Origin of the sequence: Mameliella sp. CS4 (assembly GCF_019392335.1) — a bacterium.
Lineage (GTDB): Bacteria > Pseudomonadota > Alphaproteobacteria > Rhodobacterales > Rhodobacteraceae > Antarctobacter.
In genome coordinates, this window is record NZ_JAHXRQ010000020.1 from 1 (window position 1) to 55314 (window position 55314).

At 65.6% G+C, this 55314-nt stretch carries 60 protein-coding genes (1 of these 60 only partly in view); 21 read left to right on the forward strand and 39 right to left on the reverse strand.

Annotated features, from left to right (window positions below):
- Nucleotides 1–37 precede the first annotated feature (37 nt).
- Nucleotides 38–355, forward strand: a complete 318-nt coding sequence (locus tag KZZ07_RS20005) for a TraR/DksA C4-type zinc finger protein (RefSeq protein ID WP_219516800.1) — start codon at nt 38–40, stop codon at nt 353–355.
- Here the strand turns inward: KZZ07_RS20005 and KZZ07_RS28280 are convergent.
- From KZZ07_RS28280 to KZZ07_RS20090, 18 genes are all read right to left on the reverse strand, one after another.
- Nucleotides 265–630: a DUF7742 family protein gene (locus KZZ07_RS28280; protein WP_484158087.1), complete on the reverse strand. Its 366-nt coding sequence runs from the start codon at nt 628–630 to the stop codon at nt 265–267. The genes KZZ07_RS20005 and KZZ07_RS28280 overlap by 91 nt on opposite strands.
- Nucleotides 627–4562 (reverse strand): baseplate multidomain protein megatron, encoded by a 3936-nt coding sequence (locus tag KZZ07_RS20010; protein ID WP_219516689.1) that lies wholly within the window; start codon nt 4560–4562, stop codon nt 627–629. The genes KZZ07_RS28280 and KZZ07_RS20010 overlap by 4 nt, the downstream gene beginning before the upstream one ends.
- Nucleotides 4562–4996 carry an NlpC/P60 family protein gene (locus KZZ07_RS20015; protein WP_219516690.1) on the reverse strand — a complete coding sequence of 145 codons (435 nt, stop codon included), beginning with the start codon at nt 4994–4996 and terminating at the stop codon, nt 4562–4564. Before KZZ07_RS20015 ends, KZZ07_RS20010 begins: the two co-directional genes overlap by 1 nt.
- Entirely contained in the window at nt 4993–5877 is an 885-nt protein-coding gene (locus tag KZZ07_RS20020) for a phage/gene transfer agent baseplate hub protein (RefSeq protein WP_219516691.1), read from the reverse strand. Before KZZ07_RS20020 ends, KZZ07_RS20015 begins: the two co-directional genes overlap by 4 nt.
- Nucleotides 5877–6509: a DUF2460 domain-containing protein gene (locus tag KZZ07_RS20025; RefSeq protein ID WP_219516692.1), complete on the reverse strand. Its 633-nt coding sequence runs from the start codon at nt 6507–6509 to the stop codon at nt 5877–5879. The genes KZZ07_RS20020 and KZZ07_RS20025 overlap by 1 nt, the downstream gene beginning before the upstream one ends.
- A gap of 10 nt (nt 6510–6519) precedes the next feature.
- Complete coding sequence (locus KZZ07_RS20030) at nt 6520–7170, reverse strand: RcGTA-type gene transfer agent tail tape measure protein (protein WP_219516696.1); 651 nt, start codon at nt 7168–7170, stop codon at nt 6520–6522.
- Entirely contained in the window at nt 7167–7367 is a 201-nt protein-coding gene (locus KZZ07_RS20035) for a rcc01693 family protein (protein WP_219516697.1), read from the reverse strand. Before KZZ07_RS20035 ends, KZZ07_RS20030 begins: the two co-directional genes overlap by 4 nt.
- Nucleotides 7354–7686, reverse strand: a complete 333-nt coding sequence (locus KZZ07_RS20040) for a gene transfer agent family protein (RefSeq protein ID WP_219516698.1) — start codon at nt 7684–7686, stop codon at nt 7354–7356. The genes KZZ07_RS20035 and KZZ07_RS20040 overlap by 14 nt, the downstream gene beginning before the upstream one ends.
- Nucleotides 7687–7689: 3 nt before the next feature.
- Entirely contained in the window at nt 7690–8097 is a 408-nt protein-coding gene (locus KZZ07_RS20045) for a phage major tail protein, TP901-1 family (RefSeq protein WP_088668704.1), read from the reverse strand.
- 47 nt (nt 8098–8144) lie between these two features.
- On the reverse strand, nt 8145–8561 hold the full coding sequence (locus KZZ07_RS20050; RefSeq protein WP_219516700.1) for a DUF3168 domain-containing protein: 417 nt from the start codon (nt 8559–8561) through the stop codon (nt 8145–8147).
- Nucleotides 8558–8893 carry a head-tail adaptor protein gene (locus KZZ07_RS20055; RefSeq protein ID WP_219516701.1) on the reverse strand — a complete coding sequence of 112 codons (336 nt, stop codon included), beginning with the start codon at nt 8891–8893 and terminating at the stop codon, nt 8558–8560. Before KZZ07_RS20055 ends, KZZ07_RS20050 begins: the two co-directional genes overlap by 4 nt.
- Nucleotides 8890–9483, reverse strand: a complete 594-nt coding sequence (locus tag KZZ07_RS20060; RefSeq protein ID WP_219516705.1) for a head-tail connector protein — start codon at nt 9481–9483, stop codon at nt 8890–8892. The genes KZZ07_RS20055 and KZZ07_RS20060 overlap by 4 nt, the downstream gene beginning before the upstream one ends.
- Before the next feature lie 156 nt (nt 9484–9639).
- Nucleotides 9640–10821 (reverse strand): phage major capsid protein, encoded by a 1182-nt coding sequence (locus tag KZZ07_RS20065; protein ID WP_219516706.1) that lies wholly within the window; start codon nt 10819–10821, stop codon nt 9640–9642.
- A gap of 27 nt (nt 10822–10848) precedes the next feature.
- Nucleotides 10849–11388, reverse strand: coding sequence for an HK97 family phage prohead protease (locus KZZ07_RS20070; RefSeq protein ID WP_219516707.1), 540 nt, complete (start codon nt 11386–11388; stop codon nt 10849–10851).
- A 33-nt stretch (nt 11389–11421) separates the two neighbouring features.
- Nucleotides 11422–11649, reverse strand: coding sequence for a GTA head formation protein, RCAP_rcc01685 family (locus KZZ07_RS20075; protein ID WP_082024671.1), 228 nt, complete (start codon nt 11647–11649; stop codon nt 11422–11424).
- Complete coding sequence (locus tag KZZ07_RS20080) at nt 11642–12841, reverse strand: phage portal protein (RefSeq protein ID WP_219516708.1); 1200 nt, start codon at nt 12839–12841, stop codon at nt 11642–11644. The genes KZZ07_RS20075 and KZZ07_RS20080 overlap by 8 nt, the downstream gene beginning before the upstream one ends.
- 356 nt (nt 12842–13197) lie before the next feature.
- A complete protein-coding gene (locus tag KZZ07_RS20085; RefSeq protein ID WP_255564481.1) occupies nt 13198–14457 on the reverse strand; it encodes a DNA-packaging protein in 1260 nt (419 codons plus the stop codon).
- 19 nt (nt 14458–14476) lie between these two features.
- A complete protein-coding gene (locus KZZ07_RS20090) occupies nt 14477–14851 on the reverse strand; it encodes a hypothetical protein (protein WP_219516710.1) in 375 nt (124 codons plus the stop codon).
- Between the two features lie 265 nt (nt 14852–15116).
- Between KZZ07_RS20090 and KZZ07_RS20095 the strand changes: the two genes are divergently transcribed.
- From KZZ07_RS20095 to KZZ07_RS20105, 3 genes are read left to right on the forward strand one after another with little or no spacing between them, the layout of a single operon-like run.
- The gene (locus KZZ07_RS20095; RefSeq protein ID WP_219516711.1) at nt 15117–16307 is read left to right on the forward strand and encodes a pyridoxal phosphate-dependent aminotransferase; all 1191 of its coding nucleotides are present in this window, start codon (nt 15117–15119) and stop codon (nt 16305–16307) included.
- On the forward strand, nt 16300–17100 hold the full coding sequence (locus KZZ07_RS20100) for an isocitrate lyase/PEP mutase family protein (protein ID WP_219516713.1): 801 nt from the start codon (nt 16300–16302) through the stop codon (nt 17098–17100). The genes KZZ07_RS20095 and KZZ07_RS20100 overlap by 8 nt, the downstream gene beginning before the upstream one ends.
- The gene (locus KZZ07_RS20105; RefSeq protein ID WP_219516714.1) at nt 17097–17429 is read left to right on the forward strand and encodes a TfoX/Sxy family protein; all 333 of its coding nucleotides are present in this window, start codon (nt 17097–17099) and stop codon (nt 17427–17429) included. Before KZZ07_RS20100 ends, KZZ07_RS20105 begins: the two co-directional genes overlap by 4 nt.
- A 12-nt stretch (nt 17430–17441) precedes the next feature.
- On the opposite strand, the gene KZZ07_RS20110 is transcribed toward KZZ07_RS20105, so the two are convergent.
- Entirely contained in the window at nt 17442–18029 is a 588-nt protein-coding gene (locus KZZ07_RS20110) for a hypothetical protein (protein WP_219516715.1), read from the reverse strand.
- Nucleotides 18030–18151: 122 nt separating this feature from the next.
- Nucleotides 18152–18574, reverse strand: coding sequence for a nucleoside-diphosphate kinase (ndk, locus tag KZZ07_RS20115; RefSeq protein ID WP_043143476.1), 423 nt, complete (start codon nt 18572–18574; stop codon nt 18152–18154).
- Between the two features lie 182 nt (nt 18575–18756).
- Between ndk and KZZ07_RS20120 the strand changes: the two genes are divergently transcribed.
- Both KZZ07_RS20120 and KZZ07_RS20125 read left to right on the forward strand, forming a co-directional pair.
- Nucleotides 18757–20610 carry an ABC-F family ATP-binding cassette domain-containing protein gene (locus KZZ07_RS20120; protein ID WP_219516716.1) on the forward strand — a complete coding sequence of 618 codons (1854 nt, stop codon included), beginning with the start codon at nt 18757–18759 and terminating at the stop codon, nt 20608–20610.
- Between the two features lie 33 nt (nt 20611–20643).
- The gene (locus tag KZZ07_RS20125) at nt 20644–21567 is read left to right on the forward strand and encodes an HNH endonuclease (RefSeq protein WP_219516717.1); all 924 of its coding nucleotides are present in this window, start codon (nt 20644–20646) and stop codon (nt 21565–21567) included.
- A gap of 6 nt (nt 21568–21573) precedes the next feature.
- On the opposite strand, the gene KZZ07_RS20130 is transcribed toward KZZ07_RS20125, so the two are convergent.
- Nucleotides 21574–23151, reverse strand: a complete 1578-nt coding sequence (locus KZZ07_RS20130) for an oleate hydratase (RefSeq protein ID WP_219516718.1) — start codon at nt 23149–23151, stop codon at nt 21574–21576.
- A gap of 114 nt (nt 23152–23265) precedes the next feature.
- On the opposite strand from KZZ07_RS20130, the gene KZZ07_RS20135 reads away from it, so the two are divergent.
- Nucleotides 23266–23886, forward strand: coding sequence for a MarC family protein (locus KZZ07_RS20135; protein ID WP_219516719.1), 621 nt, complete (start codon nt 23266–23268; stop codon nt 23884–23886).
- A 59-nt stretch (nt 23887–23945) separates the two neighbouring features.
- On the forward strand, nt 23946–24527 hold the full coding sequence (locus KZZ07_RS20140) for a TIGR02281 family clan AA aspartic protease (protein WP_219516720.1): 582 nt from the start codon (nt 23946–23948) through the stop codon (nt 24525–24527).
- 6 nt (nt 24528–24533) lie between these two features.
- On the opposite strand, the gene KZZ07_RS20145 is transcribed toward KZZ07_RS20140, so the two are convergent.
- Nucleotides 24534–24992 carry a DNA polymerase III subunit chi gene (locus tag KZZ07_RS20145; protein WP_219516721.1) on the reverse strand — a complete coding sequence of 153 codons (459 nt, stop codon included), beginning with the start codon at nt 24990–24992 and terminating at the stop codon, nt 24534–24536.
- Nucleotides 24993–25121: 129 nt separating this feature from the next.
- Nucleotides 25122–26585 carry a leucyl aminopeptidase gene (locus tag KZZ07_RS20150; RefSeq protein ID WP_219516724.1) on the reverse strand — a complete coding sequence of 488 codons (1464 nt, stop codon included), beginning with the start codon at nt 26583–26585 and terminating at the stop codon, nt 25122–25124.
- Between the two features lie 135 nt (nt 26586–26720).
- Here KZZ07_RS20150 and lptF point away from each other — a divergent pair, with 135 nt between their 5' ends.
- The 6 genes from lptF (at nt 26721) to rsmA (ending at nt 34187) form a co-directional block, all read left to right on the forward strand.
- Nucleotides 26721–27857, forward strand: coding sequence for an LPS export ABC transporter permease LptF (gene lptF, locus KZZ07_RS20155; protein ID WP_219516726.1), 1137 nt, complete (start codon nt 26721–26723; stop codon nt 27855–27857).
- Nucleotides 27854–28948 carry an LPS export ABC transporter permease LptG gene (gene lptG / locus KZZ07_RS20160; protein ID WP_219516727.1) on the forward strand — a complete coding sequence of 365 codons (1095 nt, stop codon included), beginning with the start codon at nt 27854–27856 and terminating at the stop codon, nt 28946–28948. Before lptF ends, lptG begins: the two co-directional genes overlap by 4 nt.
- Complete coding sequence (locus KZZ07_RS20165; protein ID WP_219516729.1) at nt 28945–31116, forward strand: LPS-assembly protein LptD; 2172 nt, start codon at nt 28945–28947, stop codon at nt 31114–31116. Before lptG ends, KZZ07_RS20165 begins: the two co-directional genes overlap by 4 nt.
- Nucleotides 31104–32327, forward strand: a complete 1224-nt coding sequence (locus KZZ07_RS20170) for a peptidylprolyl isomerase (RefSeq protein WP_219516730.1) — start codon at nt 31104–31106, stop codon at nt 32325–32327. Before KZZ07_RS20165 ends, KZZ07_RS20170 begins: the two co-directional genes overlap by 13 nt.
- Nucleotides 32324–33280 (forward strand): 4-hydroxythreonine-4-phosphate dehydrogenase PdxA, encoded by a 957-nt coding sequence (pdxA, locus tag KZZ07_RS20175; protein WP_219516731.1) that lies wholly within the window; start codon nt 32324–32326, stop codon nt 33278–33280. The genes KZZ07_RS20170 and pdxA overlap by 4 nt, the downstream gene beginning before the upstream one ends.
- Nucleotides 33281–33344: 64 nt before the next feature.
- On the forward strand, nt 33345–34187 hold the full coding sequence (gene rsmA / locus KZZ07_RS20180) for a 16S rRNA (adenine(1518)-N(6)/adenine(1519)-N(6))-dimethyltransferase RsmA (protein WP_219516732.1): 843 nt from the start codon (nt 33345–33347) through the stop codon (nt 34185–34187).
- A gap of 17 nt (nt 34188–34204) precedes the next feature.
- Here rsmA and KZZ07_RS20185 read toward each other — a convergent pair whose 3' ends face one another.
- The 7 genes from KZZ07_RS20185 to KZZ07_RS20215 all read right to left on the reverse strand — a co-directional run bounded on the left by KZZ07_RS20185 (nt 34205) and on the right by KZZ07_RS20215 (nt 41498).
- Entirely contained in the window at nt 34205–34984 is a 780-nt protein-coding gene (locus KZZ07_RS20185; RefSeq protein ID WP_219516733.1) for a DUF4167 domain-containing protein, read from the reverse strand.
- Nucleotides 34985–35196: 212 nt separating this feature from the next.
- Nucleotides 35197–36087 (reverse strand): peptide chain release factor N(5)-glutamine methyltransferase, encoded by an 891-nt coding sequence (gene prmC / locus KZZ07_RS20190; protein ID WP_219516734.1) that lies wholly within the window; start codon nt 36085–36087, stop codon nt 35197–35199.
- The gene (prfA, locus tag KZZ07_RS20195; protein WP_219516735.1) at nt 36050–37099 is read right to left on the reverse strand and encodes a peptide chain release factor 1; all 1050 of its coding nucleotides are present in this window, start codon (nt 37097–37099) and stop codon (nt 36050–36052) included. The genes prmC and prfA overlap by 38 nt, the downstream gene beginning before the upstream one ends.
- A 350-nt stretch (nt 37100–37449) precedes the next feature.
- On the reverse strand, nt 37450–37848 hold the full coding sequence (locus KZZ07_RS20200) for a DUF1499 domain-containing protein (RefSeq protein WP_219516737.1): 399 nt from the start codon (nt 37846–37848) through the stop codon (nt 37450–37452).
- 93 nt (nt 37849–37941) lie between these two features.
- On the reverse strand, nt 37942–38907 hold the full coding sequence (gene speB, locus KZZ07_RS20205; protein ID WP_219516738.1) for an agmatinase: 966 nt from the start codon (nt 38905–38907) through the stop codon (nt 37942–37944).
- Nucleotides 38908–39010: 103 nt separating this feature from the next.
- Nucleotides 39011–40174, reverse strand: a complete 1164-nt coding sequence (locus KZZ07_RS20210) for a M20 aminoacylase family protein (protein WP_219516740.1) — start codon at nt 40172–40174, stop codon at nt 39011–39013.
- A gap of 166 nt (nt 40175–40340) precedes the next feature.
- Nucleotides 40341–41498, reverse strand: coding sequence for a M20 aminoacylase family protein (locus KZZ07_RS20215; protein ID WP_219516741.1), 1158 nt, complete (start codon nt 41496–41498; stop codon nt 40341–40343).
- A gap of 174 nt (nt 41499–41672) precedes the next feature.
- Between KZZ07_RS20215 and KZZ07_RS20220 the strand changes: the two genes are divergently transcribed.
- Nucleotides 41673–42266 carry a DUF6854 domain-containing protein gene (locus KZZ07_RS20220; RefSeq protein ID WP_219516742.1) on the forward strand — a complete coding sequence of 198 codons (594 nt, stop codon included), beginning with the start codon at nt 41673–41675 and terminating at the stop codon, nt 42264–42266.
- Nucleotides 42267–42360: 94 nt separating this feature from the next.
- Entirely contained in the window at nt 42361–43173 is an 813-nt protein-coding gene (gene mazG, locus KZZ07_RS20225; protein ID WP_219516743.1) for a nucleoside triphosphate pyrophosphohydrolase, read from the forward strand.
- Between the two features lie 3 nt (nt 43174–43176).
- On the opposite strand, the gene KZZ07_RS20230 is transcribed toward mazG, so the two are convergent.
- From KZZ07_RS20230 to KZZ07_RS20250, 5 genes are all read right to left on the reverse strand, one after another.
- Nucleotides 43177–44085: an AEC family transporter gene (locus KZZ07_RS20230; protein ID WP_219516744.1), complete on the reverse strand. Its 909-nt coding sequence runs from the start codon at nt 44083–44085 to the stop codon at nt 43177–43179.
- Nucleotides 44086–44205: 120 nt separating this feature from the next.
- Nucleotides 44206–44439: an acyl carrier protein gene (locus KZZ07_RS20235; protein WP_043143437.1), complete on the reverse strand. Its 234-nt coding sequence runs from the start codon at nt 44437–44439 to the stop codon at nt 44206–44208.
- Nucleotides 44440–44655: 216 nt separating this feature from the next.
- Nucleotides 44656–45393, reverse strand: coding sequence for a 3-oxoacyl-[acyl-carrier-protein] reductase (fabG, locus tag KZZ07_RS20240; RefSeq protein WP_219516745.1), 738 nt, complete (start codon nt 45391–45393; stop codon nt 44656–44658).
- 36 nt (nt 45394–45429) lie between these two features.
- Nucleotides 45430–46371, reverse strand: a complete 942-nt coding sequence (fabD, locus tag KZZ07_RS20245; RefSeq protein WP_219516746.1) for an ACP S-malonyltransferase — start codon at nt 46369–46371, stop codon at nt 45430–45432.
- 94 nt (nt 46372–46465) lie between these two features.
- The gene (locus KZZ07_RS20250) at nt 46466–46708 is read right to left on the reverse strand and encodes a hypothetical protein (RefSeq protein ID WP_219516747.1); all 243 of its coding nucleotides are present in this window, start codon (nt 46706–46708) and stop codon (nt 46466–46468) included.
- 232 nt (nt 46709–46940) lie between these two features.
- On the opposite strand from KZZ07_RS20250, the gene rpsF reads away from it, so the two are divergent.
- The 5 genes from rpsF to KZZ07_RS20275 all read left to right on the forward strand — a co-directional run bounded on the left by rpsF (nt 46941) and on the right by KZZ07_RS20275 (nt 51834).
- Entirely contained in the window at nt 46941–47303 is a 363-nt protein-coding gene (gene rpsF, locus KZZ07_RS20255) for a 30S ribosomal protein S6 (RefSeq protein ID WP_219516748.1), read from the forward strand.
- A gap of 22 nt (nt 47304–47325) precedes the next feature.
- The gene (rpsR, locus tag KZZ07_RS20260) at nt 47326–47553 is read left to right on the forward strand and encodes a 30S ribosomal protein S18 (protein WP_058310770.1); all 228 of its coding nucleotides are present in this window, start codon (nt 47326–47328) and stop codon (nt 47551–47553) included.
- A gap of 12 nt (nt 47554–47565) precedes the next feature.
- Entirely contained in the window at nt 47566–48189 is a 624-nt protein-coding gene (gene rplI / locus KZZ07_RS20265) for a 50S ribosomal protein L9 (protein ID WP_219516750.1), read from the forward strand.
- Between the two features lie 214 nt (nt 48190–48403).
- Entirely contained in the window at nt 48404–50284 is a 1881-nt protein-coding gene (locus tag KZZ07_RS20270; protein ID WP_219516751.1) for a PhoX family protein, read from the forward strand.
- A 128-nt stretch (nt 50285–50412) separates the two neighbouring features.
- Nucleotides 50413–51834, forward strand: coding sequence for a homospermidine synthase (locus KZZ07_RS20275; RefSeq protein WP_219516752.1), 1422 nt, complete (start codon nt 50413–50415; stop codon nt 51832–51834).
- A gap of 55 nt (nt 51835–51889) precedes the next feature.
- On the opposite strand, the gene map is transcribed toward KZZ07_RS20275, so the two are convergent.
- From map to KZZ07_RS20295, 4 genes are all read right to left on the reverse strand, one after another.
- The gene (gene map, locus KZZ07_RS20280) at nt 51890–52612 is read right to left on the reverse strand and encodes a type I methionyl aminopeptidase (RefSeq protein ID WP_219516753.1); all 723 of its coding nucleotides are present in this window, start codon (nt 52610–52612) and stop codon (nt 51890–51892) included.
- 155 nt (nt 52613–52767) lie between these two features.
- Nucleotides 52768–54093, reverse strand: coding sequence for a trigger factor (gene tig / locus KZZ07_RS20285; RefSeq protein ID WP_219516754.1), 1326 nt, complete (start codon nt 54091–54093; stop codon nt 52768–52770).
- Nucleotides 54094–54193: 100 nt separating this feature from the next.
- The gene (locus KZZ07_RS20290; protein ID WP_219516755.1) at nt 54194–54919 is read right to left on the reverse strand and encodes a sulfotransferase-like domain-containing protein; all 726 of its coding nucleotides are present in this window, start codon (nt 54917–54919) and stop codon (nt 54194–54196) included.
- Between the two features lie 78 nt (nt 54920–54997).
- Nucleotides 54998–55314: the 3' end of an ATP-binding protein gene (locus KZZ07_RS20295; RefSeq protein WP_255564483.1), read on the reverse strand. It continues 2182 nt past the right edge of the window; the window shows 317 of its 2499 coding nt (coding positions 2183–2499); the start codon falls outside the window, past its right edge; it ends in the stop codon at nt 54998–55000.

A 55314-nucleotide genomic window follows, 5' to 3' on the forward strand; every position in this document is an offset into this window, starting at 1 on the left:
CCTTGCAGTCGTTGACAACTGCACTTTGGCACATTCGATGCCGGTGGAGCAGGAGCCACCCACCTCATCCGCTCTGGACGAAGAGGACGCCCTTGGCCGCGATGGGCAATCGACTGTGGAACTGGACCAACAGGCCGTGGGTCGCCTGTCACGGCAGGACGCGCTGTTGAACCAGTCGATGGCCAAGGCAACGCAGGCACGCCGCGACGCCCAGCGCCGCGCATTGAACGCGGCACTGGCACGCATCGAAGACGGAGACTTTGGCTACTGCGGCGATTGCGGCGAAGAGATCGCCGTCAAACGCCTGGAACTGGATCCAACCGCGAGACGCTGTATTTCCTGTGCCTCGGGCTGATGGAAGGCACGCAAGGCTTCGAGCATCTTCACCTGGCAGTCCAGAAATTCGGGATCTTCGAAACAGGTCTCTCGCCCCATTTCGTGCCCATGTGCCGCGCCCAGAAGCGTCCCGTTGCCCCAGCACCTGTGCGCCTGTCCGGTCCGTCGGCAATGCAGGTCCGCGGCACAAGCTTCGTCGATCAGCCGGCGGGCCAAGCCTGAACGCGCCTCGGGCGGCAGGGGCAACAAGGCCCGTGCCGCCGCAGTCACATCCCCGGGAAGAACCGGTTTCACACCGTCACCTCCAGTTCGGAAAAGGGGCCCGCGCCATAGCGTTCCGAGACCTGGGCCACGCGGAGCGTGATGCTGCCGCTTGCGCCGTCCCCAGCGATTTCCGCCTCATCATAGGTCCATGACGGGCTGTGTACGGTCACGTCGCGAACAACTGTCTCCCCCCGGCGCACCTGCACCTGGTAGGCTTCGCTGTCCTCGCCCAAGGGCACCTCTGCGCGGTCCCAGCCATCGCCGTCGATCCGGGTGCGCCGGACCCACTCGATGGACAAGTCACCGTTTGCCTGTTCCGCTTTCAGATGCACAGGTCTGTACGGCCGAAGGCCATTCCCCTCGAAGACATGCACCCGATGTTCATAGGACGCGTGGTCATAGGCCTGACTGGCCGGTCCGATCCGATAATGCCGCTCCAGCCCCCTGTGAAGGGATTTGAGCGCGACTTGTGAGGGCGTACCGTCAAGCAGAACAACCCAGGAGCCTGCGGGCCAGGAGGATGGCATCAAAGCATCGCTCCCCAACTGTCCGCGCAGCCGGTGTGAAAGGCGCCAGCGCCCGTCAGAGATCAGCTCGGCATCCCGGAACTGGAACAGCTCCCAGTTTCCCGGCGTGCCATCGCCAATGGCCATCAGGTTGCCTCCCCCAAGAAGGGCCGCATCGCTGACCGATTGCAGGCTTCCACTGGCCAACCGCACCTCAAGCGGCGCACCGCTGTCGATCACCCCGGACCTTGCCGCGGGAAGGTCGGTCTCGGTCAGCCCGACAACAGACCGGGCCGCCACGACGCCGTTCAACGAATAATCCGAATCCTGCGCGGCCTCATAGACGGCCACGGTCCCCGGCCAGGGCGTCGCGCTCAAGGCAAGGTGCGGCGCGTGTGGCACCTCGTCCCCGCTGATCAGCGGCAGGTCCAGAAACACCGGTGTCACCGGCACAGAAGGAGTGAACGGCCTTACCTGCGCCGTCTCCTCTGCCATCTCCGAAGGCAGGAACACCTCCGGCTCAATCCGGACCGCATCGACGATCTGATGTTCCATGATCTCGACCTTGTCGATCCGCGCAAGGTTTGGCCCACTCTCCGAAGGCAATCGAACAATGTCGCCCGCGCCCAGCGCAAGCTGCGACGGCGGCAAGGCAAAGCGCAGGGTATCCCGGGCGATGCGGGCCTCCGCCAGCCAGCGCTCCGCCGTCTGCCGCCCCTCGCTGCGCGTCAGGGCCAGAGGCATGTCGGCTTCCGAAACCGCATGCGTGGCCTCATCCGGCAGCACGGCTTCTTCCGCAGCTATCTGATGATCCGCATCTGCCAGGACGAACTGCACGCGCACACGCCCTGCCATCTCGGCCTCGCCGGCGCGCGTTTCCACCAAGTCTCCCTCGATTTCGTCGCTTACGGCCAAGACCTCTCGCGGAATATCGACCGGCCCCAGCCCCCGGCGCATCCGAAAGACAAGCGTCCCGTCCCGTTCAATGGCGTCGAAACCATGCGCCAACATCAGTGGCTGCAAGGCCCGTCTGGCATCACTGACATGGGACACCACGTAGCCGCGCACCACCCCGTGCAAGTCCCTCGTATCAACATCAGTCAGACCCACCCGGGCACAAATTTCGCGCACGACGGAGGCAAGGCTGCGAACGGACAGTCGCCCGTTCAGCCAGTGGCCACGCCGATAGTTCGGACCGTCCGTCCAAAGCTCCTCATCCGCCGGAAACCAGGGATAGGGGCGTGCATCCCAAGCCCAGAGAAAGCAGCGCTCAGTGTCCAACATCTGCCCGCCATAGACCGACGAAACAGGGTTGTTCCCGGCATCGCTCCAATAGCCCAGTTGGGCCTTCAGGTATTGCTGCTGGATCGCCTCATCCCGCAAACCGTTGGAGTAATGCGGCAGGTTCGACTCCGATGATTTCGGATCGAGGAAGGTGTTGGGCTGGTTCGTCCCCTTGTCGACGGCCGCACACCCCAACTCCGTGAACCAGATCGGTTTGGATTCCGGCTGCCAGCCGGTCGCCTGGGGCTGCCTGACGCCAGCGATGCGCTCATGATGTGCATTGCTCCACCAGTTGCGAATGTCCTTGTAGCGCCAGACCCAGGGCTCACCATGCGCGCCGTCGCTGATCGGTGTGCGCACTTGTGCGTCCCGGTCGGACTGGGACGCATAGTACCAGTCGTACCCCTCACCACCTTCGATATTGGAGCGCAGGTAGTCAGGGGCGTAGATGCTCCCCCAATCCGCATCCGCGTGTTCCTCTCCATCCCGCCAGTCGGACAGCGGCATGTAGTTATCGATCCCGATGAAATCGATCTCGGAGTCTGACCAAAGCGGATCGAGATGAAAGTAGAGGTCGCCCGATCCATCCTGCGGATGATACCCGAAATACTCGGTCCAATCCGCCGCGTAGCCGATCATGACCGAGGATCCCAGCAAGGCCCGGCATTCGGCAGCAAGCTCTTTCAGCGCGGCCACCGCAGCAAAACCTGCAGCGCCCCGAATCTGGGTAAGCCCCCGCATCTCAGAGCCGATGCAGAAGGCTTCGACCCCTCCTGCCGCCGCACAAAGCGCCGCCTGATGCAAGATGAAACGCCGGTAGCCCCACTCCTGCGGCCCCGAGTATCCAACCACGCCGCCACTCACCGAAAAGTCGCTGGCCGAAGCCGTGCCAAAAAAGGCGGCGATCTCCGCATCGGCCGTTTCCGTCCCATCCGGAGACCCCGGTTGCCCAGGCGCGGTGCTCAGAGTGATCCGTCCACGCCAGGGCAAAGCCGGCTGTTCCGCCATCCCCGTCCAGGGGTCGGGCAATCCATTGCCGGGCATCTGATCCATCAAGATGAAGGGATAGTACATCACCGCCAGACCCTCGGCCTGCATCTTTTGGATTGCCTGGATTACGGAGGCATCGGTTGGCGTACCTCCGTAAACCGGACGCCCATCGCTTTGGGGAACGATCTCCGCCGAACTCCGGGCAATCCCCGTGACCGACCAGGGCATGGACTTTGCCTCATACTCCGCCTGCTCGACCTTGGGACGGATGGTGCAACTGCCGCAGCGCAAATCGTCCCCGAACCAGCTCACGATCAGCGAGGCCGCTCCGCAATTCGGCGCCTCGTCGCCCAACTGTTTGAGCGATGTGACAAAATCCGGCGCTTCAGAGGGCGAGTTGACGTTGGCGACCGCCTTGCCCTTCGCTCCAATGCCAAACGGATTGTCCAGGGAACTCGCAGCATGCCGCATGTAGATCGGGTCGGTGGCAAGGGCGTATTCACCCGTCCCGGGGATCATTGCAACACCCCGAACCAGATCGGGAGCCTCCCCGGTCGACAGATCCGGACGAGTGACCTCGAAACTGAACTGGGGCACGCGGTTGCCAAAGCGTTCCAGCCGCAGGTCCTCGATGACCACATAGGCAGTACCGCGATAGGCGGGCACCTGCCCTGCGCCCTCAACCGCCTCGATCTTGGGATCGGGAAGTTGATCCTCGGTCCCCGCGTAAACCCGCATGTTCAGGTCATCAACAGGAACCTCGGCGCCATCCGCCCAGACCCGGTTGACCGATGTGATCTGGCCTTCGCAGAGCGCCAGCGCCAGGCTCACCGAATAGCTGTATTCTCGAAGCTTGGGCTGGGGCGGCGCTCCCTTTCCGGATCCCCCGGATTCGCGGACGCGCTCCTTGAACTCGGTCGCCCAGATCACGTGGCCGCCAACACGCATACGCCCATAGACCTGTGCAATGGGTGCCCCTTCGCCAGCGCCAGTCAGGCGGAATCGGTCGATCCTGCCCGTTTCCACCGCCTCTGACCCGGCTCCAAGCAATCGTTGGTCCAGAGTCCGGCCGATGGAGGCCCCGATAAACCGGCCAACCGCCGTCATCGACAGGCCAAGGACAGAGCCACCAATAGAACTGCCGATTGCCGCACCTGCGGCGGAAAGAAGGATCGTCGCCATCACTCAATCTCCAAAGGAAGGGCGAAACGGGCCACGACCCGCCGCGCCCAGGGCGTGCTCAGGGCGCTCTCGATCACGCCATGTCCGCTATATGCATGGATGAAACTCGCCCCAGCCCCGACCTGCGCCTGAAGGCCCAGATGTTTGGCCACAGCCCCGTCGCGCATCCGGAACAGGAGCACATCGCCTGCGGCCACATCATCGAGATCCTTGACCGTCATATGCCGAAGGCCTGCCCACCATAGGCGTTCCTCCCCTTCGGGTTCAGACCAATCCTTGCTGTAGGCAGGCACGCTTTCAGGTTCTTCGCCGATTACCTCGCGCCAAACCCCACGCAACAGTCCCAGGCAATCGCAACCCGCGCCCTTGCACGAGGCCTGGTGTACGTAGGGCGTCCCGATCCAAGCGCGGGCCGCCACCACCGCCCGGTTCATCTCCGACTCCCGCCGTTCAGCCGTTTCGCATAGCTGGGATGAACGGTGATCCAGTCTTCTTCGGGCAAGTCGGGAAACCCTCTGAAATTCAGGTGGTTTCCGAATTTCAGGCGACAGGTCTCAAAGCGCCGGTCGCATCCCGCTGTCAGACGCACCTGATCTCCAGCCTGCGGCGCCGCCCGCAAAGGCTCCCAAAGCTCGATCGCCCGGGCCCCGTCCTTGCGCAGGTGATCACGCTTGATTGCCCCCGCCACCCCTTGGGCCGCACCGCTCAGAACTTCCAGCTTGCCGCGTTGAAACCACCCGGCGGAAAATCCGGACAGGTCTCCCGCAAGGAACACGCGGCTCTGTTCGACATCGATCAGCGAGCCTGTGAAGACATATCCGCCGGACGAAAGGTCAAAACCACACTCCGCATCACCCAGTACTACCGAACACGGCTTTTGGTAGACCCGCCCCACCGGGCGGTTCAGCATCTCCGTCAGTCCGCGAAGTTCGGCGTGAAAGGCTCCTTCCCCGCGCCGGACTTCACCGATGGCCCCCCGGAACATGATCCGCCGCGCCGAGACATCCGTCCAGTTCACCAGCCATGCCACGACCTCGGCGCCGTCATAGCGGCCCGCCGCAATATCCGTTTCACTGATGGCGCTGGTGCTCAAGGCTCCCATTGCCTCGGAATTGTCCACCGACAATCCGGTCGACTGGCTGAGCGCCCTGGCCGACAGACCGCTGTCTGCCCTGAACACCAGCCCATCGAACGCCAGGTCCCGATCATGGTCGGTGAACCCCAGCCGCAGGCCATCCTTGCGAGTCACGGCCCAGGCGCGTGCAACGGTCGTCAAGCCACCGGACAGGTGGCCATTCAATTCCTCCGCGCCCATCAGACCCGAACCTCCACCACCGGCACATCGGGAACCTGGCCTGCGTTGAAAGCTCCTGCGCTGACTTGAATCCGATCCGCGTCGAACCTGACCGGCACGTCAAAAACGAACCCTGCCCGCACCTCCTGACCAACCCCCGGCACAGTTTGCAGCGTCACGATGCCCGCGGCCACATCTACGGAGAACCCCGATCCTTCGGTCAAAACGATGCCGTCGACCTCGACCAAGACAGAGCCGGACACGGGCTTGGTTACCGGGCGGACATAGCTTGCTCCGCCCGACGAATATGTCTTGGACAGCTGAAACCCGACACGCGCTCCATCACCGGTGCCAATCAACTGGTCGGAAGACGCGGGCACAGCGGAGGGCGCGCAGGATTTGAAATCCGCCCAATCCTTCCAGCGAAACCCATAAAGCTGTCCCTGCCGCGCTTCGAAAAAAGCGATCAGTTCGGCCAGGTCGTCGAGTGATCGTAACCCAAGACCCGCGTCATACCGCCTACGCGAATGCGCCCAGGGCGTATTGCGCTCTTCGTAGCCGGAGGTCAGCGTCACGATATCCGTACGCCGCTCTGGCCCACCGACCGAGCCAAAGCTCAGGTCGGTCGGAAATCTCACGTCGTGAAAGCTCATGTCATCCTCCTCAGCGGTTGCGCGCGCCACGGCTCAGCGCCTGCCCCATCCGGGCCGCGATCTGGCTCTGGCTGCGCTGGAATCCGGCCACGTCCGGTGTGGAAATGTTCATGACCACGGTCACGGGCCCCTGGCCGCCGCCCTCGGCGCGCACGCCAAGCTTGCCATCGGCGCCCCTCGTCAGCGGCATGATCGCTTCCGGACCGGCCTCGCCCATCAGTCCGGTTCCACCGCGCATCGGGAAATAGGTCGGGCTGGCGACCACACCGCCATTGGCAAAGGGCATCACCCGGCCCTGGGAAAACCCTGCGCCATCGGCAAAGGGCGAATAGCTGCCGAACATGCCGGACACGGCCGAGGACAAGAGCCCGCCGACGTGGTTGGCAACCGGCGCAACGGCCGCCTTCCAGGCCGCGTCGATCATGGATTGCGCAACCGTCCGGAGCGCGTCCGAAAGCTTCATGCCGTCCAGAACGACCCCGTCGATGGCCCTTGCCACGCCCCGGCTCAGCGTGGCTTCCAGCTTGGCGGCACCGCGTCCGGTGGCGGAAAAGGTTTCGTGGATGCGTTTCAGTTCGGCGTCGAATTGCGCCGCCATCCCGATCGCGCCCCCCAGTGAGGTCTCCAGCGCCTCGACCTGGTCATCAAGATCCTCGATCATGTCCCGTTACCTCGCATCTCGTCGGGAAAGGCCGACATCAGTTCAGTCAATCTTGCCCGTTCCATTGGTTTCGTGCCGTCGCCCTCGCCCAGCATCAGTTGCAGTTCGGCGGGTGTCAGCGCCCAGAACTCCCAGGGTTTGAGGCCAAGACCTCGCATCCCCGCCCGCATCAATGCCGGCCAGTCAAACCCCGGCATTACCGGTCTCCGGCAACATGAAGGCCCGCGCCAACAATTCAGCCGCCGCGCGCGCCGCAGCCATCGGCCCACCCTCGATCTTCGCGGACAGAAGATCGACAGCCTGCCCGGTCCAACCGCCCCCGCGCAGCCCTGCCACGATCAGCGCCAGCACATCGCGCGTGCTGAATCCTCCCGTCTCGAAACGCTGCACCAGGTCGACGAGCGATCCGCTGGCCAGTCCGTCTTCCAGTTCGGCCAACGCACCCAGCGTCAGCCGCATCACATGGGTCTGGCCATCGATGACCAAATCCACGTCCCCCCGCCACGGATTGCCCATGACTTACGCCGCCGTGAAGCTGAGCGCGCCCGCCGAGGCCAGCGCCAGTTCATAGGTCGCCTCCCCGTCATGCGCGCCGGCGTATTCGATCGACGTCACCTGGAAAGGCCCCTCGACCGTACCGAAATCCGGGATGATGACCTGAAAAGCCGGAGTAACCCCGTCAAAGAAGATCTGTCGCGCACGTTCATCCGTCGCCCCATCCTTGAACACGCCCGACCCGCTCAGGCTGGCCGATTTGACACCGGCGCCCGCCAGAAGTTCCCGCCACCCCCCGGTGCTTTCCAGCGTGGTGACATCCACCTGCTCGGCGTTGAAGCTGATGCGCGTCGCGCGCAGCCCCGCCAGTGTCTCGAAAGTGCCGCTCACGTCGACCTTGATCAGCAGGTCTTTCCCGTTCTGTGCCGCCATTGTTTTCACTCCTGCGAAAAGAATTCATTCATCCTCGGGGTGCGCATTCACTGCGCACCGTCATCCTCGACCCGTGCACGAAAGGTCAGGTCGATGCGCCGCAAGCCGCGGCTCTCGCGCCTCGCCCTTGCTTTCTCGAACCACAGTCCGACCAGCTTTCCCCGTTCCAGCGTCAGGTCCGCACCGTGGAGCGCATCGCTGACAGCTGCCGCCGCGTCCTTGGCCGTCTGGAAACCTGACTTCGACGTCACCACCGACACGACGAACCGATGCCAGGCGCCCGCTCCGTCCTTGTCGCCCGCGTCCTTCGCCGTCTCGGGTCCCAGCGCCACATAGATCGGCGGCAAGGTGCCCGTGGGCAGCGCGTCGTAGATGTCGGCCCCCACCTGTGCGCCCAGCGCTGGGTCGCCCTGAAGCTGGGCAAAGACAGAGGCCTGCAAAGCACTCGAAACCGCGTAACTCATGCCGAAAGCTCCTCCTGGCATTCGCAGATCAGGTACAGACCGGATGGTTCCTGCTCTGTCACGGACTCGATCCGGAACAGCCGCGTGCCCATGCGGAACCGCTGGCCCGGCCCCGGGCGGTTGGAATGTCCCTGCGGCGCGCCGCGCACAGTGATCCGGAATCCGCCGATGGAAATCTCGCCGGTCTCGCCCCGGGCCAACCGCCCGGTCCGCGGCTTGACCTCGGCCCAGAGCGTGCCCAGCGCCCTCCAGGTTTCCTCGAACCCGCCGGCCCCGTCGCCGACACGTTGCGGCGCCTCCAGCACCAGTCGCCTGCTCACCCGGCGGCTCATGCGCCCAGCCCCATGCGCACGGGACGGTATCGCGCGATCAGGCTGGTCACACCAAAGGGCATGCACCCCTGACCCAGCGCCGTGTCGCTGCGGTACTCGTAGTAATGCGCCGCCAGCATCAGGACCGCCTGTCTCAGGTCGGCAGGCACAGCGTCGAAACTTGCGCCATATCCGGCGTCGAAACGGATCTCCACCGATCCACCGGTGGGGACGCCTGGCAGGCATGTCCCGGTGGGCCGCAGCCTCGGGTCAAAGGCATCCTTTTGCAGCCGGAAGGCGCCCGGATCTATGGTGGTCGCCGCACCGTAGGCATCCACAATCGTCACCTCCGTGACCGCTTGAACCGGCGCCACCGGCAACCGCTGTCCTTCGCAAGAGGTCCAGCGATCAAGCGTCATCAGAAATCCCCGGGCGATCAGCGCCTTGCTCGTCCGCCCTTCGATAGCGGCCAGCGCCGCGCGCAAAAACGAGACCAGCACCGGATCCTGCAGATCACTCTCGGTAAAACCGCTGCCCAGCAGCAGGTGGTCCTTCAGGGCACCAATCGGAAGCGCCGCCTCTGGCACCTGGGTTTCTTCCACCAACATCATGTTTCTTCTCCGAAATCCTCGACCATCCCTAGTCCGCCAGGCGGTTGGGCGCGCGCCGCCCAGGCTGCACGGGCGGAGGGGTAGCTGGACAACATGAACAGGCGCGCGCCCCGGAGAGACGGGCCAAGCGGCCCGCCTCCCATCTCATGGCCAGGCTCAGCTGACGGCGACGCGCAGCAGCTTGATGGCCGCGAAATCGCTCACGTCGCCGCCCACGCGCTTGGTGGCATAGAACAGGACGTGCGGCTTGGCGCTGAACGGGTCGCGCAGAACGCGCAGATCCGGACGTTCAGCAACGGTGTAGCCGGCACCAAAATCACCAAAGGCAATCGGATAGGCGTCGGCCTCGACATCGGGCATGTCCTCGACGATCAGCACCGGGTAACCCAGCAGACGGGCCGGTTCGCCGGCGGCCAGGCCGTCGTTCCAGAGGTGCCGGCCATCGTTGTCCTTGAGCTTGCGGATCGCCGCGGCGGTCTTCGAATTCATCACGAAGCTCGCATTGGCACGATAGCGCGAGTCCAGCGCATAGGTGACGTCGATCAGCACATCGCCATTGCCCAGATCACTGGCCGAACCCGATGCCTTGTACCCCAGATTGCCCCAGGTCCAGCTGTCGTTCTCGACCGTCGGGTGCGTCAGAAAGCCGGTCGGCTTGTCGATACCGTCGCCGTTGACGAAGGCCGCCGCCTCGGCGCGTACGAACTTGTCGGCGATCCGCGCCGCCAGCCAGCTTTCGACGTCGAACGCGCTGTCATCCAGCAGGCGTTGCGAAACCTTGGGCATCGCGTTCAACTCGTAGAGCGGGATCGAGATCCGCTCGATCGTGGGCGTCCCGGTCTCGGCGGTCGACGAGGTCTCGTTGGCCCAGCCCGCGCCGGTGTCGTTCTGGTCGATCAGCACGTCGAACGACGAGGCCTCGACATTCACCACGCTGGAAATCGCCCGGATCGAGACCTTGGAGTCCAGCTTGGACTTGATGGTCTGCGCGGTCTCCGGATCCACCAGGAACCCGCCGTCCGAGTTGATCGCGCTGGACATGGCCTTGCCTTCCAGTTCAAGGCCGCGCAGGGCATCGTCGTCGCCGCTGCGCAGGTAGGCGTCGAACGCCTTCAGGTGGGGGGCCTCGACCTCGGTACGGGTCGAAAGCGCCGGACGGTTCGCTTTCGCGGTCTTGTGATCCAGCATGGTCAGTCGCTCTTCCTGTTTCTGAAGCTTCTCTTCAAGGTCGGCCTGCAGGGCCTTGTAGTCCCCGATCAGTCCCGCCATCGCGGCACTCACCCGGGCGACCGGGGACAGATCTTCCCCGGTCCGAGACTTGGTCTCGGTTTCGCTCATCCTTCGTTCCCTCATGAGTGGCGCGCGTCAGCCGCCCGCCAGGTTGCGGCGCATGCCCTCCAGGGCCTCCGCCAGATCGCGCAGGGCGATGTCCTCGGGGCTCTCGCCCTTGGACGCCACCCGCGCACTGGGCAGCATCGGAAAGGTCACCAAGGACACCTCCCAAAGCTCCAGTTCCGTCAGGACCCGATGGCCCTTGTCGTTTTTCACGGCCTTCAAGGTGCGATACCCGATCGACAGCCCGTCGATGGCCCCGGCCTCGATCAGGGCCGCCGCCTCGCGGCCACGCTCGACACTGTCCAGTAGTCGCCCCTTGACGTAGAGGCCGCGCTCGTCCTCGCGCACCTGCTGCCAGATGCCGATGGGCTGCGCCGGGTCATGCTGCCACAGCATCTTGACCGCGCGCCCCTCACCGGCCAGCCGCTTCAGCGACCGGGCGTAGGCGCCCCGGGCCACCACGTCGCCGCCCTGGTCGCAGGCGCCAAACAGCGAGGCATAGCCCTCGATGTCGCGCCCCTCGACCGTCACATCCGCATCGAAGCGGCAGAATTTATGCTCAAGTTCCATCTCGATCCCTCTGCTAGGTTCGCGGTCCGGCCCTCAGGGCGCCGCGTTCAGAAAGCCCTGGAACAGATCCGCAAGGATCGCCCCCGCTACCCCGTAGACCGTCAGCCACAGCCGCCGCTCCAGCCGCTCGATCAAGGCCTCCAGCCGTTCGAAACGGTCGGTCAGGGCATCGAACTGCAGCTTGCTCACCCGTTCATGCGCCTCCAGGCGCAGTCCCGGCGCACAGGCAAAGGCCTCGTGCCGCGAACGCAGGTCAGTCACCGCTTTCCTCCTCCGCCTCGGCGGGCAGGCCCAGCATCCGGCGCTTTTCTGCACGGGTCAGGAAGTCCGCCTGCGCCACCCTGTTCCACTGCGCATCGCGCTCGGTCGCCAGAGCCGGCACCTGGTCCAGGTCGGGCGCCAGGACCACGTCCTCGCCGCTCCAGGAGGACAGCCAGCGCCCGACGCTCGCCGCGACCTTGGTGGCCAGGGGCAGCACCGTCTGACGGTAAAAGGCCCGGTGCGCCTCGGCGTAGTTGGCATAGGTCGCCTCGCCGGGGATCCCCAGCATCATGGGCGGCACTCCAAAGGCCACCGCGATCTCCCGCGCCGCCGACTCCTTTGTTTTCTGGAACTCCATGTCCGACGGCGAAAAGCCCATCGGCTTCCAGTCCAGCCCGCCTTCCAGCAGCATCGGCCGCCCGGCATTGCGCGCGCCCTGGTGGTGCATCTCCATCTCGGATTGCAACCGCTCGAACTGTTCCGGGCTCAGGTGCCCCTGCCCGTCCGACCCCGTCCAGACGATCGCGCCAGAGGGTCGCGCCGCATTGTCCAACAAGCCCTTGGACCAGCGCGAGGCCGCGTTGTGCACGTCCACCGCCTGAGCCGCCGCTTGCAAGGGTGACAGACCGTAGTGGTCATCCTGCGGGTGAAACGCTTTCACATGGCAGATCGGCGACACGGGGCCTGTCACACCGAACCTGTGTTTGCGCCCGCCTACCGCGTATTCATAGGCCACCGGCCAGCCATCGGCCCCGGGCACCACGCTCATCCGGTCACTGCGCAGCACATGCAACTCGAAGGGCAGCCCGCTCTCGCCCGCCACCGCCTCGATATAACCGTCCCCGGACAGCAACAGCTGGCCATACAGCGCCTCGAACAGCTCCGCCCGCCCCTGCGCCGGGTTCGGCGCCGCCACCAGCTTGAGGATCGGATGCTCGGCAAAACGCGTCGCATTGTCCTGCAGAACCAGCGGCAATGCCGCCGCCGCCTCGGCGATCAGCTTGACCGCGCGAAACCCGACCGGGTTTCCGGCAAAGGCCTGCTTGGTCAGTGACACGGTATCACGCGGGCTCCAGGCCACGCGGCCGCCGTTAAGATGCGCCACAAGGCGACCCGTCGCAGAGGCCTTGACCTGAGGCGCACCCTGCTCCTCACCGGCCTGACCGCCCCGCCGCAGAAAATCGAATACCATGCCAAGTCGCTCCTTTTCCCAGGCGGCGCCCCGCGGCCCGCACCCGTCCCGACCGCGCGAACCACCGGTCCACGCGCTGCCGGTCTCTTCCGTCTTCTGAACTCGTCCGGAGGCTGCCCACCTCCGCGTCTCTTGAAGCAATCTAGAAAAACCGCCTTAAGGCCGCGTCACACCACCGTCCGGCCTATGCGCAACACCGCAAGAGGGGCGCCGCGCACGGTGTTTCTTTGGGCCGGAAATACCTCCGGGGAGCGCGAGGGGCTGGCCCCTCGCTCCTGGCCGCCCAAACGCCGCGCCCCAGGACTATCGCACGCACGTGCCACGGACCGTAGGGCGGGGTTCACCCCGCCGCCCCGTCACAACACCCGCAGCTGCGGGCTGCGCTTCACCGGGCGCGCACCCAGCATCAGCTCACTCAGCGCCCAGACCAGAGCATCCACCCGGTCCGGACTGCCGGACCCGTGATACCCGTTAGGCGTCATCAGGCACATCTGCGCCTCCAATTCCGCCAGGCCAACCGCATGTTTCACCCGCCCCTGTTCATACAGGGCCGCCACCGGCTCGGCCCGCAAGGATTTCCCCTGCGAGGCATGCACCGCCTTGTAGGCGACATAGGGATCGACCTGCCGCAGCGTGGCCTCCACCATCGCTCCGCCCTGGTTGACCTCGGCCACAACCCGGTCGGCCTGCCAGCGCGCCGCCGCCTCGATGGCGGCCGTCGCCCAGCCAACCGGCGTCAGCCCCTGGACAGAAGCATCCTCCAGCACATAGGCCCGCCGCTCGCGCGGATCTTCGCTGTCGACCAGGCCCGCAACCACGATTCCGCAGGCATCCGCCCGCGCCCCGGACCCCGCCGGCGGATCCACCGCCACCACGACCCTGTCCATATCCGGCAGCCGCCCGGCGCGCGCGCCATCCAGCATCTCCCGCGTCCACAGCGCCCCGTCCACCTGGTCCAGCAACACACCGTCCAGCTCCTGCAAGCCCAGCGACTGCCCCTCGTAACGGGCCCGCACCTCATCCAGGAAGGTCTCGGCCAGGTGCGCCTGGTTGGCCTCGGTTCGGGCATGGGTCGATACGGTAGACGGCAGCTCCAGCAACTCCTTGAGCGCCTCGACATTGCGAGGCGTCGTCGTCACGCAGACCCGGGGCGCCTCGCCCAGCCGCAGGCCGAACTGCAGCATGTCCCAGACATCCTGCGCCTTCTTCCACTTGGCGAATTCATCCACCCAGGCGCCATCGAACTGCGGCCCGCGCAGCGCCTCAGGGTCCTGCGCCGAAAACACCATCGCCTCGGCCCCGTTGGGCCAGACCAGCGTCCGCCGGGTCGAGACGTATTTCGGTTTCCGGTCCGGGGGCGTGCAGTTCATGATCCCGCTGTCGCCATAGATCATCACCTCGCGCGCCTGGTCATAGGTCTCGCCGATCAGCGCGATGCGCTTGCAGCGTCCCTTGTCCAGCGGCTTGGCCCCTTCGACCTGCGCGCGCACCCATTCCGACCCGGCGCGGGTCTTGCCCGCGCCGCGCCCGCCCAGGACCACCCAGGTGCGCCAGTCGCCTTCGGGTGGCAACTGGTGCGCATGGGCCCAGAATTCAAACAAGTAGGGGAGCGCCATGCGCTCCCCCTCGGTCATTTCACTCAGGAACCTGTCCTTCAGAACAGCAGGCCCTGAGGCTATCCAGGCGGCACCCGACCGCAGATCTGGCCGCTTCGAGGTCGAGTCCGTAGACGTCGCTGATTCCCTCTTCCTTTCGGATGATCTCTTCAAGTTCCAACTCCGTTTCCCGGGCTGCACGCAGCCAGTATCTCAATTCGCCCAAGGCACTGCTCGCCTCGGACTTTTTCGCGATGTCCCCTCGCTTCGCCCTGTCCTGCAGTTCGCCGATCTGATCGACCAGATCGGCGATCGTGGCCGTTGCCCGGTCACGTTGCCTGCGCAGTCGCTCGCATCGCTCGCTGGCGATGATGACGATGCGCGGTTCTTCTGGTTTCTGCTCTGCACTGCTCATGCTCGACACCTTTATTGCCTGTAGGTTGCCCCTCCTGGGTGGCAGGGCACGAAAAACGGCCCCAAGGGGTTCCCCCGGGGGCCGCTTGCCGTACCTCGTCCAGCATGTCTGAAACCATACGTTCGACCGCGCGCTGGGTCAATCGGGGGTGCGCGCGCAAACCCTTGATTTCGTTCACAACTCTCAACAGAATCTTAACGTGGGGAGAACCGGCTTGCCGCGCCTTGGTGGCTCTGGCAAGACATTTCCAAGAAAGGACAACAACATGCCCCAGCTCTCTTCCCGCATCACCACACTCAACGAAGGCGGCTCCGACGGCTGGGAGGTGTTCTACCGCGCTCGCGCGCTCGTCGCCGCCGGCGAACCGGTGACCGAACTGACCATCGGCGAACATGACATCGGCACCGATCCGTCGATCCTGCAGGCGATCCACAAGGCAGCCCGTGGCGGGCACACGGGCTACGCGATGGTCCCCGGCGTCTCTTCCCTGCGCCAGGCCGTGGCCAGCCGCATCAGCGCACGTACCGGCGTGCCCACGACCCCGGACAACGTGCTCATAACGCCCGGCGGCCAGGCGGCGCTCTTTGCGGCGCATATGGCCGTGCTGACCCCCGGCGACGCCGCGCTCTACATCGACCCCTATTATGCCACCTATCCCGGCACGATCCGCGCCGCCTCCGGTCGCGCAGTGCCCGTGCCGACTCGGGCCGACGACGCCTTTCTGCCGCGCGGCGAGGCCATCCAGGCCACCGCCCGCGAAACAAACGCCAAAAGCCTGCTGGTCAACACGCCCAACAACCCCACCGGCATGATCTATCCCCGCGACACGCTGGAGGACATCGCCCTGGCCTGCACGGACAACGATCTCTGGCTGATCTCGGACGAGGTCTACGACACGCAGGTCTGGCAAGGCCAACACGTCAGCCCGCGCAGCCTGCCCGGCATGGTGGACCGCACGCTGATTGTCGGCTCTATGTCCAAAAGCCACGCCATGACGGGGTCCCGCGCGGGTTGGCTTGTCGGGCCGACAGAGGCCATCGACCGGCTGATCGACCTTGCCACCGCCACCACCTATGGCGTGCCCGGCTACATCCAGGACGGCGCGCTCTTTGCCCTGGAACAGGGCGCCGAACTCGAACAACAGATCGCCGAACCCTTCCGCCGTCGCCGCGACCTCGCGCTCTCGGTGATCGAGGGGCAGACGACAGTCAAGGCAATCCCGGCGCAGGGCGCCATGTACCTCATGCTCGACATCCGTGCGACGGGCCTTTCGGGCCGCGATTTCGCCGAGGATCTGCTGGACGATCACCGCATCGCCGTCATGCCGGGCGAAAGCTTTGGCAAATCCGCCGCCGGGCATGTCCGCGTAGCTCTGACCGTGGCCGACGACCGCCTGACAGAGGCCCTGCAGACCCTCTGCGCCTATGCGGAAACCAAGGCCCGCGCCCATGCCTGACAGCTTCCGGCAGATGCACCGCCCCGGCGATCCCTTCATTCTTGCGAATGCCTGGGACGCGGGGTCGGCCAAGATGCTGGTAGCCTTGGGCGCAAAGGCCATCGCCACCTCCTCTGCCGCCCATGCCTTTACGCTTGGGCGGCCCGATATGGGCACGCTCACCCGGGACGAGGCCTTGGCCCACGCGCAGGACCTCGTCGCCGCCGTCAATGTGCCTGTGTCGGGCGATTTCGAAAACGGTTTTGGCGAGGCGCCCGAGATCTGCGCCGAGACCGTCCGCCTTGCCGCCGAGGCGGGCCTTTCCGGCATCTGCATAGAGGACACGGCCCTGCCGGATGACACGCCCTATGAGGCGCAGCTGGCCGCCGACCGCATCCGTGCCGCCGCATCCGCCGCCCGCGCCCTGTCCCGCGACTTCATGCTTGTGGCGCGCGCCGATGGCATCCTGACCGGCCACTATGACGAAGCAGAGGCCACGCGCCGCATCCAGGCCTTCGAGGCGGCAGGCGCCGACGCGATCTATGTTCCCGGCCCACCCTCGATGGAGGTGCTGGGGCGTCTGGTCAAGGCTACCAGCCTGCCCTTCAACGCGCTTGTCGCTGGCCCTTACGCACAATACGCCCGGTCGGACTTCGCCGCCCTGGGCGTGGCCCGGCTCTCGCTCGGCTCTGCTCTGGCGCGGGCGACCTGGCGCACGATCCACGACGCCGGACAGGCGATGTTCACCGAAGGCCGGTTCGACCCGTTGCAAGACGCCCTGCCCTTCGCCACCGTCAATCCCATGCTGACATGAGCGGCACAGCAATCAGCACCATCCGCAACCTCGGCCCCGCTTTTGAACGGGCCTGCACCGCGGCAGGCATCCCCGACGCCGAAACCCTGCGTGAACTCGGCGCGCATGAGGCCTATCGCAAGCTGCTTGTCTCGGGCGAGCGTCCGCATTTCATCGGCTATTACGTGCTGCACATGGCCCTTCAAGGTCGTCCCTGGAACGACTGCAAAGGCGCGGAAAAGGACACCCTGCGCGCCCAGTTCGACGCGCTCAAGGCACAGACCACAACCGCGCCCCAAACTGCACTCGACCGCATCCTGAACGAAATCGGCGTGATCGAACGCCGCTGACCGTGCCGCCGTTCAGACGTCCATCTCGTTCCATCGGGCCTGGCAGTCCTTCATCAGCGCATGGACCTTTTCGGCCTCCGCGATGTGCTTGAACCCGGTTTCGACACATTGCGTGCTGTCGCCCTTCTGCACGACGCGGGTGTCAAAGATCACCGAGGGCGGTTCGGTCTTGTGCAACTCGATCTTGCGTCCCGGGTGCAGCCAGTAGTCCCGCAGCTTGCGCCCCTTGATCAATCCCACCGTGGCGATAAAGGCGCGGCGGTCGGTCAGCGTGTACCAAGTCCTTCGGTGCTTCCACCGAAGCGAGAGCAACCCAGCCCCCAGGAACACGACCAGCCCCCCGACTAAGGCCATGACGGGCATCAGCGCGCCCACACCCTGACCCGAGTCCAGCCAATCCGTCACCGGGGTGTACAGAAAGGCCGCGAAGATGAAGCCCAGCACCAGGAAGGTTCCGACCCCCTTGCCCTCCAGCCACTTCCCGGCGTCTGGCCGCCCTTGCCAAAGGATTTCTTCCCCCTCTTCGAGAATCCCGGTCCAGCCGTCACGCGCCGCCATGATCGCCTTGCCTTCCTCCGCCATTGGCACGGTCTGTTGCATGTCATCACCTCGGCCAGTGTGAGGATCCGTGCCCTCGGCGCAACCCGTCGCCCGCGAAAACGAAAAATGCCGCCCCCGGAGCTCCCGGAGACGGCATCGCACTGTCAGATCTGCGTGACGGCTTAGCCGACCAGTTCGAGACCCGAGAAGAAGAAGGCGATCTCTTCCTTGGCGGTTTCCGGCGCGTCCGAGCCGTGGACCGAGTTTTCACCGACCGATTCCGCGAACTCGGCGCGGATGGTGCCCGGTGCGGCATCGGCGGGGTTGGTCGCGCCCATGACTTCACGGTTCTTCAGGATGGCGCCTTCGCCTTCCAGCACCTGCACGACCACCGGTTCGGAAGCCATGAATTCGCACAGCTCGTCGTAGAACGGACGCTCGGCGTGCACGGCGTAGAACTGGCCGGCCTGCGCCTTGGTCAGCTGGATGCGCTTTTGCGCGATGATGCGCAGGCCCGCGTCTTCGAACTTGGCATTGATCTTGCCGGTCAGGTTGCGCTTGGTGGCGTCGGGCTTGATGATCGAAAGGGTGCGTTCGGTGGCCATGTCTGTCTTCCTCGCGTTTCGGGGCCGGTTCGCCCGGCCGAATTCTGCGCTGGCGCCTAGCACGCCCCCCGCATCTTGAAAAGCCCTGTCATGGATCTGCGGCCAAGGCGGACAGCGGCCTTGCACAGCCCTCCCCAAGACGGGCTCTGGCTCCTTCCCGCAGCCTCTGCTACAGCCCCGCCATGCTCAGGATCGACTGCATCTCCTATTCCGTCGAGGGCCGCCCGCTCTTCGAGGACGCCTCCGCCACCATCCCCGAGGGCCACAAGGTCGGCCTCGTCGGTCCCAACGGTGCGGGTAAGACAACGCTCTTTCGCCTGATCCGGGGCGAACTGACGCTGGACAATGGCGAAATCTCCCTGCCCAGCCGCGCCCGCATCGGCGGCGTCAGCCAGGAGGTCCCCTCGTCCGAGACCTCGCTGATCGACACGGTGCTGGAGGCCGATACAGAACGCGCCTCCCTGATGGCCGAGGCGGAAACCGCCACCGACGCGCACCGTATCGCCGAGGTCCAGACCCGTCTGGCCGATATCGACGCCTGGAGCGCCGAGGCCCGCGCCTCGACCATCCTGCGCGGCCTAGGCTTTGACGACGCGCAGCAGAAACAACCCTGCTCTGCCTTTTCGGGCGGCTGGCGGATGCGCGTGGCGCTGGCGGGTGTGCTCTTTGCCCAGCCCGACTTGCTGCTGCTCGACGAACCGACGAACTACCTCGATCTCGAAGGCGCGCTCTGGCTCGAATCCTACCTGGCCAGATACCCGCACACGGTCATCGTGATTTCCCACGACCGGGGCCTTCTGAACCGCGCCGTGGGCAGCATCCTGCACCTCGAGGACCGCAAGCTGACCTATTACGGCACGCCCTATGACGGCTTTGCCAAGCTGCGCGCTGAAAAACGCGCCCAGGCCGCCGCAATGGCGAAAAAGCAGGACCAGCGCCGCGCCCACCTGCAAAGCTTTGTCGACCGCTTCCGCGCCAAGGCGTCGAAGGCGAAACAGGCCCAGTCCCGCCTCAAGATGATCGAGCGCATGGACATGATCACCGCCCCCGAGGACGCCGCCAAGCGCGTCTTCACCTTTGCCCAGCCCGACGAGCTCTCGCCCCCGATCATAAACATCGAAGGCGGCGTGACCGGCTATGACGGCAAGCCGGTGCTCAGCCGCCTGAACCTGCGCATCGACCAGGACGACCGCATCGCCCTGCTGGGCAAGAACGGTCAGGGCAAGTCGACCCTGTCGAAACTGCTGTCCGACCGCCTGCCGCTGATGGACGGCCGGATGAGCCGTTCGTCCAAGCTGCGCATCGGCTATTTCGCCCAGCACCAGGTGGACGAACTGCACCTCGACGAAACGCCGATCCAGCACCTGCAACGGGAACGCCCCGGCACGCCACCCGCGAAACTGCGCGCGAAACTGGCCAGCTTCGGCCTGATGGCCGCGCAGGCGGAAACCGTGGTCGGGCGCCTGTCGGGCGGACAAAAGGCGCGACTCTCGCTGCTGCTGGCGACGCTGGACGCGCCGCACCTGCTGATCCTCGATGAACCGACCAACCACCTGGACATCGAAAGCCGCGAGGCGCTGGTCGAGGCGCTGACCGCCTATTCCGGCGCGGTGATCCTGGTCAGCCACGACATGCACCTCTTGTCGATGGTGGCCGACCGGCTGTGGCTGGTGGGCGATGGCACCGTCAAACCCTACGAGGAAGATCTCGACACCTATCGCGCCATGCTACTGTCGCGCGACACCCCTGCGAAACCGGCCAAGCCCGTCGAAAAGCCGAAACGCCCCTCGCGCGATCAGATCCTTGACCTGCGCGCCGAGGTCCGCAAATGCGAGGACCGGGTCGGCAAGCTGGAAGAGATGCGCGAGAAGCTGGCGAAAAAACTGGCGGATCCCACGCTCTACGAGGACAGCCGCCTGGGTGAGCTGGAGACCTGGAACAAGAAATACGCCGAGGTCATGGACGGGCTGCACAAGGCCGAGGGCCTCTGGGAAAAGGCGATCGAAAAGCTGGATACGGCGGAAAGCGCTGCTTAGCCATTTGCTGGTACCTTGTGGGGGAGCTTGCCAATGGAATGCAGAATTCACCGCGTTGTCGGGAATGATTGTCACTGGACCCGTCCCAGTCCCGGTCGTTTTGGCAAAGACGGATTTGGTGATTATGTCAAACAGAACGGTTTTGGCCATGAGGATTGGAATTTCGATCTGAGTTTGGCGAGGGACGGCTTTCACTACGGGTATACTTCGGCCACGCCTCCGCGAGACCAGATCGGCAGGCCCCTTAACCTCGTTTTGGCGACCTGCGAGGGCAGGAAATGGCAAGCCGTCGGATGTTATCTCGGCGCACGATTCGTCGAAGGCGTCCGTCAAGATCCCGATGTCTTGGCCCGCAAACGTCAAGATGTCGAAGCGCTGCCAGGGTCTTCGCGTTTGACAGGCCCTGAAATCGAACAGGCGCTGACGGTCGAGCCTTTCCTGATCCGCGTTGCCACGAAAGACATCCGTATCTTCACACACCCTGTTCCGCTGCCAGATGTCATGATGCACAACAGGTGGCGTTTTCGGACCAGCTATCCGATGGATGAAGGCGAGTTTCAGGCAATCCTTGAAACAAGCGATTTGTATGAACGCCAGAGGCCAAAAAGAAGTGATGATTCCGGGCTCTACGAGGAAGGGCAATTGCTCGAAGCCACACACCGACACCGCGAGCGAAATCAAAGGCTTGTCGCAGAATTTAAGAGGAGCCTTTCATCGTTCGACTGCTCCTGCTGCGGGTTCTCCTTCGGAGCCGCCTATGGCGAGATCGGCGAGGCCTACATAGAAGCCCATCACACCAAGCGCGTTTCCGACATGAAGCCTGGCGAGAAAACCCGGGTCGAAGTCCTGGTCGCGGTTTGCGCCAATTGCCACCGCATGATTCACAGCAGGATTCCGATGCTTTCCCCCGACGACCTCAGGGCGATGGTCCTGAACCACACCCAACGCAACACCTGACCGCCGTCAGCCCCCCATCAGCACCCGCGCTGCCCGGATCAGGACCATCGGATCCAGGTCCGTGCGCGCCACCGGCGGCGGCGGATCGGTGCGGCCCGTCAGCGCCGCCACCGCCGTCCGGGCCGAGCGCACCGAGTATTCCACCGTGAATACGCAATCGCGTGGCAATTCGCAGAACTGCCCGATCACCGCGAAATTCCGCGCGCCGGGCGGGCGCACATCAGGCCTGTCGCCGGTATGGCGCGGCATGAACTGGCTGGTGATGAAAGGCATCCGGCACACGCGCACCCGGGCATCGTCGAACCAGTGCCGCTGCGCCTCGGTCAGCCGCAACTGGCCAGACATCTCCTGCAGGATCTCCTCGCCGCTACAGCGCCACATCGGTTTTTGAACGAAGTCGCCGTCGCGGTCGCCGCGCAGCCCATATCCCCAGAGCGTGTAGGTGCCGTGTTTCTGTCCCCGGAAATGCGGCTGGTGGAACAGCACGAAGGACAGGGTCCAGCCCGAGTCGGCAAAGGTTATCAGCCCGCCGGTCCCGGTCCGGTTGCCGGTGAAATCCTCCATGAATTCAAAGAAATCCGGACCGTCCAGCGTCACGGTAAAGGAATGCCAGGCCGTCTTGCCGGTATCGGTGCAAAAGGCCTCCGGCCGGCCCAGCCCCTCGTGCCGCGCCGCCAGGGCGCGCCAGAGCCGCCAGGCCCCGCCCTCTTGGTCGTCCAGCGAGGGCGCACTGCCCCGGTCCCCCAGCACCGAGGCATCGGTCATCGAGCCCAGCGTCATGTAGACCCGGTCGCTGTCCGAAACCGCGACCCGCACGCCATCGGCCAATACCAGCGCCGTCACCGCGCGGCCCTGCCGCGTGCCCTCGATCTCGACATCCGCCACTTGTTCCCCTGTCCGCACCGTCACACCCCGGTCACGCAGCCAGTCGATGATCGGCGCGATCAGCGAGTCGTACTGGTTGTAGCGCGTGCGCAGGATGTCCTCGATCCGCGTGAACCCCGGGAAAAGATGGATGAATCGGCGCAGGTATCGGCGCATCTCGCCTGCCGAATGCCAAGGCTGGAAGGAAAACATGGTCGACCACATCATCCAGAAGTTGCTGTCGAAGAACCCGGCTGAGAACCAGTCGTCGATCCGGCGTTCCCCTAACCCCGCCTCGCGGTGCAGTATCAGGCGGTTGATGTCGATGACACCCTCTGCGCTGAGCGTCAGTTCAAGCCTGTCCTCGGCCGGTTTGCCCCCGCGCACGAGGCGGCAGTTGGAAGACCCCGGCACCATGCGGTTGAAGGCCAGGATATCCTCGGTGACGCTGACCCTCGGGTCATCCGTCGAGGGGATACCGTCCAGCAGATCGAAGGTGCAGGCGAAATGCTCCTCGAACATGCGCCCACCGCGGATCAGGTAGCCCCCGGCGGCATCCCCCGCCCCGTCGAGCGAGCCGCCCGCCACGTCCAGCTGTTCGTAGATGCGGATATCCTTGCCGCTGACCCCGGCGTCGCGCAGCAGGAAAACCGCCACCGCGAGCCCCGCGATACCGCCGCCCATAATGTGATGCCGTGCCTCTTGCGTTCCGTCTGTCATCGCCGCACCTCCCCGATCCGTGGCCGCGATTTTAGGCGGGGCGGTCGCCGACCGCCTTGAGCCGGATCAACCGGGGGCTGGACAGGATCGCGCCCGGCGGGTAGCCCAGATCGCATGGACACCGCCTTTCTCATCAGCGCCTTTGTCACCGTCTTCGTGGTGATCGACCCCATCGGGCTGACGCCGATGTTCATCGCGCTGACCCAGGGGGCGGATGCGCAGCACCGGCGCGCGGTCGCCTATCGCGCCTGCATCATCGCCTTTGGCCTGCTGACGATCTTTGCCTTCCTCGGCGAGGCGGTGCTGGGCTTCATCGGGATTTCCATGCCCGCCTTCCGAATCGCGGGCGGCATCCTGCTGTTCATCACCGCGCTGGACATGCTGTTCGAGCGCCGTACCAAGCGGCGCGAGGACAAGGCCGACGAGGAAGAATTCCCCGACCCTTCGGTCTTTCCGCTTGCCATTCCCCTGATCGCCGGTCCAGGCGCCATCGCCTCTATGATCCTGCTGGCGGGCGCGGCAAAGGATGCGCTGGAGATGGCCGGGGTGTTGGGCGTCATGGCCGCCGTCCTGCTGCTGGTGCTGCTGCTGTTCCTGACCGCGGGCGTGATCGAACGTGCCTTGGGCCGTGTCGGGATCAACGTGGTCACGCGCCTGCTGGGGATGCTGCTGGCCGCGCTGTCTGTGCAATTCGTGCTGGACGGTCTGCGCAATTTCGGGCTTGCCCCGGTCTGACCCTGTAACTTGGCCCCGGAATACCTATCTTTCTCGGGCAGACTCACCGGAGGCCAGCCATGTCGGGCAACCAGATCGGAAATCTCATCTATCTTGTGTTGCTGGGCAGCGTGATCGCGGGCTGGTTCTTTGTCCAGAACCGGAACAACCTGAACAAAACCCTGCAATACATGGCTGCCTGGGCGCTAATCTTTGTCGGCGTCGTTGCGATCTACGGGCTCTGGCAGGACATCCGCCAGACCGTGCAGCCGCAACAGATGGTGACCGCCAGCGAGGGCCGGATCGAACTGCCCCGCGCGCCTGACGGGCATTACTACATCAACCTTCAGGTCAACGGCGCCCCGGTGCGTTTCGTCGTCGATACCGGCGCAACCTCGATGGTGCTGACACAGGACGCGGCCCGGCGCGCGGGAATAGACATGGACGGCCTGCATTTCCTGACAGAGGCGATGACCGCCAACGGCGTGGTGCGCACGGCACGGGTGACGCTGGACGAGGTGGCCCTTGGCCCCTTCACCGATAGCCGCGTGCCGGCCTATGTGAACGGCGGGGAAATGCAGAATTCTCTCTTGGGGATGAGCTATCTGAACCTGTACCACAGCCTTCAGATCACCGGCGGCAAACTGGTCCTGCAGCGTTAGGCGCGCTCAGCTTTCGGCCTTCTTCTCCCAGCGGCCCGATTCCTCGGACCAGTACTGCGCCTTGCAGCCCGCGCCCGTCAGGCTGCGCCACTGGTCGCGGGCGCGTTGCAGTGCGGCCCCGTCGTGGCCGTCGAAGAGAACACAGACCCGGTCCAGGGCTGTGACCTCGTCCGGCGCCACCTCGGCCCCGTCGATGCACATCAGGCAGCCGGGGTCATTGGTGGCCTCGGCATCCAGCGTCAGCAGCACCGGTTGATCCGCGTCATGCGGACCGCCCGCCAGACCATGCGGCAGGAACCCTTCTTCCGGTCCCAGCCAGAGCTTCTGGTCCAGCCAGTCCATCCTTTGCGCCTGCGTGCCGCGCACAGAAACACGCCAGCCGCGGGCCAGCGATTTTTCCAGCAAATCCGGCAGAACCGCCTCCAGCGGGCGGCGGGTCAGGTGATAGAAGAACGCCTCTCCCATGCGGGTGCTCCGGGTTGCGGACCGGAGGAAGGGGGCGCTGCCCCCGTCTGCCAAGGGCAGACTCCCCCGAAGTATTTTCGGCCCAAAGAAACAGCGCGCCCGTCAAACAGGGACAGGCGCGCCACGCGTTCAGCTCTCGAAACGGTCACGCACCAGACGGTCGAGCGCCATCACGCCCCAGCCGGTCGCACCCTTGGGCGACAGATCCGTGTCCTTGCTGACCTGGGCCACGCCCGCAATGTCGAGGTGGATCCAGGGCGTACCCTCCTGGACAAACCGCTGCAGGAACTGCGCCGCGGTGATCGCACCCGCCGGGCGGCCCCCGACGTTCTTGATGTCGGCCTTCTGGCTCTTCAGCATGTCGTCATAGGCCTGGCCCAGCGGCAGGCGCCAGGCCCCCTCGCCCTCTGTCGCCGCAGCCTTGAGGAAATCGCCCGCCAGCCCGTCGTCGTTGGAAAAGACGCCGGCGTTCTCGTTGCCCAGGGCAACGATGCAGGCGCCGGTCAGCGTGGCCAGGTCGATCATCGCCGCCGGTTTCTCGGCTTCCTGCGCGTGCCACATCACGTCGGCCAGCACCAGGCGGCCTTCGGCATCGGTGTTGATGACCTCGATCGTGTCGCCCTTCATCGAGGTGACGATGTCGCCGGGGCGCTGCGCCATGTGCGAGGGCATGTTCTCGACCAGGCCGACCATGCCGACCACATGCGCCTTGGCCTTGCGCAGCGCCAGCGCCTTCATCACGCCGGACACGGTGCCCGCACCGCCCATGTCCATCGTCATGTCCTCCATGCCCTGCGCGGGCTTGAGGCTGATGCCGCCGGTGTCAAAGACAACGCCCTTGCCGATCAGCGCCAGCGGCGCGCCCTCGGCCCCCTTCCAGCGCATGGTCACGACCTTGGACGGCATGGCAGAGCCCATGCCGACGCCCAGCAGCGCGCCCATCCCCAGCTTTTCCAGCTGGTCCTCCTCCAGCACCTCGACCTCCAGCCCGATTTCGCGCAGAGCCTCCAGCCGGGCGGCAAATTCGACGGTGGTCAGCACGTTGGCCGGTTCCGAGACCAGGTCGCGGGTAAAGGCGATGCCCTCGGCCACGGCGCGGGCGGCGACAAACGCGGCCTCGGCCTCATCGGGGGCCTTGACCATCATCAGCGCGGCAGCGGGCACCTCGGCGGGGGTGGCCTTGCGCGCGGTGAAGGCATAGCCACGCAGGGCCAGCCCCAATGCGATCTCCTCGGGCAGGCGCGTGACCTCGACAAGCGCGGTCAGCGCCGATTTGTCCGCCGCCTTGGCCATCGTGGCCCCGGCCTTGCGCGCCTCCACCACCGAGGGGCGGCGGGCCAGCTTGACGATCTCGACACCTTCGGCGGCCAGTCCGGCGGGCCAGGCCAGGCTCAGCGCCTCGCCGGCGGAAAGCTTGCCCCAGGCCTCGCTTTCGACCGCGCGCCCCAGCGCCCCCTTGGTCAGGCGGTTCAGGCGCCGCGCGCCGGGGCTGAGCGTGCCTTCGGGTGTGACGAGGACGGCAAGACGCCCCTCCGCCTGCTCGAGCCCGTCCAGGGCCACCTCGGCAAAGCTGATCGCGCGCAGATCGGTCATGGGTCGTTTTCTCCTGAGCTGAGTTCCGCCAAGAGAGGTAACGCCGCCCGCCCCGGTTGACCAGAGCCACCTTTCCCAATTCCGTACGATGGGGTAGCGTGCCGCCATTGGGACGGGTCTGGGGGGACCAAGCCTTTGCAGAGATTCGACAGATATGTCCTGTCGCAACTGATGGTGGTGTTCGGCTTTTTCGCCCTAGTCCTTGTGGCTGTGTATTGGGTGAACAAGGCCGTTGCGGTCTTTGACCAGTTGGTTTCAGACGGCCATTCGGTGCGCGTGGTGATGGAGTTCACCGCCCTGTCCCTGCCGGCGGTGATCGCCCAGGTGCTGCCATTGGCCAGTTTCGCGGCAGCGGTCTATGTCACCAACCGGCTGAGTTCGGACAGCGAACTGACGGTGGTGCAGGCAACCGGCTATTCCCCCTGGCGGCTGGCGCGACCTGTGCTGATCTTTGGACTGACCGTGGCACTGATGATGTCGGTTCTGACGCATCTTCTGGTGCCGAAATCGCTGGAACAACTGCGCATCCGGGAAAAGGCGCTTTCCGGCTCTGTCAGCGCACGGCTCCTGCGCGACGGCGTCTTCCTGCACCCGGTGGACGGAGTGACCTTCTACATCCGCGACATCACGGAGCAAGGAGAGTTGCGCGATGTTGTTCTGTCGGACCGGCGCACGCCCGGGCGCGACGTGACCTACACCTCGGAACAGGCCTATCTGATCAACGATGACGAAGGACCTAAGCTGGTCATGCTCTCAGGCATGGCGCAGACGATGGACCTGGAAAGCCGCCGCCTTTCGACCACGAATTTCACCGATCTTGTCTACGATGTCTCGGACCTGGTGGTCGCAGGGCGGCCGAACAGGCGACAGCTGAACTACATGCCCACCTGGGAGCTGATCACCCAGCCCGTCGCAGCCGCCGAAGAGGCACGAGACCCGCCCGGCGAAGCGGCCGAGGAAGGCCACCTGCGGTTCCAGCTTGCGTTGCTGGTGATGATCGCCCCGCTGATCGGCTACGCGGCGCTGATGGTCGGCGGGTTCTCGCGCTTCGGCGTGACCCGGCAGATCGTCTTTGCCATCGGTTTGCTGGTGCTGGTCAAACTGGTCGAAAGCCTGGTAACGGACCCGGTGCGCGCCGACCTCACGCTCTGGCCGCTGGTCTACCTGCCCAGTGTCATCGGGCTGTTTGTGGTCTGGGTCCTGCTCTGGCAGGCGTCGCGGACCCATCGGCCCCGGCGCAGGCGCGCAGCGGTGCAGGAGGCCACCGCATGACACTGCATTTCTACTTTGCCCGACGCTATCTCTGGATGTTCCTGATGATCTTCGGGATCTTTGCCCTGTTCCAGGGCCTGCTGGACCTGATCGAGGAAATGCGCCGTTTCGACGACAGCGTCAGCTTTGGCCAGGTGGTCCAGGTGACGCTGATGAAACTGCCCAGTGGCGTCTATGAAATCGTGCCGCTGGTGATGATCCTTTCGACCGTCGCGCTGTTCATTGGCCTTGCGCGCTCTTCGGAGCTGGTGGTCACGCGGGCCAGTGGTCGGTCCGGCGTGACCGCATTGATGGCGCCCGCGGTGGTGGCCCTGCTGATCGGCGGGCTGGTGGTCGGACTGCTGAATCCCATCGTCTCTGCCACGTCGAAACGCTACACCGAATTGCGCGAAACCTATGAAAACGGCAGCGCCTCGGCGCTGTCCATCGGCCCCGAGGGGCTGTGGCTGCGCCAGGGCGGCGACGAGGGTCAGGCAGTGATACACGCCGCCCGCGCCAATGCCGAGGCGACCAGGCTCTTTGACGTCTCCATCGTGGTCTATGCCCCGGGGGGTGGTCCTGCGACCCGCATTCAGGCCGATCGCGCGCGCCTGTCGGATGGTTTCTGGGTGCTGAACGATGCCAAGGCCTGGCCGCTGACCGCGGGCCTGAACCCCGAGTCCGGCGCCAAGCTGCACGACGAGTTGCGCCTGCCCTCGACCCTGACCCAGGACAGCATCCGCGACCGGTTCGGCAAACCTTCGGCGGTGGCGATCTGGGATCTGCCCGCCTTTATCCAGGGCCTTGAATCCTCTGGGTTTTCCGCGCGCCGCTACATCGTCTGGATGCACATGGAATTGTCGCGCCCGCTGTTTCTGGTGGCGATGACCCTGATCGGTGCGGCCTTTACCATGCGGCCCACGCGCCTCGGCCGGACGGGAATTGCAATCCTCTCGGCGGTCCTGCTTGGATTCGGTCTCTATTATGTGCGAAGTTTCGCCCAGATCATGGGGGAAAACGGTCAACTGGCACCACTTGTTGCTGCCTGGGTGCCACCGGTTGCATCCGTTCTCCTTGCAATGGGGTTGGTCTTGCATATGGAGGACGGATGACACGCGTGCTGACATGCCTGGCCCGTCTCCTTGCGGCCCTCACCTTTCTGGCCCTGCCCGCCAGCGCCCAGGACAGCGGCGATGACGCGGCCGACCCGGCGATGCTGGTCGCGGACGCGGTCTATGTCGAGGCCGACAGCCGGCTTGTGGCCACAGGCAACGTCGAGGCCTTCCACGACGGGTTGCGGCTGACGGCAGAGCGCATCGTCTACGACCAGAGCACCGACCAGCTGAAGATTGACGGGCCGATCCGGATCATCGACGCGGACGGCAATGTCATCACCGCCACCTATGCCGAAATGGACCAGGGGTTTCGCAACGGGCTGTTGGCCGGGGCGCGCATGGTGCTGGACCAGCAATTGCAGCTGGCCTCTGTCGAGGCGCGACGGGTGGAGGGCCGTTTCACCCAACTGAGCCGCGTCGCCGTCACCTCCTGCCAGGTCTGCGGCAAGAACCGCGTGCCGCTGTGGCAGATCCGCGCCTCCCGCGTGGTGCATGACCAACTGGAACGCCAGCTTTATTTCGACAACGCACAGTTGCGCGTGCTGGACGTACCGGTCTTTTACTTTCCCAGGCTGCGGCTGCCCGACCCGACGCTGGAGCGGGCCCGCGGCTTTCTGATCCCGACCATCCACAGCAGCACGCTGTTGGGGTTCGGCATCAAGACGCCCTATTTCATCCCGATCGGGCGCCATCAGGACATCACCCTGACACCCTACCTGTCGCCAAAGACGCGCACGCTGGAATTCCGCTATCGGCGGGCCTTTCGCAGCGGTCGGCTGACGCTCTTGGGCGGGCTGACCTCGGATACGCTGATGGAGGACAGCCTGCGGGGATACCTTTTTGCCAACGGCAATTTCCGGCTTCCGCGGGACTACAAGCTGTCCTTCAACCTCAAGTCGATTTCGGATGACGCCTATCTCTACGACTACGATCTCGACGACAAGGACAGGCTGGCCAGCGACCTGTCTCTGTCCCGGATCAAGTACGACAGTTTCATGCAAACCAGTGTCCGGAACTACCAGACGCTGCGCGATTTCGAGAGCAATTCGACCCAGCCGCGCTTTATTGCCGACTACCGGCTGGAGCGCCGGTTCTTTCCGGGACTGTTGGGCGGAGAGCTTCGCCTCGCGGCGGAAGCCCACGGCCACCTGCGCCAGTCCAAGAACGATACCGACGGCCCCGATGCCGACAGTGATATCGACGGTCGCGACGTGACCCGCATCAACGCCGAGATGAGCTGGCGCAACCGCTGGACCCTGCCGGGCGGCATCCGCGCGGGCCTGTCGACGCACCTCTGGGTCGATCACTACCTGACCGAGCAGGACGTGACCTCGGACGCCGAGGTCAGCCGCGCCATCCCCGGCATCGCGGCGGAATTCCGCTATCCGATGCAGCGCCAGGGGGCCGCTGGCGGGCGCACCCTGCTGGAGCCGGTACTGCAGTTCGGCTGGGTCGGCGGAGAGAGGCTACGCAACCCCAATGACGAAAGCACGCGAGTCGAATTCGACGAGGCCAACCTGCTGACCCTGTCACGCTTTCCTGCCAGCGACCGCCGCGAACACGGCGCAACGCTCGCCGCCGGGATGCGCTGGCTGCACCAGGCGCCGGACGGGTGGTCCGCCGCGCTGACCTTCGGCAAGATCTGGCGCGAATCCGCCGATACGGATTTCTCGCGCTCTTCCGGGCTGACGGGCACCTCGTCGGACCTGCTGATCGCCGGGCGCTTTTCCAATCCGCTGGGGCTGACGCTTTCGGCGCGCGGTCTGCTGGACCATGACGGCAGCTTTTCCAAGGCCGAGGCACGTGCGGGCTGGTCCAACACCCGCATGGATCTGGGCGCCTCCTACCTGCTGCTGGTCACGGATCCGGATGAGGACCGCGACCGGACACAGTCGGAATGGACCTTCGATGGCCGCTACCAGCTGAACCGTCACTGGTCCACCTCCAGCGAGGCCCGCTACGATCTGGCGGACCAGCGGGTTGACCGGGTCGGGCTTGGGCTGCAATACCGCAACGAATGCATCCAGGTGGATTTCCGGGTGAAGCGGGACTACGCCTCTTCCTCCGTTGTCGAACCATCCACCGATTTCGATCTGACCATCGCGCTGACAGGGTTCGGCGCCGGCAACAGTGGCAAGGAGTACCGCCGCACATGTTCGTTCTGACCCGTCTGCTTGCACCGTTTGTCGCGGCCCTGACGATTGCCCTGGCCCCTGTTCCGCTGGCTGCTCAAAACCTCTTTGGCCCGGCGATCCAGGTCAACGACAGCGTCATCACCAACTACGAGCTGCAGCAGCGCAAGCGCATGCTGCAGGTCCTGCGCGCCCCGGGCAACCTGGACAAGCTGGCCCGCGAACAGCTGGTCGATGACCGGCTGCGCCTGCAGGCGGCGCATGACAACGGCATCCGTCCGACCGACGAGGAAATCCTGGACGGCATGGCGGAATTCGCGGGTCGGGCCGACATGACCCGCGAACAGTTCGTCGCCGCGCTTGGCGCCGAAGGCGTCGCCGAACAGACCTTCCGCGACTTCGTGCAGTCCGGTCTCAGCTGGCGCCAGCTGGTGCAGGCGCGTTTCGGCGCCCGCGCCACCGTCTCCGAGGACGAAATCGACCGCGCCTTGTCGCAGCAGGGCACCGGCAGCACCGTGCGCGTGCTGCTGTCCGAGATCATCATGCCGGTCCCTCCCGGCGAGGAAGAGGTGGTGCGTGCCCGCGCCGAGCGGATTGCCCAGATCAAGAGCTTTGGCGCCTTCGCCGCCGAGGCACGTCAGTATTCCGCGACCGCCACCCGACAGGACGGCGGCCGCCTGCCCTGGCGCGACCTGTCCGAGCTGCCGCCGCCGCTGCAACCGCTGCTGCTGGGCCTTGCACCGGGCGAAGTGACCGACCCGATCCCGCTGGACGGCGCCATCGCACTGTTCCAGCTGCGTGACGTCCAGGAAACCGGCTATACCCCGGCCAAGGTCAGCGCCGTGGAATACGCCGCCTACTACATGCCCGGCGGGCGCTCGGCCGAGACGCTGGCCAAGGCGCGCGAGATCGCGGGCCGCGTCGACCGGTGTGACGACCTTTACGGCGTAGCCAAGGGACAGCCGCCAGAGGTGCTGGAACGCGGCACACTGCCGGTGGAGGAATTGCCGACCGATATCGCCCTGGAATTGTCCAAGCTGGACCCGGGCGAGGTCTCGACCGCCCTGACCCGCTCCGGCGGTCAGACGCTGGTCTTCCTGATGCTCTGCGGCCGCTCCGCCGAAATCCAGGAAGACGTGGACCGCACCCAGATCACCGTGGGCCTGCGCAACCAGCGGCTGGCGAAACTGGCCGACGGCTACCTGTCGCAGCTGCGCGCCGACGCCCTCATCGTCGAGAAATGAGTCTTCCTGTCGCGCTGAGCTGTGGCGAACCGGCGGGCATCGGCCCGGAACTGGCCGAAGCGGCCTGGAAGACCCTGGGCACGGATCTGCCGTTCTTCTGGATCGGCGATCCGGCCCATCTACCCGGACAGGTGCCGCATGTCGTGCTGGACGATCCCGCCCAGGCGGTGGCGCGTTGCGCCGAGGGCCTGCCTGTCTGGCCGATCGAGATGCCCGGCCCCCGCGTGCCGGGCGCGCCGCAGGCGGATCATGCGGCAGGCGTGATCCGGGCCATCGAGGAAGGTGTGCGGCTGGTCCAGTCCGGCGCGGCTTCGGCGCTCTGCACCCTGCCCATTCACAAGCAGGCCCTGGCAGAGGGCGCCGGGTTTTCCTTTCCCGGTCATACCGAGTTCCTGGCCCATCTCGCCGGCGCGGAAGAGGTTGTCATGATGCTGGCCTCGGACCGGCTGCGCGTTGTGCCGGTGACGATCCATATCGCTATCGCCGATGTGCCCGCTGCCCTGACGCCCGACCTGCTGGACCGCCGCATCCGCATCACCCATCAGGCCCTGGTCACGCAGTTCGGCATCGCCAAGCCGCGCCTGGCCGTTGCCGGGCTGAACCCCCACGCGGGCGAAGGCGGGCGGATGGGGACCGAGGACGCGGCGCTGATCGCCCCCGTGCTGGACCGCTTGCGGGCCGAGGGCATGGACCTGCGCGGCCCCCTGCCCGCCGACACCATGTTCCACGAACGCGCCCGCGCGGGCTATGACGCGGCGATCTGCATGTACCACGATCAGGCGCTGATCCCGATCAAGACTCTGGATTTCGACGAGGGTGTGAACGTCACGCTGGGCCTGCCTTTCGTGCGCACCTCGCCCGATCATGGCACCGCCTTCGACATCGCGGGCAAGGGGCTGGCCAATCCGTCCTCGACGCTGGCGGCGCTGCGCATGGCGGCACGTCTGGCATGAAGGGGGCTTTGCCGCCTCGGCCTGCGGCCTTCACCCCCAGAGGTATTTGGACCAAGAAGACGCCATGAGCCGGATCGACGACCTTCCCCCGCTGCGCGAGGTGATCGCGCAGCACCAGCTTTCGGCGCGCAAGTCGCTGGGGCAGAACTTTCTTCTGGACCTGAACCTGACGGCGCGGATCGCGCGGGTGGCGGGCGACCTGAGCGAAACGGATGTTCTGGAGGTCGGCCCCGGCCCCGGCGGGCTGACCCGTGGCCTGTTGGCCGAAGGCGCGCGCAAGGTGCTGGCGGTGGAAAAGGACCGCCGCTGTCTGCCCGCGCTGGCGGAGATCGCCGCAGCCTATCCCGGGCGGTTGGAGGTGATCGAGGGTGACGCGCTGGAGATCGATCCATCCCAGCATCTGGCCGCGCCCTACGCGATCTGCGCCAACCTGCCCTACAACGTCGGCACGGAACTGCTGGTGCGCTGGCTGACGCCGCGCGATTGGCCGCCGGCCTGGAAATCACTGACGCTGATGTTCCAGAAGGAAGTGGCCGAACGCATCGTGGCCGAGCCGGGATCGAAGGCCTATGGCCGCCTTGCCCTGCTGGCGCAATGGCGCTGCGAGGCGCGCATCGCTCTGACGCTGCCGCCCGAGGCCTTTACCCCGCCACCCAAGGTGAGCTCTGCCGTGGTGCATCTGACCGCCCTGCCCGCGCCGCGGTTCGAGGCGGATGCGAAGGTTCTGGAACGGGTGGTGGCCGCGGCCTTCAACCAGCGGCGCAAGATGCTGCGCGCGGCCCTGAAGGGCCTGTCACCGCAGATCGAGGATCACCTGGCCGCTGCCGGGATCGCGCCCACGGAACGCGCCGAGCGCGTTCCGCTGGAAGCTTTCTGCGCACTGGCCCGCAGCCTCGCCGCGGGCTGAGCGCACCTACGCCGGTTTTACTCGGCGGCGTCCGGGGCCGAGCTGTCGCCCTCTGCCGGGGTGCTTGCGGCGGGGGCCTCATCGGCCTCTGCGGCTTTCGGCTCGGGCTTTTTGCGGGGTTTGCGCGGCGCACGCGGCTTCTTGGGCTTTTCCTCGGCCTTGGCAGGCGCCTCGGCGGCGGGGGCCGCCTCTTCCGGTGCCTTTGCGGCCTCGGGGTCACCGGCGGGTTCCTTGGCCGGGGTCTTCACCTCGGGCTGTGCCTCGGCACGCGACTCGGGTGTGTCGACCAGGCCGGGCCCGTCATCCTCGGCTCCGAAATCGACCACGTCGGCGTCCATCGAGGCGGTTTCGGGCTGTTTCTGGGGGGCGCGTTCCTTGCGGGCGGGCCTATCGGCCTTTTCCGGCTTGTCCGTGCGTTCCAGCCTGTCGGATTTCTCGGGTCGGTCGCTTTTCTCGGCCTCGCCCCCGTCGCGCGGCTGGCGGTCACGGTCGCGCTGCGCCTGGCGTTCGCGGTTTTCCCGTTCCTGCTGCTCGCGGCGCTGCTCCTGTTCGCGCTGCGCCTCTCCCAGCATCCGGAGGTAATGTTCGGCGTGCTGCTGAAAGTTCTCGGTTGCCACGCGATCGTTGCCAAGGGCGGAGTCGCGGGCCAATTGATTGTACTTGTCTATGATCTGCTGCGGTGTACCGCGCACCTTGCCCTCGGGACCATTGCTGTCAAACACACGGTTGACGACGTTGCCCAGCGAGTTGCGGTTGCGGTTGTTCTTGTTCCGCGAGCGGGATTTGGAAGAACGCATGTTGTCTGGTTTCCAGCCTTATTTCGACGGCTTGGTGACAGGTTACGGCGCATCCTGCGCCAATCCGGTAGGGTCACCTTCATGTTGGCTTGTCGTTGATCGGGATTGGCCGAAGGCCATTCGACTGATCAACTAACCCTGAATATGCATATGGTCCGCCTGGAGACAAGTCAAAACGCCGAAAAACTGTCATATCCGGCAGGAAAATGTCGTTATCCGGGCCTGCGTGTCCCCAGTACCACCCTGTCACGCCCCGCAAGGTCCGGGATCACCCGTACACCGCGCAGCCCGGCCTGCGTGAACAGTTTCGACACCGCCATGCCCTGGGTGGCGCCGATTTCCACGATCAGCCGACCGCCGGGCGCCAATACACGGTTCAGTCCGGACAAAAGGATGCGGTAGGCGCTCAGCCCGTCGCCTTCGTCCGTGAGGGCCAGGCGCGGCTCGTGTTCGCGCACCTCCGGGGCGAGAAAGGGCATCTCGTTCACCGCGATATAGGGCGGGTTCGAGACCACGAGGTCAAACTCACCGTCCGCCGGTGTCAGCGCCTCGTACCAGCTGCCCTCGCGCAGATCCGCCCGCGCCTCCAGCCCCAGCGCGTTGCGGTTCCAGTAGGCCACGTTCAGCGCCGCCGGGCTGAGATCCGTGCCCAGGCCCACGGCGCCCTCGCGTTCCGCCAATAGCGTCAGCAGGATGCAACCGGACCCGGTGCCCAGGTCCAGCACCGTGGCAAAGGGTTCGGTCAGGGCCACTTCGATCAGGGTTTCCGTCTCGGGCCGCGGGTCCAGCGCCTCGGGCGTGACCAGGAACTCACGCCCATAGAAGGCCCGGCGCCCGACAAGATGGCTGACCGGCACACGGTCGGCGCGGCGTTCGACCAGCGTCAGAAAGACCACCTCCAGCTCGGGGTCGACCGGTTCGGGCAGGAAAAGCGTCAGCCGGCCGGGCGGCACCTTGAGCACATGCGCCATCAGCCGCCGGGCGTCACGGCCCGGGTCGGGCACCTCTGCCGCGACCAGCCGCGCCGTGGCCCGCGCCAGAAGATCGGAGCCACGTGCCAAACCCTCAGCCCTCCATCTCGGCCAGCTGCGCGGCCTGCGCATGCGAGGTCAGCGCATCGACGATCTCATCGAGGTCGCCTGCCATGACCTGCTCCAGCCGGTAAAGCGTCAGGCCGATGCGGTGATCGGTCAGGCGCCCTTGCGGGAAATTATAGGTCCGGATGCGTTCCGACCGGTCCCCCGAGCCCACCTGCGCCTTGCGGTCGGCAGAGCGTTCCGCATCCGCCTGCTGGCGCTGCTGGTCGAACAGCCGCGCGCGCAGAACCTGCATGGCGATCTCGCGGTTGCGGTGCTGGCTCTTCTCGGAACTCGTGACCACGATCCCGGTGGGGATATGGGTGATCCGCACCGCCGAATCCGTGGTGTTGACGTGCTGGCCGCCCGCCCCCGACGACCGCATGGTGTCGATGCGCAGATCGTTCGGGTCGATCCGGATATCCACCTCTTCGGCCTCGGGCAGAACGGCGACGGTGGCGGCAGATGTATGGATACGCCCGCCCGATTCCGTTTCGGGCACGCGCTGGACACGGTGCACGCCGCTTTCGTATTTCAGCCGCGCAAAGACGCCCTCGCCGGCGATGCGCACCACCAGCTCGCGCACGCCGCCCAGTTCGGAAAGCTGCTCCTCGATCACCTCCCAGCGCCAGCCCTTGGCCTCGGCATAACGCTGGTACATCCGCGCGAGATCCCCGGCAAAAAGCGCCGCCTCGTCGCCGCCGGTGCCGGGGCGGATCTCCAGCATGGCGGGCCGCGCATCGGCGGCATCGCGCGGCAAGAGCGCCAGCTGCACCTCACGCTCGGCCTCGGGCAGGCGCGCGCGCAGGTCCGGCAGTTCCTCTTCGGCCAGGGCCTTCATCTCGGGGTCGTCCAGCAGCGCCTCGGCCTCGGCGATCTCGGCCACCAGGCGCTCCCATTCGGCGATCTGGGCCACCACCGGACGCAGGTCGGCATATTCACGGCCCAGCGCGGCAATATCGCCCTCACCCGCAGACATGCGGGCCTCGACGTATTCCAGCCGTTCCTTGATCTGTTGGAGTCTCTCTGTCGGGATCATCCGGGATGCATTGCCCATCCCGCGAGGGGCGTCAAGACGCCCTGAACACCCACCCGCAGTGCCTGTTCGCCGGAGCCCTCCATCGCTGATGCCGAAAAGAGGCGAAGGGGGCCGGCCCGCAAGGGGGCGCAGCCCCGCGCCCCGCGCGGCTTGCCCTTGCGGGACGGCGCCGTTTGCCTCGGGCATCTGTCAGCGATGGCGGGTTTCGGAGGACAGGCGCGTGGCCTGTTCACTGGTGACTCCGGAAGCGACAGGCCTGCGGGACGGCGGGCCTGCGGGACGGCGGGCGGGGCGACGTTCCGGCAGCGCCGGGACAAGCGCCGTCAGACGCCCGCCGACACCGTCCAGAGTTACAACCGGCTCAGCCAGTCATCCACCCGCGCCCGGTTCACCCCCAGATCCGACTGACCGAAACGCGCCCGCGCCCAGAGCTCCAGCACATCGCCGTTCTGGCGCACGGTGGTATAGTCGGGGAACCCCATCCACAGCGAGCGGGTGATATAGGTGACCTGGCCCTCGGCGATACTGCCCGCCAGGACCTCGGTCCGGGGCGTTTCAAGGATGATCGCGTGCAGCCGGGCAAAGCCCTCCTCGCCCGCTGCGATCCGCCGCCGCACACCGGCCGCCAGGTCCTGGTCGGCCGTCACCTGGGGATCGACGTGCCAGACCTCCGGATCCGACGGCGCCAGGCGGATCCAGGCCAGACCGCCCAGGATCACAAGAATGAGGATGAGGAATACCAAGCGCACCTGCTGTCTCTATCTCCCGATTAGGCTCTGTAAGGGGGCATGCCATGCCCCCGCCCGATTCTGAAAGCCAAGGTTTCGCAACAGCCTGTCACGTCACTGTGCCCGACGGGTCCACCCCCAGAGGCAGAGCAGCTCCATCCCCACATGCGCCGCCGCCACCGCCGTGGCCCCGGTGGTGTCGAACGGCGGCGAGACCTCGACCACGTCCCCGCCTTTCAGGTCGATCCCCGCCAGGTGGCGCAGGATCACCGCCGCCTGGTGGCTGGACAGCCCACCCCAGACCGGCGTGCCGGTGCCCGGCGCAAAGGCCGGGTCCAGGGCGTCGATGTCGAAGGTGATGTAGCAGGGCTGCGCGCCGACGATCTCGTGCACCCGTTCGGCGATCCGCTCAGGCCCCTCGCGGTGGACCTGGCGCGCGTCGAGGATGTTGAAGCCCAGCGTGTCGGGGTTGTCCGTGCGGATGCCTATCTGGACCGAGCGTTCCGGCACCACGATGCCCTCTTTCGCGGCCTTGTACATGAAGGTGCCATGATCGACCCGCGCGGCATCGTCGTCGGCCCAGGTGTCCGTATGGGCGTCGAACTGGATCACGCTCAGCGGCCCGTGTTTCTCGGCATGGGCGCGCAGGCAGCCATGCGTGACCGAATGGTCGCCGCCCAACACGACACAGGCCGCCCCCGCGTCCAGGATACCGCCCACGTGTTCGGCGATCCGCGCCAGCACTTCAGAGGGCATGGCATAGTCAAAGGCCATGTCGCCGTAATCCGCGATGGCGAACTCGGACAACACGTCATAGCCCCAGCCATAGGGTGCGTCGCAGGGTTGCAGCAACGAGGCCTCGCGGATCGCGCGCGGCCCCAGCCGCGTGCCGGGCCGGTTGGTGACGGCCTGGTCGAAAGGCAGGCCCGTCACGGCGATATCCACGCCCGCCAGGTCCTTGGTGTACTTGCGTCGCAGAAAGGACGCCGCGCCCGCAAAGACATTCTCGAAGGACGGTCCCTTGAGATCGTCGCGGGTAAAGGCATGGTCGATCTGGCGCTTGGCGTCTTCAAGGCTCATCGGTTCGATCCTGTGGCAAAGGGGGGCGAGGGGGCGCTGCCCCCTCTGGACCTCTGGTCCATTCACCCCCGGAGGTATTTTCAGCCCAAAGAAACACGGGCGGTCAGCCCGGCGGCAAGGCCTTTTCCACCAGGCGGGCGAAAAAGCTGGCGCCCACCGGCGCGATGCCGTCGTTGAAATCATACTGCGGATGGTGACAGACCGGCGTGTCGCCCTGGCCGAGGAAGAGATAGGCCCCGGGCCGCGCCTCCAGCATGTAGGAGAAATCCTCGCCCGGCATGATCGGCGGAGATTCCAGATCGACGGCCTCGGCCCCGACGACCTCTTGCGCGACAGAGGCGGCGAATTCTGCCTGTTCCGGGTGGTTGATCGTCGGCGGGTAGCCTTCGACATAGTCCAGCTCGGCACGCATGCCAAAGCTCTTGGCCTGGAACTCGGCGATCTCGGCCATGCGGGTCTTGACGACGGCCTGCACCTCCTTGTCGAAATAGCGCACGGTGCCGTTCAGCAGCGCGGTTTCCGGTACGATGTTCATCGCGCTGCCGGTGTGGATCTGGGTCACGCTGACCACCAGCCGGTCGAGCGCGTCGACGTTGCGGCTGACGATGGTCTGCAGCGCCTGCACCATCGAGGCGGCACAAACCACCGGATCCCGCGTCTGGAAGGGCATGGCGCCATGACCGCCCTGACCGGTGATCCGGATCGTGAACTCGTCCACCCCGGCCAGCAACGCGCCGCGATTGGTGTACATGTGGCCCACCGCGCCGCCGGGCATGTTGTGGATGCCATAGACCTCGTCGATGCCGAAACGATCCATCATGCCCTCTTCGACCATGATACGCCCGCCGCCCTCGTTTTCCTCGGCCGGCTGGAAGATCAGCGCCACCTTGCCCGAGAAATTGCGCGTCTCAGCCAGGTATTTCGCCGCGCCCAGCAGCATGGTCGTATGCCCGTCATGGCCGCAGGTATGCGCCATTCCCGGCACCGTGGAGGCGTGATCGGTGCCCGACAGGTCCTCCATCGGCAGCGCATCCATGTCGGCGCGCAGCCCGATCGTCCGCCCCGGCCCGCGCCCCTCGATGATGGCGACAACGCCGGTGCGGGCAATGCCGGTGTGAATCTCGGTGATGCCGAAGCCCTTGAGCTTTTCGACGACGAATTCCGCGGTCTTGAAACAGTCCAGCCCCAGTTCCGGATGCTGGTGCAGGAAACGGCGCCATTCGGTCATCTCGGGTTCGAGCGCGGCGATGGAATTGACGATGGGCATGGGTTGGTCTCCTTTGCGCGTCAGACTGCCTGCTTGGCGCGGCATTGAAAAGGGGCCCGAGCGACGCGTGGCTTTCCGGGATGGAGAATGAGTATTTTACGAGAGAAGAAACCAGCAGCACGCGCCCAGTTTCTTCTCTCTGGAAATACTCAAAAAAGCGCTGGATTCACCCCAGCGCGTGCCGTTTCTCGATCAGCCGGGCAAAGAAGCTGGCGCCGATGGGGGCCACCGCATCGTTGAAGTCGAAGGCGGGGTGATGGGCGGAGGGGCCGATCCCCTGTCCAAGGAAAAGAAAGGCGCCCGGCCGCGCCTGAAGCATGTAGGAGAAATCCTCTGCCCCCATTTCGGGTGGCAGGTCATCGACGACGCGGGGCGAGACCTCGCGCGCGATCTCGGTGGCAAAGCGTGTCTGGTCCGCGTGGTTGATGGTCTGCGGATAGTTGCGCCGGTAGTCCAGCAGCCCCTCGACGTCATAGCCTTCGGCGACGCTGGCCGCGATCTGGCGGATGCGGCGTTCCGCCATGTCGCGCACCTCGGGCGTCAGGCTGCGCACTGTGCCGCCCAGCGTGACCTCCTCGGGGATGATGTTGGTGGCGGTGCCGCCGTGGAACATGGTCAGCGAGACCACCAGCGACCCCAGCGGATCGGTATTGCGCGAGACCACCGTCTGCAGCGCCTGGCCGATGGCAAGTGCCGCCGGCATCGGGTCGCGGCAGGTCTGGGGATAGGCGGCATGTCCGCCCTGTCCGCGAATGCGCAGGGTGAAATCATCCACCGCCCCCATGATCGGCCCCGGGCAGGTCCGGAACTCTCCCAGCTCGCCAAAGGGATCGGTGTGCAGCGCATAGACCTCCTCGACGCCGAAACGGTCCATGATCCCGTCTTCGACCATGATCCGCCCGCCGCCGACGCTTTCCTCGGCCGGTTGAAAGATCAGGACGACCCTGCCGGTGAATCGCCGGGTTTCCGACAGGTATTTCGCCGCGCCCAGCAACATGGCGGTGTGCCCGTCATGGCCGCAGGCATGCATCCGCCCCGGCACCGTGCTGGCCCATTCGGCGCCGGTCTCCTCCTGCATCGGCAGAGCGTCCATGTCGGCGCGCAGGCCGGTCACGGGGCCCGGCCCCTGCCCTTCGATCACCGCCACGACGCCGCTTTCGGCGATGCCCTCATGGATCTCGGTGATGCCCATCTCGCGCAGGCGGTCGACAACAAAGCCCGCCGTTTCATGGCATTGCAGGCACAACTCGGGGTGCATGTGCAGGTGGCGCCGCCAGCCTGACATCTCTTCGGCGGCGGCAGCGATGGAATTGATGACGGGCATGATGGTCTCCCTAAAGCTGTTCCCTTGGCGCATTGCTCTGCGATGGTTGAAATACATCGCCGACACCGAAAAAGCTGCGGGAAAGACACGCTGCATGGTAATATTACGTTGCGTCAACTTTTGGATGGCGCTTTTACATGGAGGATAAAAGCTATGTCAGTTGCATCTTATTCCATGATCACCGTCGCCCGTTGCGACACCGCTTTTCTTTCCGACGCGCTTGGTCACATCGCCGGATTATGTGACGATCTCAAATCCGGGGCCGGTGCCCGGATGACCCGATACGGAGTCATGTCCACAGGCGATCATGCCGGGCATCTCGTCCTGTTGCAGGGTTACAGCGACATGAGCGGCATCGGCAAGGCGTTCGACGTTTACGGAACTTCAGCCGCCTACGAAAAGATCGTCGGCAGTGGCAAGGTTGCCGTGGTGCTGCGCAACATCCTGAAAAGTGAGGATATCGGCCTCGACGAGCAGCCGACGGAGGTTCCGGCCTACGGCGTGCTGACCCGCTGGGCCTCTCCCACGCCTCAGTCGGACCGGATCGGGCAGGTTGCGCCGCTCATGCGGAAGAATGGCGCAATGGCCATACGCCATTTCACGATCATGACAGGGTCAGCAGCCGGGCACCGTCTGATGGCGACGGGCTATCCGTCGATGACTGCCATCGAAAAGACCTACACTGCGATGAACCAGACAGAGGACTACAAGGCGTTTCTGAACGAAATAGACCTCGATTTCCGCAACATCGTGCGTGTGGCAGGCTGAGCCGACAAGGCAGCGGGCGCCTTGCGCGCCCGGTTGCTGGACTCCCGCGCCGCCTTCCTGCATCCCTTGAGCCGAAGCTCGGAGGCAAGGCGCGATGAACAACGACCTGATCCACGACCCGAACGGGGGGATGCCCCGCCTGCTGGAAATCATGCGGCGGCTGCGCGACCCTGAAACGGGCTGTCCCTGGGACCTGGAGCAGACCTTTGCCACTATCGCGCCCTATACGATCGAGGAGGCCTACGAGGTCTCCGACGCGATCGAGCGCGAGGCCTGGGACGAGCTGAAGGGCGAGCTGGGCGACCTGCTGTTCCAGTCGGTCTTTCACGCGCAGATGGCCACCGAGGCCGGGCTTTTCAGCTTCGACGAGGTGGCCGACGGCATGTCGGACAAGATGGTCGCACGCCACCCGCATGTTTTTGGCGACGAAAGCCGGGACAAATCGGCGGACCAGCAGACCCGCGACTGGGAGACGATCAAGGCCACCGAGCGCGCCGCCAAGGCCGAACGCGGTGTGCTGGACGGGGTGGCGCTGGGTCTGCCGGCGCTGCTGCGGGCGGTCAAGCTGCAGAAACGGGCGGCGCGCGTGGGGTTCGACTGGCCCACCACGGACGAGGTCATGGACAAGGTCGCCGAAGAGATGGACGAGCTGCGCCAGGCCGAGGATGACGCGCATCGCTTCGAGGAATTCGGCGACCTGCTGTTCGTCATGGCCAACCTCGGGAGGCACATGGGGATCGACCCCGAGGCGGCGCTGCGGGCGGCCAATGCCAAGTTCACCCGGCGGTTCCGCGCCATCGAGGCTGCGCTGGCCGAACAGGGGCGTCGCCCCGAGGACAGCGATTTGCAGGAAATGGATGCGCTCTGGGACGCGGCAAAGGCGGTGGAAAAGGCGCAGAAGGGCTGAGGATCAGCCGTAGCCAAGCACAAGCAGGACCAGCGGGATGGTGACGATGGCGGCCAGCGTTTGCGCCGTCACCAGACCGGCCATCAGCGTGCCATCCCCGTTCAACTGACGCGTCAAGACATAGGCCGTGGGCGCCGTGGGGATGGCGGAAAAGACCACCAGAACCAGCGCCTCGACCCCGTCGAGGCCAAAGAGCAGCGCCACACCCGCCGCCAGCATCGGCATTACCAAAAGGCGCAGGGCGGCGTTGCCGCCAACCACTAGCCCGTCGCGCCCAAGTGCGCGGGGTTGCAGCGCCGCACCGACGCAGAGCAGGCCCAACGGCAAGCTGCCGCGCGCCAGCAGCTCCATGAAGGTGCCGATGCCATAGGGCAGGCCCAGCCCCAGCAGCGCCAGCGCGATCCCGACAAGGCAGGCCAGGATCAGCGGGTTGCGCAGCATGGTGCGGATCAGGGCGCCGGGACGGCTCAGGATTTCGCGTTCGCTCAGCGCCATGATCGACAGCACGTTGACCACGGGCACGCAGATCGCCAGGTAGACCGCCGCCCGTTCGATCCCCAGGTCCCCGGCAAGGCTCGCCGTGACGGCGAGACCGAGGTAGGTGTTGAAGCGCACCGTGCCCTGCAGCGCGGGGCCGAACCGGGCGGCAGGTGCCGGAAAGATCCGCCGGGCCAGCGCAAGCCCGCCCGCCGCCAGCAGGATCGTCACCAGCGCCGCAGCCCCCAGCCGCAGGATTTGCGGATCGCCCAGAGGCGCATCGACGAGGCTGGAGACCAGCAACGCCGGGAACAGCAGGAAATAGTTGATCCGCTCCGCCGCGGGCCAGAACCCCGGGTCCGGAAACCCCTTGCGGGCCAGGACATAGCCCAGGCAGATCAGGGCAAAGAGCGGCCAGATCGTGATGAACAGCACGGGGCGGGCAACCTTGTCACTGTGAAAGCGTCGCGGCGGAGCGCGCGGGACCAACAGAAAAAACGGCGCGCCCGTAAGGCACGCCGTTCCATCTTCACCCGAACAGGTGAAACGAGCGGCTTACTGCGCGTCCGAGATGAACTTGACCGCGTCGCCGAAGGTCTGGATGGTTTCGGCCGCGTCGTCGGGGATCTCGATGCCGAACTCTTCTTCGAAGGCCATCACCAGTTCCACGGTGTCCAGGCTGTCGGCGCCCAGATCGTCGATGAAAGAGGCCGATTCCGTCACCTTCTCTTCTTCGACGCTCAGATGCTCGACCACAATCTTCTTCACGCGATCTGCGATGTCGCTCATGTCTCTTCCTCACAAGTCTGTCGGGCATGTCGCCCATTCTGCCCTGCCCGTGGCGTGGCGTCTTTTTGCCCTGACGGGCGGCTCGATCCCCCGGCACCCCGGGTTGACCGCTTGCGTACTATGGCACGCAACCGGTCGAAAATCTGCGCGGCCTATAGCACAGGCGGCGGGGATGGCAAACGCTTTCCCACGCCGCAGCGCAACAGCACCGGACGCCTACAACATGGCCATGCCACCGTTGACGTGCAACGTCGTTCCCGTGACGTAAGCAGCTTCGGGGCTGGCCAGATAGAGCACGCTGGCGGCGATCTCTTCGGGCGCGCCCATGCGGCCGGCGGGAATCTGGCCCAGGATCGCACTCTTCTGGTCGTCGGTCAGCTTGTCGGTCATCGCCGTCTCGATAAAGCCGGGGGCGACGGCGTTCACGGTGATGCCGCGGCTGGCAACCTCATAGGCCAGCGACTTGGACATGCCGACCATGCCCGCCTTGGCGGCGGCATAGTTGCCCTGCCCGGGGTTGCCGGTGGCGCCCACGACGGAGGAGATGTTCACGATCCGGCCCCAGCGGGATTTCATCATGCCGCGCAGCACGCCCTTGCAGAGCCGGAAAGTGGCGGTCAGGTTCACGTCCAGCACGCTCTGCCATTCGTCGTCCGACATGCGCATGAACAGGTTGTCGCGGGTGATCCCGGCGTTGTTCACCAGGATGTCGACACTGCCCATCGCCTCGGCGGCCTGTTTCGGCAGCGCGGCGACGGCCTCGGCATCGTCCAGCTTGCAGGGCAGCACAAAGGCGCGCTCGCCCAGCTCGGCGGCCAGCGCCTCCAGCGGCTCTACCCGGGTGCCCGACAGTCCCACGTTGGCGCCCGCGCCGTGCAGCGCCTTGGCAATGGCCCCGCCTATGCCGCCCGAGGCCCCGGTGATCAACGCGGATTTTCCCGTCAGATCGAACATGCTTGCTTCCTCTCTTTAATGTCGCTGCGCCGGGCCTCAGCCCCGCGCGGCCTCGACGGCGGCGGCCACATCCGCCGGAGTGCCGATATTGCGCACCGCCGCGGGGCGGTGGATTCGGCGCACCATGCCTGACAGGGCCTTGCCCGCGCCGATTTCCCAGAACTCCTCGACCCCGTCCGCGACCATGCGGGCGACGGATTCGCGCCAGCGGACAGCGCCGCAGATCTGCGCCTCCAGCAGGGCGCGGATTTGGTCGGGGTCGCTCACCGGCGCCGCCTCGACGTTCGAAACCACCGGAACGACAGGCGCCTTGATCGTGACCTCGGCCAGCGCCTTGGCCATGTCCTCGGCGGCGGGTTGCATCAGGGCACAGTGGAAGGGGGCGGAGACGGGCAGCATGACGGCGCGCTTGGCGCCCGCGCCCTTGGCGATCTCGACCGCGCGTTCCACGGCCGCCTTCTGGCCCGAGATCACCACCTGGCCGGGATCGTTGTCATTGGCAGCCGCGACGACATCGCCCTGCGCGGCCTCTTCGGCCACCTTGCGCACCGCGTCGAGATCAAGCCCCAGCAGCGCGGCCATCGCGCCCTCGCCCACCGGAACGGCGGCCTGCATGGCCTGCCCGCGCTTGCGCAACAGCCGCGCCGCATCGGCAACGGTCAGCGCCCCGGCAGCGGTCAGTGCGGAGTATTCCCCCAGCGAGTGACCGGCGACGAAGGCCGCCGCGTCGATGCCGACACCCTCGGCCTCCAGCGCGCGCATGGCGGCCATCGAGGTGGCCATCAGCGCCGGCTGGGCATTCTGGGTCAGGGTCAGGGTCTCGATCTCGCCCTCCCAGATCAACGAGGAGAGCTTTTCCCCCAGCGCCTCGTCGACCTCGTCGAAGACGGCGCGGGCCGCCGGATAGGCCTCGGCCAGGTCGCGACCCATGCCGATGGTCTGTGCCCCCTGCCCGGGAAAGATGAATGCGCGGCTCATGCCCCTCTCCTCAACGTGAAATTCCGTCCGCCTGCCTTACTAGCCCGCGGAGGCTTGCGCAATCACCTGAGGGGGCGGGAATGGTCCGCCGGGGTCAGCGATCCTCGCCGCGCAGGCGCAGCGACATGCCAAGCGCCGCGCTCAGCATCAGGCAGGACAGGCCCAGCTTGAACGGCATCAGTATCGGCGCATCCAGACCCATCGGCATGATCCACATCAGATAGGCGACCAGCGCCAGCGCGGACCCCCCGATCCGGCGCAACAGGCCCTCGGGCAGGCGCGGCAGGGAAACGCCGGACCCAAGCGTCAGCGAGGCATTGAAGTCTGTCAGGGCCATGAGTATCGCTCCGGTTGTTGGTTAATGTCAGGTTAACCGTGAAATTGTGCCCGGAATGGGGCGCAACCGGGGTAATCCGGGGAACCGCGCGCCCTCTTGCGCCACGCGCCGATCCGTGTATACGGAGCGCTCTCTTCGCAACGACGTTTACCCGCGCAGTCTCTCGTGGGCAGGGCGCGAAGGGACCAGGCCCCTGCCCTATGAAATGCGCCATGATAGAAATGGAGTGCACATGCCGCTTTACGAGCATGTATTCATCTCGCGTCAGGATCTGTCCAACGCGCAGGCTGAAGGCCTTGTCGAACATTTCAGCACCGTCCTCGCGGACAACGGCGGCAAGGTCGTCGACAGCGAGTACTGGGGCGTCAAGACGATGGCCTACAAGATCAACAAGAACCGCAAGGGCCACTACGCCTTCCTCAAGACCGACGCCCCCGCGACGGCCATTCAGGAAATGGAACGCCTGATGCGCCTGCATGACGACGTGATGCGCGTGCTGACCATCAAGGTCGACGAACACCCCGAAGGCCCGTCGGTCCAGATGCAGAAACGCGACGAACGCAGCGACCGCCGCGAACGCCGGCCTCGCGACTGACCTGAAGAAGAGGAGATAACCCATGGCTGCAAAACCGTTTTTCCGCCGCCGCAAGGTCTGCCCCTTCTCGGGCGACAATGCACCCAAGATCGACTACAAGGACACCCGTCTGCTGCAGCGCTACGTCAGCGAACGCGGCAAGATCGTCCCCAGCCGCATCACCGCCGTCTCGGCAAAGAAGCAGCGTGAACTGGCCCGCGCCATCAAGCGCGCCCGCTTCCTCGCCCTGCTGCCCTACGCTGTGAAGTAAGGAGTCCGCATCATGCAAGTCATCCTTCTCGAACGTGTGGCCAAGCTGGGCCAGATGGGCGACGTCGTCGACGTCAAGCCCGGTTTCGCACGTAACTACCTGCTGCTTCAGGGCAAGGCGCTGACCGCCTCGAAAGAGAACATCGCCCAGTTCGAAGAGCAGAAGGCTCAGCTCGAGGCGCGCAACCTCGAGTCCCGCAAAGAGGCCGAAGCCCTGGGCGAGCGTCTGGACGGACAGAGGTTCGTCGTGATTCGCTCGGCATCGGACGGCGGCAACCTCTACGGCTCCGTCACCACCCGTGACGCGTCGAACGTGGCCACCGAAAACGGCTTCTCGATCGACCGCAAGCAGGTGATCATCCGCCAGCCGATCAAGGAACTGGGCCTGCACGAGGTCGAGGTGCACCTGCACCCCGAGGTGATGGTCGTCATCACCCTGAACGTTGCACGGTCGCCCGAAGAGGCCGAGCTGCAGGAAACAGGCAAGTCGATCCAGGACCTGGCCGCCGAGGAAGAGGCACAGGCCGAATTCGAGGTCAGCCAGCTGTTCGACGACATCGGCAGCGCCGCATCCGACGACGACGACGGCGATACAGGCCCGGCGCGTTCGGACGAGACCGACGAAGACGACGACTGATCCGGCACATTGCCGCAGAACAGACAATCAAGCCGCGCCGGATCTGTCCGGCGCGGTTTTTTCATTTTTATCAGCGCCTTGCCGTATAGATACATATAAACTTCACAAAACCGTAACGCCCATTTCACGTTGCCGGATCACATCAGAACCTGTTGGAAGCCGCCGCGGACCGCAGGCGGCTATGCCAAGTTTGCAAGCTGATAAGAGGCCAGCCATGAAGAAATCTGACATTGTCGATCTGTCCTGGGACGATTTCGACGAGATGCGCGATCCGCGCCCTGCCCAGACCGATTTTGATGCCGTTGTCGAACGCGCCATCTCGCGCCGTGGTTTCCTGGGCGGTGCGCTGGCCTTTGGTTCGGGCGCTGCCGTCTTCGGCGCCGGTGTCCTGAGCTCGGCCACCTCGGCCCGCGCACAGGCCGCCGCCTTCGACTTCGAGCCGATCGACATCGCCACCGATTTCGACATCCACGTTCCCGCCGGTTACCAGTGGAAGCCGCTGGTACGCTGGGGCGATGCCCTGTGGTCCGAAGCCGACGGCGCCTATTCGCCGGAAACCGGTGTGCCCGCCGCGATGGCCGACAAGGTCTTTGGCGAGAACACCGACGGGATGGAGCTCTTCTCCGTCGACGGCAAACAGGTCATCGCGGTGAACTCGGAACACGTGAACCCCAAGATCAACCTGCCCGCCGCCAGCGAAGGCATGCCCAAGAGCGCCGAGGAAGTGCAGCTTCTCAAGCACATGCAGGGCGTGACCGTGATGGAAGTGGCCGACAATGGCGACGGCTATGCCGTGGTCAAGGACAGCCCCTTCAACCGCCGCATTCACCATGACACCCAGATGGTTCTGGACGGCCCCGCCGCCGGGTCCGACCTGGTCAAGACCGGCGCCGACCCCGAGGGCATGTCCCCGCTGGGCACGATGAACAACTGTGGCTCGGGCCGCACGCTGTGGAACACCTACCTGACCTGCGAAGAAAACTTCAACGGCTACTTCGGTGCGACCGGCGAGTACGACGCGACCGAGGGCTTCGAGCGCTACGGCATCGGCGGCAGCGGCCGCTATGCCTATGAACAGTTCGACCCGCGCTACGACCTGTCGAAAGAGCCCAACGAACCCCACCGCCACGGCTGGGTGACGGAAATCGACCCCGCCGACCCGACCAGCACGCCGGTCAAGCACACCGCCCTGGGCCGTTTCAAGCACGAGAACGCCGAGATGGTGCAGGCCGCCGATGGTCGGATCGTCGTCTACATGGGCGACGACGAGCGCGGCGAGTTCATGTACAAATACGTCTCGACCGGCACCTGGGCCGAAGGTGAGCCCACCGATGGCCTGCTGTCGGACGGCACGCTGTACGTTGCCAGGTTCAACGACGACCAGACCGGCGAGTGGCTGGCCCTGACCCCGGAAACCACCGGCATGCCGATCGAGGAGATCCTCGTCCACGCGCGCATCGCCGGGTCCAAGGTCGGCGCCACCACGATGGACCGCCCGGAATGGATCGCCGCGCACCCGTTGAAGGCCGAGGCCTATTGCGCCCTGACCAACAACAAGAACCGCGGCATCAAGCCCAACGCCGGCGGCGACGAAACCCCGGTTGGCGGCCCGAACCCGCGTGAGACCAACAACTACGGCCAGATCGTGCGCTGGACACCCGAAGGCGGCGACCACGGGGCGGACGGCTTTGCCTGGGATCTCTATGTCATGGCCGGCAACCCCGAGGTTTACGACAACGCCTACGGCGGGTCGGACAACGTCACCCCGGGCAACATGTTCAACTCGCCCGACGGCATGGCCTTTGACACCAAGGGCCTGCTCTGGATCCAGACCGACGGCAACTACAGCAACGAGGGTGACTTTGCCGGCATGGGCAACAACCAGATGCTGGTCGGCAACACGGACACCGGCGAGATCGCCCGCTTCCTGACCGCGCCCTACGGCGCCGAAGTGACCGGCCTGTGCTGGTCCGAGGACCGCAAGGTGGCCTTTGTCGGCATCCAGCACCCGGGCGGCTCGTGGCCGGACGGCGAAGGCAAGCCGCGCTCCTCGGTCATCGCCGTGTGGCGCGAAGACGGCGCGACCGTCGGCTGATTTCCGGCCCTGAAGGACAGAGAACCGCGCGGGCCAGCCCCGCGCGGTTTTTTTGTTGCCGCGCTCTGTGCATTTGCCCTGCCGCGCCTTGGCCCCTATGACTTGTCTCAACCTGACAGGAGATACGCGTGACCCAAGACTACCCCGTCTATGGCCGGATCGACGGCCCCATCGTCATCATCGGCTTCGGCTCGATCGGCAAGGGCGTCTGGCCCCTGATCGAACGCCACTTCGACTATGACGCCGACAAGCTGACCGTGATCGAGCCGGACGCGGGCCAGGCCAACTTCCTGCGCCAGCACAAGCTGAACCACCTGCAGGTTGCCCTGACGCCCGAGAACTACCGCGAGGTGCTGGGCGGTCTGTTCCCGGAGGGCAAGGGCTTTTGCGTCAACCTCTCGGTCGATACCTCCTCGCTGGACATGATGAAATTCTGCCGCGAGATCGGGGTGCCCTATATCGACACGGTGGTCGAGCCCTGGGCAGGCTACTATTTCGGCACGACGGACAACGCCGCGCGCACCAACTATGCCCTGCGCCAAAAGATGCGGGACGAGAAGGCGCGCAACCCCGGCGGCACCACGGCGGTCAGCTGCTGCGGCGCCAACCCGGGCATGGTCAGCTGGTTCGTCAAGGAAGCCCTGCTGACGCTGGCCAAGGACACGGGCCGCGAGGTGACGGCACCGACAGACCGCGACGGCTGGGCAAAGCTGATGATGTCGCTGGGCGTCAAGGGCGTCCACATCGCCGAACGCGACACCCAGGCGCGCCGCCTGCCCCGGCCACGCAATGTCTTTGTCAACACCTGGTCGGTCGAGGGCTTCATTGCCGAGGGGTTCCAGCCCGCCGAGCTGGGCTGGGGCACGCATGAAACCTGGTTCCCCGAAAACGGCCACCGCCAGGACAGCGGCTGTCAGGCGGGGATCTGGCTGGAACGGCCCGGCGCCATCACCCGCGTCCATACCTGGTGCCCCACGCCGGGGCCGCAGTTCGGCTTTCTCGTGACCCATAACGAGGCGATCTCGATCTCGGACTACTACACCGTGGGCGAAGGCGCCCACCCCGAGTTCCGCCCGACCTGCCACTATGCCTATCACCCCTGTGACGACGCGGTGTTGTCGCTGCACGAAATGTTCGGCTCGGGCCACCAGCAGACCAAGCACCACATCCTGACCGAGGACGAGATCGTCGAGGGCATCGACGAGCTGGGCGTGCTGCTGTTCGGGCATGAGAAGAACGCGCTCTGGTACGGCTCACGCCTGTCCAACGAAGAGGCACGCGACCTTGCCCCCTACCAGAACAGCACCGGTTTGCAGGTAACATCTGCCGTGCTTGCGGGCATGGTCTGGGCGCTGGAAAACCCGAACGCCGGCATCGTCGAAACCGACGAGATGGACCACGCCCGCTGTCTAGAGGTGCAACGCCCCTACCTTGGCCCGGTCGAGGCGCATTACACCGACTGGACCCCGCTGCAGGACCGCTGGGAGCATTTCCCCGAGGACATCGACGAGAGCGATCCCTGGTTGTTCCGGAACGTCCTGGCGACGTGAGGGAGCGTCAGGATGGGTTTGCAAAACCCATCCTGTGGCGGCCTGCGCGTCTGGCTCAGCCCGGCAGCGTCGCAATGATCGGCGCGCGATCCGTGGCCACGACCGTATGCTCATATTGCACCGCCAAAGCGGGTGGCTGGCTGTAAAGGGTCCAGCCGTCCGCGCCTTCTGTCGCCATCATCCCGCCGTTGGACAAGAATGGCTCAATCGTCAGGACCAATCCCTTGTGGATGCGGCGCCTGTCCCCCCCCCGCGTCGGCCATGTGGCGATTTCATCCGGGTATTCGTGCAAGGTTCGGCCCACGCCATGACTGGCGAGGTTGCGGATCAACGTATAGCCGCGGGCCGAGGCAAAGCGGCCAATGGCCTTGCCGATACCCGCCAAGGGTCTGTCATGCCCCACTTGTGCAATCCCGATCTGCATGGCGCGCGTGCCATCCCGGCACAGCCGGTCAAGGGATGGTTTGACCGGCCTGACGCGAAAACTCGCCCCGGTATCCGCAAACAGGCCAGCCTTGGAAGCGGAGACATCAATGTTCACGAGATCCCCAGCCTCGATGACGCGGCCACCGGGAATGCCATGCGCAATCTCTTCATTGACGCTGATGCAGGTTGTCCCGGGGAACCCATAGGTCGATTTCGGCGCAGACTGCGCCCCCTCGCGGTCAAGTTCGGCGCGTCCGATCTCGTCCAGCTCATGCGTTGTCATCCCCGGCTCAATAGCCCTGGACATCACCCGCAGGGTATTCGCGACAATCCGGCCGATCGATTTCAGCACGTCGAGTTGTGATCGTCATGCGCGGTCCCTTCCCAAAAGCGTCGTTCCGGCAACAGGATAGCAGCCTGTCGCGGCAACGTTGCCTCGGCCTCTCTTCTCCAACAAAAAAGCCGCCCCTCGGGGCGGCTTTTCCGTATCTCGAAAGAGGCTGACGATCACTCGTCGTCCAGCTCCTCGACCGCCTTCTGCAGGTCGTCCTTGGTGATTTCTTTCTCGGTCACCTGGGCCTGTTCGACGATGTGGTCGACAACCTTGTCCTCGAAGAGCGGCGCGCGCAGCTGCTGCTGCATCTGCGGGTTCTGGCGCACGTATTCAAAGAATTCACGCTCCTGGCCCGGGTACTGACGTGCCTGGTTCATGATCGCCTGGGTCATCTCGGCCTCGGAAACCTCGACCTCGGCTTTCTGGCCCAGCTCGGCCAGCAGCAGGCCAAGGCGCACGCGGCGCTCGGCCAGCTTGGTGTGCTCCTCGGTGGTCTCGATCTCGGGGTGATCGTGGCCCTGAACGTCCGGGTTTTCCTCGTGCCACAGCTGGTGCGCGATCTGCTTGGCTTCGGCTTCGACCAGGGTCGGCGGCAGCTCGAAGGAGACCAGTTCATCCAGCTTGTCCAGCAGGGCGCGCTTCATCACCTGGCGCGCGGCACCGGCATATTCGGCCTCCAGGCGCTCGCGGATCTGGGTCTTGAGGCTGTCGAGATCCTCGGCACCGAATTTCTGCGCCATCTCGTCGTTGATCTCGGCGGCCTTGGGGGCTTTGACGCCCTTGACGGTTACGTCAAAGACCGCGTCCTTGCCGGCCAGATGCTCGGCGCCGTATTCCTCGGGGAATTTCACCTCGACGGCTTTCTCGTCACCGACGGAGACACCCACCAGCTGCTCTTCGAAGCCGGGAATGAACGAGCCGGAGCCCAGCGCCAGCGGGTAATCCTCGGCGGCGCCGCCCTCGAAGGGTTCGCCATCGACCTTGCCGACAAAATCGATGACCACCTGGTCGCCGTCCTCGGCCGCGCCGTCCTTGTCCTCGAAATCCTGTGCCGAGGAGGCCAGCGATTCCAGCGCCTCGTCAACGGCCGCGTCGTCGGCCTTGACCACCAGGCGTTCCAGCACGATGCCGGAGGCGTCGAATTCGGGCACTTCGGGCAGGGCTTCGTAGGTCATCTCGACCTGGATGTCGTCGCCCTCTTTCCAGTCCTCGTTGGTCATCTTGACCTCGGGCTGCAGCGCCGGACGATCGCCCGAGTCCTCGAAGTGCTGGTTCATGGCACCGTCGATGACTTCCTGCATGGTCTCGCCCAGCACGCGCTGGCCGAACTGCTTTTTCAGCAGCGGAAGCGGCACCTTGCCCTTGCGGAACCCCTTCATCTCGATGTCGGGCTGGGCTTCTTTCAGCTTTTCGGTGACTTTCTCGTCCAGCTCGGACGCCGTCACGGTGATGGCGTAGCCGCGCTTGAGGCCTTCGTTCAGCGTCTCGGTGACCTGCATGTCTCTTCCCTCGGAATTCAAGCGCCCCGGAAAACGGGGCGCGTCTGGTCGGCGAATTTGGCACCTTCTATTGCCCGTGGCGCCCGCGCGCAAGCCGCTTTCAGGCGCTTGTGCGCAGGGTTTCGGCCCGCATTCGCTGATAATGCGGCAAGGCGGCGTCATGCACCGCCGAAAGCTCCGGGGCCACGGCGGGCAACGCCCCCTCGGCCCCGGCAAAGCCGGTAGAGCGGTGGACAGCGTCGTACCAATGACTTGCCCAGACGCCGTCATCGGCATGACCGCCGGCGGGCCAGGCCAGCATCGCCGGATCGAAGTCGAGGCCGATGGCCCCGCAGAGCGCCCGCAGCGCCGCCTCGGGCGCGCGGCGAATGTCGAAACTGTCGATCACCGCATAGCGCCACCCGCGCGCGCGCACCGCATCGAAGATCGCGCATTGCTGGGCAAAGCCGATGTCCGCAAGTGTCGGATTCTCACGCTTGGCGGCATAGCTGGCCAGCACCCGCGCCGGGTGGCGGATCAGGAAGACATGCGCGGCATCATCGGCCCAGTCCAGGCTGTCACCGTCCAGGTGGTGATGGGTCATCAGCTTGAGGTAGAAATGCGCCTGCCCGCCCGGCGCGGGCGCGGCGCAGCGCCGGGCGACCTCTACCGGGTCGGGAATGCCTGCCTGAACGATCTCTGCGCCCATCGGGTGCGCGATCCCCGTCCGCGTCAGGTACGCCGCGTAAAAGGGTTCGTCCCAGACGCCGCAATCGGGCCGGGCCCCAAAGGCATACATCATCGCGGTCGACAGGTTGCGCGGTCCGGACCAGCAGGCGATGTTCATGGGCTATTGTCCCCGTCTTGGCTGTTGTGCGTCGCGCCTTTCTGCGCTGAAACCGCGCCCGCGTCGAGCCTTGCCGCGTCAGGCGACGCTGGGGTCCGGCGCGGTCTCCCAGGCCCGGCGGGCCTGGGAGACCGCCTGCGCGAGGGCCGCAGCATCCTCGGCCTCGGCCGTGGTCTCGACCGACAGCAGCGCCATGCGCAGGTCGGCTTGCCCGAAGGCCGCCGCGCTGCCCGCAATCCGGTGGGCGCGGTCCGCAATCTCTGACCAGTCGTCCGGCATCGTGGCAAGCCAGTCAAAGAGCGCACAGGTTTCATCCAGGTAGCGCGCCTTGAGCGCCGCCAGCGGATCGTCGACCGCCGGATCGCGCGGCGCGCCCTCTGCCAACGTCGCGTCCG

Coding starts and splice junctions, on each gene's coding strand:
- pdxA (WP_219516731.1), top strand. CDS start 32,324: ATGAGTCTTCCTGTCGCGCTGAGCTGTGGCGAACCGGCGGGCATCGGC.
- KZZ07_RS20005 (WP_219516800.1), top strand. CDS start 38: ATGCCGGTGGAGCAGGAGCCACCCACCTCATCCGCTCTGGACGAAGAG.
- KZZ07_RS20050 (WP_219516700.1), bottom strand. CDS start 8,561: ATGAGTTACGCGGTTTCGAGTGCTTTGCAGGCCTCTGTCTTTGCCCAG.
- KZZ07_RS20250 (WP_219516747.1), bottom strand. CDS start 46,708: ATGGCCCTGACAGACTTCAATGCCTCGCTGACGCTTGGGTCCGGCGTT.
- KZZ07_RS20025 (WP_219516692.1), bottom strand. CDS start 6,509: ATGAGCTTTCACGACGTGAGATTTCCGACCGACCTGAGCTTTGGCTCG.
- speB (WP_219516738.1), bottom strand. CDS start 38,907: ATGAGCCTTGAAGACGCCAAGCGCCAGATCGACCATGCCTTTACCCGC.
- KZZ07_RS20120 (WP_219516716.1), top strand. CDS start 18,757: ATGCTCAGGATCGACTGCATCTCCTATTCCGTCGAGGGCCGCCCGCTC.
- rplI (WP_219516750.1), top strand. CDS start 47,566: ATGCAAGTCATCCTTCTCGAACGTGTGGCCAAGCTGGGCCAGATGGGC.
- KZZ07_RS20065 (WP_219516706.1), bottom strand. CDS start 10,821: ATGAGCGAAACCGAGACCAAGTCTCGGACCGGGGAAGATCTGTCCCCG.
- KZZ07_RS20220 (WP_219516742.1), top strand. CDS start 41,673: ATGATCACCGTCGCCCGTTGCGACACCGCTTTTCTTTCCGACGCGCTT.
- KZZ07_RS20040 (WP_219516698.1), bottom strand. CDS start 7,686: ATGGGCAATCCGTGGCGGGGGGACGTGGATTTGGTCATCGATGGCCAG.
- KZZ07_RS20165 (WP_219516729.1), top strand. CDS start 28,945: ATGACACGCGTGCTGACATGCCTGGCCCGTCTCCTTGCGGCCCTCACC.
- KZZ07_RS20035 (WP_219516697.1), bottom strand. CDS start 7,367: ATGCCGGGGTTTGACTGGCCGGCATTGATGCGGGCGGGGATGCGAGGT.
- lptG (WP_219516727.1), top strand. CDS start 27,854: ATGACACTGCATTTCTACTTTGCCCGACGCTATCTCTGGATGTTCCTG.
- prmC (WP_219516734.1), bottom strand. CDS start 36,087: ATGCGCAGGCCGCGCAGCTGGCCGAGATGGAGGGCTGAGGGTTTGGCA.
- KZZ07_RS20290 (WP_219516755.1), bottom strand. CDS start 54,919: ATGAACATCGCCTGCTGGTCCGGACCGCGCAACCTGTCGACCGCGATG.
- KZZ07_RS20100 (WP_219516713.1), top strand. CDS start 16,300: ATGCCTGACAGCTTCCGGCAGATGCACCGCCCCGGCGATCCCTTCATT.
- KZZ07_RS20080 (WP_219516708.1), bottom strand. CDS start 12,841: ATGGTATTCGATTTTCTGCGGCGGGGCGGTCAGGCCGGTGAGGAGCAG.
- prfA (WP_219516735.1), bottom strand. CDS start 37,099: ATGATCCCGACAGAGAGACTCCAACAGATCAAGGAACGGCTGGAATAC.
- fabD (WP_219516746.1), bottom strand. CDS start 46,371: ATGAGCCGCGCATTCATCTTTCCCGGGCAGGGGGCACAGACCATCGGC.
- KZZ07_RS20270 (WP_219516751.1), top strand. CDS start 48,404: ATGAAGAAATCTGACATTGTCGATCTGTCCTGGGACGATTTCGACGAG.
- KZZ07_RS20105 (WP_219516714.1), top strand. CDS start 17,097: ATGAGCGGCACAGCAATCAGCACCATCCGCAACCTCGGCCCCGCTTTT.
- KZZ07_RS20060 (WP_219516705.1), bottom strand. CDS start 9,483: ATGATGTTGGTGGAAGAAACCCAGGTGCCAGAGGCGGCGCTTCCGATT.
- KZZ07_RS20210 (WP_219516740.1), bottom strand. CDS start 40,174: ATGCCCATCGTCAATTCCATCGCCGCGCTCGAACCCGAGATGACCGAA.
- KZZ07_RS20020 (WP_219516691.1), bottom strand. CDS start 5,877: ATGGGCGCGGAGGAATTGAATGGCCACCTGTCCGGTGGCTTGACGACC.
- KZZ07_RS20095 (WP_219516711.1), top strand. CDS start 15,117: ATGCCCCAGCTCTCTTCCCGCATCACCACACTCAACGAAGGCGGCTCC.
- KZZ07_RS20125 (WP_219516717.1), top strand. CDS start 20,644: ATGGAATGCAGAATTCACCGCGTTGTCGGGAATGATTGTCACTGGACC.
- KZZ07_RS20010 (WP_219516689.1), bottom strand. CDS start 4,562: ATGGCGACGATCCTTCTTTCCGCCGCAGGTGCGGCAATCGGCAGTTCT.
- rpsR (WP_058310770.1), top strand. CDS start 47,326: ATGGCTGCAAAACCGTTTTTCCGCCGCCGCAAGGTCTGCCCCTTCTCG.
- tig (WP_219516754.1), bottom strand. CDS start 54,093: ATGCAGGTCACCGAGACGCTGAACGAAGGCCTCAAGCGCGGCTACGCC.
- KZZ07_RS20090 (WP_219516710.1), bottom strand. CDS start 14,851: ATGAGCAGTGCAGAGCAGAAACCAGAAGAACCGCGCATCGTCATCATC.
- rsmA (WP_219516732.1), top strand. CDS start 33,345: ATGAGCCGGATCGACGACCTTCCCCCGCTGCGCGAGGTGATCGCGCAG.
- KZZ07_RS20055 (WP_219516701.1), bottom strand. CDS start 8,893: ATGAGCCGCCGGGTGAGCAGGCGACTGGTGCTGGAGGCGCCGCAACGT.
- KZZ07_RS20150 (WP_219516724.1), bottom strand. CDS start 26,585: ATGACCGATCTGCGCGCGATCAGCTTTGCCGAGGTGGCCCTGGACGGG.
- KZZ07_RS20085 (WP_255564481.1), bottom strand. CDS start 14,457: ATGGCGCTCCCCTACTTGTTTGAATTCTGGGCCCATGCGCACCAGTTG.
- KZZ07_RS20170 (WP_219516730.1), top strand. CDS start 31,104: ATGTTCGTTCTGACCCGTCTGCTTGCACCGTTTGTCGCGGCCCTGACG.
- KZZ07_RS20030 (WP_219516696.1), bottom strand. CDS start 7,170: ATGATCGAGGATCTTGATGACCAGGTCGAGGCGCTGGAGACCTCACTG.
- KZZ07_RS20015 (WP_219516690.1), bottom strand. CDS start 4,996: ATGAACCGGGCGGTGGTGGCGGCCCGCGCTTGGATCGGGACGCCCTAC.
- KZZ07_RS20110 (WP_219516715.1), bottom strand. CDS start 18,029: ATGCAACAGACCGTGCCAATGGCGGAGGAAGGCAAGGCGATCATGGCG.
- KZZ07_RS20140 (WP_219516720.1), top strand. CDS start 23,946: ATGTCGGGCAACCAGATCGGAAATCTCATCTATCTTGTGTTGCTGGGC.
- KZZ07_RS20215 (WP_219516741.1), bottom strand. CDS start 41,498: ATGCCCGTCATCAATTCCATCGCTGCCGCCGCCGAAGAGATGTCAGGC.
- KZZ07_RS20045 (WP_088668704.1), bottom strand. CDS start 8,097: ATGGCGGCACAGAACGGGAAAGACCTGCTGATCAAGGTCGACGTGAGC.
- ndk (WP_043143476.1), bottom strand. CDS start 18,574: ATGGCCACCGAACGCACCCTTTCGATCATCAAGCCCGACGCCACCAAG.
- KZZ07_RS20145 (WP_219516721.1), bottom strand. CDS start 24,992: ATGGGAGAGGCGTTCTTCTATCACCTGACCCGCCGCCCGCTGGAGGCG.
- mazG (WP_219516743.1), top strand. CDS start 42,361: ATGAACAACGACCTGATCCACGACCCGAACGGGGGGATGCCCCGCCTG.
- KZZ07_RS20130 (WP_219516718.1), bottom strand. CDS start 23,151: ATGACAGACGGAACGCAAGAGGCACGGCATCACATTATGGGCGGCGGT.
- rpsF (WP_219516748.1), top strand. CDS start 46,941: ATGCCGCTTTACGAGCATGTATTCATCTCGCGTCAGGATCTGTCCAAC.
- KZZ07_RS20135 (WP_219516719.1), top strand. CDS start 23,266: ATGGACACCGCCTTTCTCATCAGCGCCTTTGTCACCGTCTTCGTGGTG.
- KZZ07_RS20185 (WP_219516733.1), bottom strand. CDS start 34,984: ATGCGTTCTTCCAAATCCCGCTCGCGGAACAAGAACAACCGCAACCGC.
- KZZ07_RS20235 (WP_043143437.1), bottom strand. CDS start 44,439: ATGAGCGACATCGCAGATCGCGTGAAGAAGATTGTGGTCGAGCATCTG.
- fabG (WP_219516745.1), bottom strand. CDS start 45,393: ATGTTCGATCTGACGGGAAAATCCGCGTTGATCACCGGGGCCTCGGGC.
- KZZ07_RS20070 (WP_219516707.1), bottom strand. CDS start 11,388: ATGGAACTTGAGCATAAATTCTGCCGCTTCGATGCGGATGTGACGGTC.